The organism is Azospirillum sp. TSO5 (assembly GCF_003116065.1).
Taxonomy (GTDB): Bacteria; Pseudomonadota; Alphaproteobacteria; order Azospirillales; family Azospirillaceae; genus Azospirillum.
On sequence record NZ_LGQY01000030.1, the window covers coordinates 1 to 57,671 of the forward strand.

Annotated in this window: 38 protein-coding genes and 2 pseudogenes (1 of these 40 running past the window's edge); 24 read left to right on the plus strand and 16 right to left on the minus strand. The window is 64.4% G+C overall.

Features of this window, described 5'->3' with window-relative positions; all coding sequences use genetic code 11:
• Window positions 1-159: 159 nt before the first annotated feature.
• From TSO5_RS08845 to TSO5_RS32650, 17 genes are all read left to right on the plus strand, one after another.
• Window positions 160-3,798 (plus strand): hypothetical protein, encoded by a 3,639-nt coding sequence (locus TSO5_RS08845; RefSeq protein ID WP_109151243.1) that lies wholly within the window; start codon window positions 160-162, stop codon window positions 3,796-3,798.
• 61 nt (window positions 3,799-3,859) lie between these two features.
• Entirely contained in the window at window positions 3,860-5,281 is a 1,422-nt protein-coding gene (locus tag TSO5_RS08850; protein WP_109151244.1) for a hypothetical protein, read from the plus strand.
• A gap of 48 nt (window positions 5,282-5,329) precedes the next feature.
• A complete protein-coding gene (locus TSO5_RS08855; protein ID WP_109151245.1) occupies window positions 5,330-15,886 on the plus strand; it encodes a peptidoglycan-binding protein in 10,557 nt (3,518 codons plus the stop codon).
• A 149-nt stretch (window positions 15,887-16,035) separates the two neighbouring features.
• Window positions 16,036-16,473: a hypothetical protein gene (locus TSO5_RS08860; protein WP_146203707.1), complete on the plus strand. Its 438-nt coding sequence runs from the start codon at window positions 16,036-16,038 to the stop codon at window positions 16,471-16,473.
• Window positions 16,474-16,859: 386 nt separating this feature from the next.
• Complete coding sequence (locus TSO5_RS08865) at window positions 16,860-17,822, plus strand: GNAT family N-acetyltransferase (protein ID WP_146203708.1); 963 nt, start codon at window positions 16,860-16,862, stop codon at window positions 17,820-17,822.
• Window positions 17,822-18,538, plus strand: coding sequence for a GNAT family N-acetyltransferase (locus TSO5_RS08870; protein ID WP_109151248.1), 717 nt, complete (start codon window positions 17,822-17,824; stop codon window positions 18,536-18,538). Before TSO5_RS08865 ends, TSO5_RS08870 begins: the two co-directional genes overlap by 1 nt.
• Window positions 18,535-19,395, plus strand: a complete 861-nt coding sequence (locus tag TSO5_RS08875; RefSeq protein ID WP_109151249.1) for a glycosyltransferase family A protein — start codon at window positions 18,535-18,537, stop codon at window positions 19,393-19,395. The genes TSO5_RS08870 and TSO5_RS08875 overlap by 4 nt, the downstream gene beginning before the upstream one ends.
• The gene (locus TSO5_RS08880; protein ID WP_109151250.1) at window positions 19,376-20,245 is read left to right on the plus strand and encodes a queuosine salvage family protein; all 870 of its coding nucleotides are present in this window, start codon (window positions 19,376-19,378) and stop codon (window positions 20,243-20,245) included. The genes TSO5_RS08875 and TSO5_RS08880 overlap by 20 nt, the downstream gene beginning before the upstream one ends.
• A gap of 8 nt (window positions 20,246-20,253) precedes the next feature.
• On the plus strand, window positions 20,254-20,961 hold the full coding sequence (locus TSO5_RS08885) for a PIG-L family deacetylase (RefSeq protein ID WP_109151251.1): 708 nt from the start codon (window positions 20,254-20,256) through the stop codon (window positions 20,959-20,961).
• On the plus strand, window positions 20,958-21,695 hold the full coding sequence (locus tag TSO5_RS08890; protein ID WP_109151252.1) for a hypothetical protein: 738 nt from the start codon (window positions 20,958-20,960) through the stop codon (window positions 21,693-21,695). The genes TSO5_RS08885 and TSO5_RS08890 overlap by 4 nt, the downstream gene beginning before the upstream one ends.
• Before the next feature lie 9 nt (window positions 21,696-21,704).
• The gene (locus tag TSO5_RS08895; RefSeq protein ID WP_109151253.1) at window positions 21,705-22,610 is read left to right on the plus strand and encodes a glycosyltransferase; all 906 of its coding nucleotides are present in this window, start codon (window positions 21,705-21,707) and stop codon (window positions 22,608-22,610) included.
• Window positions 22,607-23,356 (plus strand): PIG-L family deacetylase, encoded by a 750-nt coding sequence (locus TSO5_RS08900; RefSeq protein WP_158282384.1) that lies wholly within the window; start codon window positions 22,607-22,609, stop codon window positions 23,354-23,356. Before TSO5_RS08895 ends, TSO5_RS08900 begins: the two co-directional genes overlap by 4 nt.
• 185 nt (window positions 23,357-23,541) lie before the next feature.
• Window positions 23,542-23,736: a hypothetical protein gene (locus TSO5_RS32150; RefSeq protein ID WP_146203710.1), complete on the plus strand. Its 195-nt coding sequence runs from the start codon at window positions 23,542-23,544 to the stop codon at window positions 23,734-23,736.
• A gap of 159 nt (window positions 23,737-23,895) precedes the next feature.
• The gene (locus TSO5_RS08905) at window positions 23,896-25,482 is read left to right on the plus strand and encodes a S8 family peptidase (protein WP_109151254.1); all 1,587 of its coding nucleotides are present in this window, start codon (window positions 23,896-23,898) and stop codon (window positions 25,480-25,482) included.
• A gap of 10 nt (window positions 25,483-25,492) precedes the next feature.
• Window positions 25,493-26,848 carry a hypothetical protein gene (locus TSO5_RS08910; RefSeq protein WP_109151255.1) on the plus strand — a complete coding sequence of 452 codons (1,356 nt, stop codon included), beginning with the start codon at window positions 25,493-25,495 and terminating at the stop codon, window positions 26,846-26,848.
• 362 nt (window positions 26,849-27,210) lie between these two features.
• Complete coding sequence (locus tag TSO5_RS33640; protein ID WP_282183500.1) at window positions 27,211-27,345, plus strand: hypothetical protein; 135 nt, start codon at window positions 27,211-27,213, stop codon at window positions 27,343-27,345.
• Between the two features lie 3 nt (window positions 27,346-27,348).
• Window positions 27,349-27,507: a hypothetical protein gene (locus TSO5_RS32650; protein ID WP_158282385.1), complete on the plus strand. Its 159-nt coding sequence runs from the start codon at window positions 27,349-27,351 to the stop codon at window positions 27,505-27,507.
• A gap of 417 nt (window positions 27,508-27,924) precedes the next feature.
• Here TSO5_RS32650 and TSO5_RS08915 read toward each other — a convergent pair whose 3' ends face one another.
• Window positions 27,925-29,457, minus strand: coding sequence for a 3'-5' exonuclease (locus TSO5_RS08915; RefSeq protein WP_348981054.1), 1,533 nt, complete (start codon window positions 29,455-29,457; stop codon window positions 27,925-27,927).
• A 125-nt stretch (window positions 29,458-29,582) separates the two neighbouring features.
• Here TSO5_RS08915 and TSO5_RS08920 point away from each other — a divergent pair, with 125 nt between their 5' ends.
• Genes TSO5_RS08920 through TSO5_RS08935 form a run of 4 tightly spaced genes read left to right on the plus strand, consistent with a single transcriptional unit; the run spans window position 29,583 to window position 35,190 of the window.
• Complete coding sequence (locus TSO5_RS08920) at window positions 29,583-30,812, plus strand: site-specific integrase (RefSeq protein ID WP_109151256.1); 1,230 nt, start codon at window positions 29,583-29,585, stop codon at window positions 30,810-30,812.
• Window positions 30,809-32,344, plus strand: coding sequence for a site-specific integrase (locus tag TSO5_RS08925; protein ID WP_109151257.1), 1,536 nt, complete (start codon window positions 30,809-30,811; stop codon window positions 32,342-32,344). Before TSO5_RS08920 ends, TSO5_RS08925 begins: the two co-directional genes overlap by 4 nt.
• Complete coding sequence (locus tag TSO5_RS08930) at window positions 32,337-34,724, plus strand: hypothetical protein (RefSeq protein ID WP_109151258.1); 2,388 nt, start codon at window positions 32,337-32,339, stop codon at window positions 34,722-34,724. Before TSO5_RS08925 ends, TSO5_RS08930 begins: the two co-directional genes overlap by 8 nt.
• The gene (locus tag TSO5_RS08935; RefSeq protein ID WP_109151259.1) at window positions 34,717-35,190 is read left to right on the plus strand and encodes a hypothetical protein; all 474 of its coding nucleotides are present in this window, start codon (window positions 34,717-34,719) and stop codon (window positions 35,188-35,190) included. The genes TSO5_RS08930 and TSO5_RS08935 overlap by 8 nt, the downstream gene beginning before the upstream one ends.
• A gap of 138 nt (window positions 35,191-35,328) precedes the next feature.
• On the opposite strand, the pseudogene TSO5_RS08940 reads toward TSO5_RS08935, so the two are convergent.
• The 3 genes and pseudogenes from TSO5_RS08940 to TSO5_RS08950 all read right to left on the minus strand — a co-directional run.
• Window positions 35,329-35,559: pseudogene (locus TSO5_RS08940) on the minus strand (transposase domain-containing protein); the annotation flags it as partial.
• A gap of 19 nt (window positions 35,560-35,578) precedes the next feature.
• Window positions 35,579-37,651 (minus strand): recombinase family protein, encoded by a 2,073-nt coding sequence (locus TSO5_RS08945; protein WP_109151261.1) that lies wholly within the window; start codon window positions 37,649-37,651, stop codon window positions 35,579-35,581.
• Window positions 37,638-37,823 (minus strand): hypothetical protein, encoded by a 186-nt coding sequence (locus tag TSO5_RS08950; RefSeq protein WP_109151262.1) that lies wholly within the window; start codon window positions 37,821-37,823, stop codon window positions 37,638-37,640. The genes TSO5_RS08945 and TSO5_RS08950 overlap by 14 nt, the downstream gene beginning before the upstream one ends.
• On the opposite strand from TSO5_RS08950, the gene TSO5_RS32915 reads away from it, so the two are divergent.
• Window positions 37,768-38,214 carry a hypothetical protein gene (locus tag TSO5_RS32915; protein ID WP_199230836.1) on the plus strand — a complete coding sequence of 149 codons (447 nt, stop codon included), beginning with the start codon at window positions 37,768-37,770 and terminating at the stop codon, window positions 38,212-38,214. The two genes, TSO5_RS08950 and TSO5_RS32915, sit on opposite strands and share 56 nt — an antisense overlap.
• Window positions 38,136-38,360 (plus strand): annotated as a pseudogene (locus tag TSO5_RS08955) (transposase domain-containing protein); the annotation flags it as partial. The gene TSO5_RS32915 and the pseudogene TSO5_RS08955, both read left to right, overlap by 79 nt.
• A 706-nt stretch (window positions 38,361-39,066) precedes the next feature.
• Here the strand turns inward: TSO5_RS08955 and TSO5_RS32155 are convergent.
• The 3 genes from TSO5_RS32155 to TSO5_RS32160 all read right to left on the minus strand — a co-directional run bounded on the left by TSO5_RS32155 (window position 39,067) and on the right by TSO5_RS32160 (window position 45,032).
• A complete protein-coding gene (locus TSO5_RS32155; RefSeq protein WP_146203711.1) occupies window positions 39,067-40,428 on the minus strand; it encodes a hypothetical protein in 1,362 nt (453 codons plus the stop codon).
• Complete coding sequence (locus tag TSO5_RS08960) at window positions 40,425-43,643, minus strand: hypothetical protein (protein WP_109151263.1); 3,219 nt, start codon at window positions 43,641-43,643, stop codon at window positions 40,425-40,427. The genes TSO5_RS32155 and TSO5_RS08960 overlap by 4 nt, the downstream gene beginning before the upstream one ends.
• 750 nt (window positions 43,644-44,393) lie before the next feature.
• Window positions 44,394-45,032, minus strand: coding sequence for a hypothetical protein (locus TSO5_RS32160; protein WP_146203712.1), 639 nt, complete (start codon window positions 45,030-45,032; stop codon window positions 44,394-44,396).
• A 62-nt stretch (window positions 45,033-45,094) separates the two neighbouring features.
• Here TSO5_RS32160 and TSO5_RS32655 point away from each other — a divergent pair, with 62 nt between their 5' ends.
• The gene (locus TSO5_RS32655; RefSeq protein WP_158282387.1) at window positions 45,095-45,253 is read left to right on the plus strand and encodes a hypothetical protein; all 159 of its coding nucleotides are present in this window, start codon (window positions 45,095-45,097) and stop codon (window positions 45,251-45,253) included.
• Between the two features lie 110 nt (window positions 45,254-45,363).
• Here the strand turns inward: TSO5_RS32655 and TSO5_RS08965 are convergent, their stop codons facing one another.
• The 9 genes from TSO5_RS08965 to TSO5_RS32165 form a co-directional block, all read right to left on the minus strand.
• Complete coding sequence (locus TSO5_RS08965; RefSeq protein WP_109151264.1) at window positions 45,364-46,818, minus strand: UvrD-helicase domain-containing protein; 1,455 nt, start codon at window positions 46,816-46,818, stop codon at window positions 45,364-45,366.
• Window positions 46,811-48,529, minus strand: a complete 1,719-nt coding sequence (locus TSO5_RS08970; RefSeq protein WP_109151265.1) for an ATP-binding protein — start codon at window positions 48,527-48,529, stop codon at window positions 46,811-46,813. The genes TSO5_RS08965 and TSO5_RS08970 overlap by 8 nt, the downstream gene beginning before the upstream one ends.
• A gap of 404 nt (window positions 48,530-48,933) precedes the next feature.
• Complete coding sequence (locus TSO5_RS08975; protein ID WP_109151266.1) at window positions 48,934-49,512, minus strand: recombinase family protein; 579 nt, start codon at window positions 49,510-49,512, stop codon at window positions 48,934-48,936.
• Window positions 49,513-49,876: 364 nt separating this feature from the next.
• Window positions 49,877-50,779, minus strand: a complete 903-nt coding sequence (locus TSO5_RS08980; protein ID WP_109151282.1) for a formylglycine-generating enzyme family protein — start codon at window positions 50,777-50,779, stop codon at window positions 49,877-49,879.
• Window positions 50,780-51,133: 354 nt separating this feature from the next.
• Window positions 51,134-52,096, minus strand: coding sequence for an RNA-directed DNA polymerase (locus tag TSO5_RS08990; protein WP_109151267.1), 963 nt, complete (start codon window positions 52,094-52,096; stop codon window positions 51,134-51,136).
• Complete coding sequence (locus TSO5_RS08995; protein ID WP_109151268.1) at window positions 52,093-52,593, minus strand: HRDC domain-containing protein; 501 nt, start codon at window positions 52,591-52,593, stop codon at window positions 52,093-52,095. The genes TSO5_RS08990 and TSO5_RS08995 overlap by 4 nt, the downstream gene beginning before the upstream one ends.
• Before the next feature lie 168 nt (window positions 52,594-52,761).
• Window positions 52,762-55,689, minus strand: coding sequence for a formylglycine-generating enzyme family protein (locus tag TSO5_RS32920; protein WP_199230834.1), 2,928 nt, complete (start codon window positions 55,687-55,689; stop codon window positions 52,762-52,764).
• A gap of 516 nt (window positions 55,690-56,205) precedes the next feature.
• Window positions 56,206-57,165, minus strand: coding sequence for a MoxR family ATPase (locus TSO5_RS09010; protein ID WP_109151269.1), 960 nt, complete (start codon window positions 57,163-57,165; stop codon window positions 56,206-56,208).
• Window positions 57,162-57,671, minus strand: partial view of a serine protease gene (locus TSO5_RS32165; protein WP_146203713.1) — the 3' portion only. It continues 888 nt past the right edge of the window; only the last 510 of its 1,398 coding nucleotides appear in the window; the start codon falls outside the window, past its right edge — the gene reads right to left on this strand; its stop codon occupies window positions 57,162-57,164. Before TSO5_RS32165 ends, TSO5_RS09010 begins: the two co-directional genes overlap by 4 nt.

Here is a 57,671-nt window from a genome sequence, read left to right on the forward strand (position 1 = left end):
CCCTTGGCCGCGGGGGGGGGGGCGCCCCCCCGGCGCCCCCCCCCCCGCCGATGGCTCTGCCAGGCCCGGCCTTCCGACCGCAAGGTCCCGGTGCCGCTGATCCCAGGGAAATCCATCGCGCAACCGCCCGGCCGGGTCCGGGCTGACAGGGGGGCGGCATTGGGCGCTGACTTCACCTTTATCGCGACCGGCACCAGCAGCGGCTACGCGCTGTACGAGGCGCCCTGGCAGGCCGGCACCCAATGGACCGGCTATCTGGTGCCCCTGACCGGAGCGCCGCCGGCCGACATCAGCTACGCCGATTCCCTGAGCGCCGTGAAGAAGAGCGGCGCCTGGCAGGCGCTTTATCCGGGCTTCTACCTGTTTGCGCCGACCAGGCCGCTGGCGTTGGACAACGACCCCGCTGGCGTCGCCGACGCCATCGCCGCCTATCTGAAAAGCCAGAAGCTGCAGGCGGGCTCCCAGGCCGTGCTCTGGCTGAAGGGTGTCGATCCGCTGGTCTATCCGGCCCCCTTCTCCAAATACGCCATCATCTTCAGCTGCGATGCGTTTTCCGGCAATTTCCAAACGAACTCGAACCTCAATGCGGCTCTTGGGGCCAATTTCACCTTCAACATCCTGGCCAACACCGGCGTCTCCGTCGATGCAGGCAATGGCTGCCTGCGCTTCACGGTGCCGGTGTCGTCGGCCCAGGGTATCCGTTTCCTTTACAATGCGCGGGATTGCGGCATCTCGCTGCTGAGCGACGGTAGTTTCGTCTCCACCTTCATCCCCTTCGCCGGCGCCAATACGGGCTGCTGCCTGTTCAGCGCCACACTGCAGCCCGCCGCGGCGTTCGGCACCCCGGGCCTGCTGCCGGGTTTTCAGTATACAGCAAGCACGGCCGGGAGTGGCACGCAGGCCTTCTTCTATCCCGCCTTCGTGACGGCGGAGCTTCCCGCCTCGCTGACCTGCGCCGGCAGCGTGGACATACTGGACCCGTTCAACCAGCTGATGCCGGCACAGGCCGTCACCGACGGGGTGCTGCGCACCGGCTTCATCCCGACCGACGGCACAGCCCTGCCCTCCTGCTGGCGGACGGCCGAGGGCACGCCGGCGACGCTGACGCCGCTGGGCGGCACGGCCGCCAAGCCTTCCCAGCCGCCGGCGATCCCCCTGCAGGCGGGCGGCTTTGCGCTGACCACGTCCGGCACGGTCCCGAGCGATCCGACCCTGCAAAGCAGCGTCGCCAGCCTGACGCTCACCGGCCGGTTCGGCGTTGCCGCCGGTCAGGGTGCGGGCCAGCCGCTGCACCTTCTCTGCGGCATTTTCGGGTCGGAGAAACTGACCCTGACCGCCTATGACCGGACGGCTGCCAGCAATGATGCGCTGCTGTTCCGTCTCGCCTCTCCCGCCTATGCGCCGGTCTTTCCCTTCACCACCGTCACGTTGAACGCGCCGGCATCCGGCAGCGTCGTGCCGCCCTTGACGGGCAGCCGCTACACGGCCTGGGCGACCGTGCTGCAGGGGGGTGCCGCCAGTCCAACCTACAGTGCCGAACCGGCGGGAAGCCCGATGTTCGGTTTCCCCGCCGGCAGCGGCGGCGGAGCGGATAACGATGCCATCATCCTGGAATCCCAGCCGCCGTCGCTGCCGCTGCCGCAGGGAAGCTCCCATGCCTTCCCGCTGGTGCCCTATGCCGGCCTGACCGGCGCCACGCCGACCGGCGCCACACTGGCCAGCTTCGAAAGCAGCATCCTGGCAGCCACCCGCAAACAGACGGTCTCGTCAGGCGCGCAGACCACCTGGACGGCGCGCGGCGAGGCCGGCAACCGCGCCCGGCAACTGCGCCTGAGCCGGCAAGCCGGTCCGGCGGAAGCGGCCGGCGGCGGGGAGCCCACGCAGTACCGCGCCACGCCGCAGGGGCTGATCGCCACGGTGGATCCGGGCAGCGGGGCCTACCTGACACTGACCCTGGGCCAGACGCCGGACAGCCAGGGCAATGCCCAACCTTTCGGCTTCCTGTCTCCCACGCCGGTGCTGCAGGACGCGCTGCAGACCAATCAGCTGTTCCTGGTCATCGTGAACCCGGACAATCTGGTGCCGGCGGCAGATGATTTCCTGAACAGGCTGGATATCGCCGGCTGGCGGATGGCGGCCAAGGTGGGCAAGGGCGTTTCCGCCACCGCCTATGCCAACGTGATGGTGATGAAATACTGCGACGGCAGTTTCAAGTCGCGCATCACCAATCCCAACCAATGGACCGCCCCGGCGGATTTCTCCCTGCCGTCCGGCACCGATCCCGCCTCGCCCCTGGCCACCACCTGCTACACGGGCCTGTCCAGCTGGCTGCAGACCCTGGTGAAACAGGCGGAGGCGGCCTTGGCCGCCAACCCGCAATCGCCCTATGCCAATTTCGTGCAGCTGGTGAACGATCCCGACTGGAACGGGGCGCTGGTGCTGCAGGCCGATCTGGATGCCGGCAGTCTGCCGGACGGGCTGGCCGGCATCGCGGCCGGCATCGACATGACCAGCTTCACCGCCCACCATTTCGGCTTCACTGCCAGCCGCCTGTCCTCCAGCAGCGACGGCACCATCAGTTTCGCATGCAATTCCAGCACTTTCGGTCTGGTGGACTATACCGACTCCACCTTCGCGGCCAATCTGGCCCTGGGGCTGTCGCCGGATACGCCCATCGCCCTGCCCATCGCAGTGAATTACGCATTCCGCGTTCTTCAACTGCAGACGTTGTTCGAGAACGCGGCGATCAGCACCTTCAAGAGCTATCTGGAACTGGGAGTGGGCAACCTGTTCAGCACGCCGGTGCTCAGTACGATCTTCAACGGCAGCCGGATGCCCGGCAACGGCGTGGTCCTGGACGGTTCCTATGTCGATCAGAACGGCGTCGGCATCTACATCTTCGTGCAGGCCGTGCCGACCATCTTCCAGCTGGACAGCAACGTGCTGCCATCCGTCGCCTTCAACCGGGTGCAGTTCAACTGCCTGGGCACGACCGATAACGGGACGACGGTGCTGAACCGTTTCTTCATCTGGGGCAGCTTCAATTTTGCGGCGCTGACCGACAAGGATGGTGCACCTTTGGATCTGCTGTCCTTCGGCGACTCCGCCGGGGCCGGCAGCCCGTCGGGCGCGGGACTGAGTTTTTCCAGCCTGCTGATCGACATGCGCTATCCGGCTGCCACCCCCAACGCCGTCACCTTCGCGGAGGGAACGCAGAATCTCTCCTACGACCTGGGCAACAGCGTCTACCGACCCGGCAGCCTGTTCGGCGGGTTCGGGCTGCAGCTCAGCGGCTTCATCGCGGCCGGCGTCAACGAACGTCCGGCGGATTACGGCTTTCTCACCGTCACTGCCCCGGTCGATCTCAGCCCCCTGCGCGGGCCCTGGTACGGCGTCACCTATCATGTGACCATGGGCGGTCCGGGTGCCCTGGCCTCCGCCGCCGGATTCAATTCCACCCTTCTGCTGGGATGGTCACCCGCCAGCGGCGCCGGCGAAGATGCGCATTCGCTGTTCGTCGGCTTGTCGCTTCCCGGCGCGGCACCGGGAGCCAAACTCATCAGCCTGCAGGGCGTTTTCAAACTGTCGGTGGACACGCTGGCGCTGTCCCGCCAGCAGGTGCCGGACAGCGACCCGGCCAGCTACTACTACTGCCTGAAGCTTGGCAACATCGGCCTGAAAATCCTCGGCATCGCCAAGCTGCCGCCCGACGCAACCATCAATTTCTTCCTGTTCGGCGATCCCGGCAGCACCGGCAGCCTTGGCTGGTACGCGGCCTACATCGCCAAGGATGCGTGACCGGCGCCGGGAGCGCCGTTTCTCCGCCCCGCCGTCCCTTTCTTCCTGGTCGAGGCCGCCCGTGCAGACGAACATCCTCTTCTGGAACATCTTCAAATTCGGCTTCAACCGCTTTTACGATCCCTTCAACCTCAGCGCGGGGAAGGCACAGTCGCGGATGAGCGTCCTGAAGGCCATACTCGCCGACGCGGTTCCCGACATCTTCGTCGTCGTCGAGGTGACTTGCGGTGCAGGCGGGGGCACGTTCGGCGCCCAAAGCCTGCTCGATACGTTGCGAAACAATGCGGCCGATGCCGACCGGGCAAGCTGGCGCATGGTTCCCCTCCAGCTCGTCGGCAGCAAGAAGAACGTCGAACAGGTGGCCGTTTACTACCGCGGCCAAAAGGGTACCGTCACCCGTTACTTCACCGGCCCGTTCGTCTGGACCGGCGGCATCGGCGGGCAGCCGGCCGATCCATCGGCCGTTTCCGCCACCCAGTATGCCAACAATCCGAATTCGAGCCTTCTCGTTCCCACGGGCACTACGACCCGGACGATCCCGAATTCGACCGACGTCCAGTATCGCGCCGGGCAGCCGGAGTTACAATCGGCCGCACGCATCGACTTCGATATGTTGGCCGTCGCTTCCAAAAAGAATCCGCTCAAGAAATTGAAAACGATGCCGAGCTACGGCACGTTGCGCCAGCCCTTCATGGTCACCTTCTTCGAGACGGACAGCGCCACCACGCCGGCATCGACGCGGAACCTGACCCTGTTTGCCGTCCACGCCCCACCCGATTACGGCGATGCCTATGATTACATGACGACTCTGCTGGCCAACACCGAGCAGATCGTCACCGCGCCGGACGTCTCCAAGAACGAGGTCAAAATCATCTGCGGTGATTTCAACCTGAACACGCTGGATGACGACGGCGAGCGGTCGGCGAACTATGATGCGCTGACCGTCATCAGATCGGCACCGGCCTACCAGTCGCTGAATTCGCCGCCGGCAGGCACGACGGTCGATGACGACGAGCTGGAAGCCTACCAGGGGTATTTCGCCACTCACCTCGGTCACACCCCCACCCTGTCCAAGACCAAGGCGAAGAGCCGTTTCATGTGGTCCGACGGCACCGACCTGTCCCCCTATCCAAGCTATCGCTACATCTCCAGCGTCAAGAGCACGCCCAACACCTACGCGGTCGACAACATCCTGGTCTGGCGCACCGCCGGAACCACCAGCAACTTCACGATCATGAATCCGATCGTCGGCACGCCCTTCGACACGGTGGCGCTGCCGCCGGCCAACGCCCCCAAAGGCTCCCTCACCACCACCTGCCAGTTCGGCAATTCCCCGACCACCTGGACGCCGGCACAACTCTGGCCCCAGGGTCCGAGCGCCGACGACTACGTGAAGCTCTCGGCCCGATCGCTGGTGGAGTGGCGCAACTACGGCCGGATTCGAGCCACCAGCGACCATCTGCCCCTGTTCGTCACTGTCTGAACCGGCCGCCCCCGTCCGACACCTCAAAAGCCCAAGGGAATTGAACCGATGGCCGACGCGACCACTGCCCTGACCAATCTGCGGGCCGCCATCCTCGCCGCGATCGCCGCCGATGGCAGCTTTCCCTTGACGGCGGCCTTCCTCGCCAACGGCATGAACGACCCGTCGGTTGCCGTACCGCAGGGGTTCGATGCCACACTGGCGACGGCCTTCTGCGTGGCGGCGGACAGTGTCACCGTCACGGCGGCCGCTGCCGGCATCGGGCCGCTGGCGGGAGGACAGTTCACCGTGGCGGGGGCCTCGATTCCGCTCGTCGGCGGCACCATGGCGGGCAGCGCGCCGGTGACGACCCCGGCCAACCTGCTCTTCGCCTCCACCAGCGACGGCGACGGTAATCCGCTGCTGGTGGTGCAGGTGGCCTCCATCCCGGATGGCTGGAACTGGGACACCAGCTTCCCCTCCATGACCGGCTGGCCCTTCGATCAGGTCCCGCTCACCGCCGCCACGCTCTATTTCTCCACCGCCGCCGGCACCTACCCGTGGGGCAACGCCGCCGGGATCGCGGTGACGGACGGCGCGACGCAGACCCTGTCGGCCAAGACGGATTTTCCGTCCGCTGCCAGTCCTTACCTCGGCCTGTTCGCCGGTCTGGTCGCTCCTGGCGGCAGCATGTCCTTTTCTGGCAGCCTGGACATGACCTCCTACGGTGGCCCATCCTTCGACAGCGGGGCACTTTACCCGACCGGCACCGTCGCCGCCCTGTTGAGCGACGCCAGCTTCACCTTCGCCTCCTACCTGACCGCCTCGAAGCCCAGCCTGGCCATCATCTTTCAGTCCCAGCCCCCCACCCCGGATGACGGCGAAGGAGAGACCGGGGATGAAGATGGCGCCGGTGATGCGGACGGGGACGAAACCCCGGAGATCGTCCCCTCGCTGGCGCTGACCGCCGATCTCTCGGTGCCCGGCGGGGCCGTCGGCGATTATCAGGTGCGGGCCACCATATTTCCCACAAGTGGCAGCGGTTCCACCAGCTACGGCGTCTATCTGGTACCGTTGACCAGCCGGTTGCTGACGCCCGCCGCCGCCATATCGCTGGCGGCCGGCACAGGCAGCTATTTCGACGGGACGCCGGCGGTTCTCCAGCAGTTCCTCACCTCCTTCGGGCTCACCGGTTTCACCATCAGCGGCGCGATCAGCGGCAACCTGCCCAGCGTGGGGCAGCTGTCCATTCTGCTCAGCACCCCGCCGGGAGAAAACATCGGCTGGCAGCCGCTGCCGAATCCCACCGGAAACCCGGAGTTCAGCTTCACCATCGACAGCTTCGCGCTGAACTGGTCGGTGAACACGCCGTTCAGCGCCCCCTCATTCTTCTACCTGTTCAGCACCAGCTTCACCATCCTGCCCAGTGTCTTCAAGAGTGCCGATGGCAAAAACGCCGGCACCTTCGACGTGCAGTTCGGTTCCGATCTGGTGTTCCGCGGCAGCTTCGCCGGAACGGCCACGCTGACGGATTTCCTCAACGTCGTTTCCGCCGGGGCGGTGGTGCTGCCGTCCAGCGTCTCCGTCACCCTGTCCGACATCACGCTGGATCTGGACTACACCGGGCAGAGCTTCGCCTTCACCAGCGGACTGACCGCCGATCTCTCCTTCCTCACCGTCGGCAGCTATCCGGTCTTCAGCATCAGGGAGGGATCGTCCGTCTCCCTCGCGGCGATCGGCTCCACGGACGGCAGCGGCACGGCCTGGTCCGGCCAGTTCGCCGGCTCGGTGGGGCTGTGCGGCCTGATCGCCAACGTTACCGTCGATTATGAAAGCCAGGGCGAGCATGCGGGCTGGGCCCTGTCGGCGTCGCTGGCCGAACCGGTCGACGTCGGCGCCGTGATCGAGCAGTTCCTGTCCTTCAACGGCACCTACAATTTCCCCAGCTTCCTGGTGCCGGATCTGGAGGTGACCGCCCTGGACGCGGCCTGCTTCCTGCCCAGCGACACGACGAAGCCGACAACCTATCAGGTCAGCACCAGCTTCGACTGGAGCTTCAGCTTCGGCGATCAGGCGGTGGAAATCAGCAACGCCAACATCACGCTCGCCTATGACGGGGAGACATCCTCCGGCAGCGCCTCGGCCACCTGGATCTATGACGCCATCAACCTGTCGCTGGACTTCAGCTATGCGTTCGAGGGGAAGGGCAACACGACACTGGCCGTGACGTGGCAGGGCTTCACCGCGACCTATCAGAGCAGCGACGACGGCGACAAGCCGCAGCAGAGCATCACCTTCACCATGAAGGGCTGGTCGCTGGGCACGCTGATTTCCGGCCTGATGACGACGTTGGGCGACCCGTACTTCACCCTGCCCTCGCCCTGGGATCTGCTGAACCAGATCTCGCTGGACGGGTTGTCGATCACGGTGTCGCTGACCGAAGGCGACACCAACCGGCTGACCGGCAGCTATACGCTCAGCAGCCCGCTCAATCTCGGCTTCATCGTCGTCAAGGGCCTGTCCGTCACCCGAAACACCAAGGGAGAAGTCAGGCTATCGCTGGACGCCGACGTTTCGCCCCTGCTGCAGGACAGCCTGGGCACGCTGACGGAGCCGGAGGGCCAGTCGGTCACCGACATGCCGAGCGTACCGGGCCAGGGGTCGGAGTACTTCAAGCTGAATCTGATGGCTCTGGGCCAGAAGGTGGGCATCGCCGGCTATTCCGGGTTCGAGACCACCCAGGCCGCCATCGCCGCCCTGCGCGACGTGCCGCCGACGGATGGCCCCCAGAACCCCGTGGTGCCCACCAGCACGGCGGTCGGCTCCCCCTATTACAATGCCAGCAGCAACTGGCTGATCGCGTTGGATTTCGACGTGATGAAGACCGGGAGCGACTGGCTGCTCAGCCTGCAGCTGGTCTTCAACGATCCCGACCTTTACGGACTGCACATCGCCTTCAACGGCGACAAGGCCGGCCCCCTGAAGGGGTTCGACCTGGACATCATCTACAAGAAGATCAGCGACGACGTCGGTCTGTTCCAGACCAACTTCACCTTCCCCGACAGTATCCGGAACCTGAATTTCGGCGCGGTCAGCGTGGTGCTGCCCTCCATCGGGGTGCAGATCTACACCAACGGCGATTTCCTGATCGATCTGGGATTCCCGTACAACATGGATTTCACCCGTTCCTTCAGCCTGTCCGCCATCGTCTTCGGCGTGCCGGTGCTGGGTTCGGGCGGACTCTATTTCGGCAAGGTGCCGGCGGCGGCGGCGGCCCACCTGCCCACGACCAGCCAGGGCAGCTTCAACCCGGTCATCACCATCGGTCTGGGGATGCAACTGGGGCTGGGCTACAATTTCACCGCAGGTCCCTTGAGCGCCGGCTTCGCCCTGACGGCCTTCGGCATCGTGGAGGGGGTGTTCGCCACCTTCCACCCCTATCAGCCGCAAGGTACCGACCTCAGCCAGCCCTTGCAGAACACCAATTACTTCTACCTGTCGGGCACGGTCGGCCTGATCGGCATGCTGTACGGCACGGTGGATTTCTCCATCATCACCGCCTCGGTGATGGTCAACATCACCTTGTCGGCGAGCATCACCTACCAGTCGTTCGAGCCGATCCTGATCAACGCCTCGGCCTCGGTGCGGGCCAGCGTGCGGGTGAAGATCAATCTGGGCCTGTTCTCGATCAGGATCTCGCTGTCCTTCCACACCGAAGCCTCCGTCAGCTTCGTCATCAACCTGCCCGGCCAGGGCAAGGCTCCCTGGCTGGACAGCGGCGCGCGGGCGAACAGCCTGCTCCTTCCCGGCAGCGGCGCCGCCGCGCAGGGCCACCGTCATTGGCGGCGCAGCGGCTGGAACCGGCGCGCCCTGCCGCGGGAGGCGCTCCGGAACGAAAACGGGCCGCTCTTCGCCCGCTCGGCGGCACCCGTGCCGCGTCCGGCCCGGCTGAACACCGCCGGCGCCGCATCCAAGCCGACGCTGACGCTGGTGGTGGCACCGCAATTCACGGTGCTGGCCCCGCCGGGAGCCACCAGCTATGCCCAGCAGCAGGGCGCCTTCGTCTGCATGTTCGCCATGGACGCGCCGGACCCGACGGCGGCGGCTGACAACACGCCCGACGCGCAGTCCACCTCGTTCGAGATGCTGTGCGCCAGCTTCCTCCCCTGGCTGGTCGACCTGATGGCGGGGGAAACCGCCGCGGTGATCGATCTGGCCGCGGTGTCGGCCCAGACCGTTTCGCTGGACCAGTTGCAGAAAGATCTGAACCGGATCGCCGATTCAGACGGCGCCCCCTTCACGACGGCCGACCTGCTGACCTTCCTGTCCGATGCCTTCACGCTGAACATCGTCTATGAGGCGCCGGCGGACGGCACCAACCATATTCTGTTCCCACTGTTCGACGGCCTGACCCTGACCATTCCTGACCCGTCGGGCGGGGATGGCAGCACAACGATCGACCTGGAAACCTACGCCAGCGCCACCGCGGCCTATTGCCAGACCGTGGCGAAGCAGTTGCGGCAAGCGGCAGCCGGTTCGGCGGCGGCAGCCCCGGCCGTCCCCGCCACGCGGGACGGGGAGAGCCAGTCCGTCGCGTCCTTCATCTTCACCGACGTCTTCACCATCGTCGCCCGTGCGCTGCTGCAGGCGGGCATCAACGCCTTCGGCAATTACGCATGCCCCGTCGGCGCCGGCGACAGCATCGACAGCCTGCTGACCAGCCTGAACGGCAACGGCAACACGCTGACCAGCGACGACATCGCCGTTCCCAACGCCGATTATCCGCTGCGCGCCGGTCTGGTGCTGACGCTGGCCGGGCTTGCCACCACCATCCAGGCCGGCGACACGCTGACCGCCGTCGCCGCTCGCTATTCCAGCCCGGGCGGGCAGGAGACCGGCAAGGCGACATGGCTGACCAGCCCGGCCGGGTTGGTCACCGCCAACCCCGACGCCCGCATCCTGCAGCCGGGGGTGGCGCTGCCCCTGACGGTCAACGGCACCCCCACCCCCTATCTCACCCGGCCGGGGGACAGTTTCCGCAGCATTGCCGACAGCCTGGGCATCAGCCTGGATGTCCTGTCGCAGCAGACGGCGCTTTACAGCGAGACCGGACTGCTGATCCCGGCGCTGACCATCGCGCTGCCCGAGATCGCCTATGGGACCGTGGCGGGCGACACGCTGGCCGGCATCGCCGCCACCTTCGCCACCACGGCAGCCGTTGTCGGGTTCGACAATGCCGCGGTTGCCGGCCTGTTCGGCGACGGCCATATCGCGGTGGCCAATCTGGACGCCCTGCCCCTCTCCCAGCTCTGGGACAGCATCACCGCCACCAGCGAGATCGCCCAGGCTGCGGGACAGGTGGCCAATTTCCTGGCCAGCGGCCTGCGCCTGCCGACGGCGGCGGGCCTGACCCTGTCGGACGATTTCCTCTATCCGGCAACGCAAGCCGACTATGCGCTCTTCCAGCTGTCCGGCCAGCAGTTCCCCACGCCGACACAGGCCACCGGCTATGCCATCAGCCTGAACCGCGCCGACCAGTCCCACGGCGTCGATCTCAGCTTCATCACCTTCGCCGGGGCCGCCGGGTCCACCAGCATCGCGGTGGATCTGTCCCAGGCCTACGGCTATCTGGAAACGGTGCTGGCCTATGCCCAGGCCGGCAAGTTCACGCCCGCTCCCACACTCGCCGACCTGCCACTGGTCCAGCTTCAGCCACGCCAGTTCGCCACGGCCGGCTTCGCCCGCTGGAGCACGGCGGATTACGCCGCGCTGGCCGCCGTCACCGGCAATGACGGCCAGGGGGCGACGGCTCAACCCTATCTGTGGAGCCTGTCGCAATCGCTGCTGAACAAGGTGCAGAACCGGCAGGCGGCGCTGACCCGCCTGATCGATCCGGCAGGCACCAATTCCCAGGCGCTTTACAGCCGCATCCTGCAGCTGATGCCGGCCTATCGGCCGCGCCGGGGCACCACGTCGCCCAACGATCCGGCGACGGTCTTCACCGACCTCACCCGCTACGCCTTCGCGACGCGGGTGGACTTCAAGATTTCCCGGCTGTCGGCCTCGGCGGCGGCCAGCCTCGGCGGCGGCGCCGACGCGTCCACCGCCGCCGCCAACGACGCCACCATCTATCAGTTGATCGGCCCCTCCTCGGGCGATGCGCAGATGCTGGAAAATCTGCTGACGGCCATGGCGGCGCTGGGGGACGAGCTGGTCTCCGGCCTCTTCCTGCTCTATTCCGGCGGAAGCGGAGACGCCGCCACCCTGACCGGGCAGGCCGACACCGATTTCCTGTCCTTCATCACCCAAACCAACCTGTCCACCGAGGGGGCGCCACCACCCGCCGCCGTCATGCTGGCCCTGCGGGAGGAGGCGCCGACCCCGCCGCGCGGTATCGCCAACAAGCCGGCAGCTTTCATATCCCTGCTGTGGGAACAGTCGGTCGTGCGCGGCGGCGGCTATTATCTCTACTGGGAGCAGCCGGCCTCCGGCGCGGGCCTGCCCGCGGAGATCTTCGGCACGGACGGCACGGCCACCTTGACCATGGTGGCGACGCTGGCCCCCGGCATGGCGGCCGGAGCCGGCGATGCGCTGGCCAACTGCGTCAACGCTTTCCTGACCACCGACAACATCGATCCGGTCAACGACGTGGTGGTGGTGCAGTCGCAGTCCACCCGGGCCTCCAGCCTGCCGCTGGCGGGCACGGAAAGCCTGACCGATCTCGCCGTTCTTTACGGCTGCGGCGTAGGCGCGCTCGGGCAAGCCAATGAAGGGGCCGCCATGGCCACCGGCGCGCTGGTGCCGGTGGCCGGTATCCTGCATCAGCTGACGGCGGCCGAGACCGCCGATCCCGGCCAGACCCTGACGGCGCTGGCCGCCTACTACTCGGCAGGCGCGGTCACGGCGCTGACCGCCGGCGACATCAGCGCCTACAATCCAGGCGTCGGGGTGGCCACCGGCGCCACCTTCGCCATCCCGCCCGTGACCTACAAGGTCGATCCCGCGCAGAGGCCGGGGGGCAGCCTGCAAAGCCTGTCGGGCTATTACGGCCTGCCGGTCGCGAACCTTGCCGTGCTGGCCGCAAATGTGGCCGGGCTTTACCCGGCGGGCGCCACGCTGAACGTGGACATGATCGACCAGGATACGCAGGCCACCCAGCCGCCGGGCAATCTGGGTTTCACGCTGTCCCGCGCCAATCTGGGCACGCCCGACGCCCCGCCGGCCGGCGCCTCCCAGCAGCAGCTGGACGATTTCGCCGAACAGACGCTCTACTCGCTCTACAACACGCTGTCGGCGGGGCTGGCGGCCAACCCCTATTTCACGGCCAGCCCCTTCGGCCTGCCCTTCACGCCGCAGGATAACGGAACCGGCCAGCCGGACGAAGCTGCACGGGCAGCAGCCGAACCGGCGGCGACGGCCGACGGTTACCGGCCGTCGCCGCGCAGCGCCGCACGGGCGCGCAGCGCCAGCCTCGCCGCGCTGGCCGATCAGGATCTCTATCAGTACAGCCAGGTGTTGGGCTTCACCGGCAGCAACAGCCAGGGCCAGCCCTTTGCGAAGATCAACGCCGCCCCGGCATCCCCTGCCGCCGGACTGCCGGCCACGGCGAACAACCCGTATGCCGGCATCGGCACCTATGCCTCGACCAGCCTGCGCTGGCAGGATCTCTACGGCAATGTGACCCTGACGCCATTCGAACTGGTACCGGCCGGCTATGTCGGCGCACTGAACGACGCGCCCATCGCCCTGCGCTACACGGACCGGCTGATCGGACTCTCCGCATGGCCCAAGGCGCAGGCGACGTATCTCTACGCCGGCACGGCCGGCGCACCGATACTCACCGTCAGTTTCAGCCTGGATATCTCCCCCTATGATGCCGGCGGGCAGGCGGTGGAGATGGCGAAGCAGGATCTGGCCACCTACGAGACCCTGTATTTCCAGCTGAACCAGGATTACACCGGCCTGGGCGTACCGGGCGTCACCGGCAATGCCGTCGGCATGGTGCTGAGCAATTCCCTGCTGGCCGCGCCCGATCAGCCGCTGGACGCCGCGCAGGCCCAGCAGCTGCGCGACTTCGTGGCCGACTGCTATCTGTTCCTCGCCAACTACGTCGAGAACGGCAGCATCGGGTCGCAGCCAAAGGCCAGCCTGACGCTGCCGGTTTCCATCGGCGGCCTGGTGGCGGACGACCTGATCCGGCTGGACGTGTCCCTGACGCTGACCCGGCAGACGGCATTGGTGGATCCCCTGATCGCCGGGCTGCCCGACGGACTGTCCGTCAGCAGCCCGATCCTGCCGTTTGCCGATGCCGGGAGCAACGGCACGGCGTCCAACTACGGCAGTTTCGCCGATGCGCTGGAAACCTGTCTGCAGACGGACGACTGGTTCATGCGCACCGGCAGCGGGCTTTCCCCCGTCACCGCCGGTGCGCCGGTGCAGACCGACCAACTCTATGCCGTGCGCTTCGGGCGTAGCGTGGGCAAGGGCGTCTATGTCCAGCTTGGCACCGATGCCGGCTATTACGCTCCCCTGCCGGTCGCCAAATCGCTGAAGAGCGGCAAGGCGACGCTGGAGATCTACAGCACGGGCGGCGGCACCAGCCAGCGGATCAGCCAGTTCAGCAGCGTTGACCTCAACCTGTGGTTCGAAAGCTGCCTGGCAGCGGTGGACAAGTTCCTGTCGGCCACCTATGCGCCGCCCACCTTCATCCTGGACGGCATGCAGGCATCCGGCGACAGTGCGCTGGACGCCATCCTGTCCGCCAAGAAGACTTTGGCGGACGCGGTCAGCGGCACCACCACCGCGATCCTCTCCTCCTCCCCCACCGATGGCGACACTCTGGCTGCGGCGCGCAACGCCATGAAGCAGCAACTTCTGACCACCCTGGCCCCGGCCTTCAGCGCCGGCACCGTCACCGTGTTCGATGTAACGGCGGTATCGGGTGGCGCCGCGGCTGGAAGCGGCGGTCCGCCCTCGCTCTACGGCCAGCCCATGGGCAAGGCCACGCAGGCGAACGGCATGGCCGCCGACGACCGCAACCAGAACTTCACCCTGACCCCGGCCGGCATTCCACTGTCCGCCACGGCGGTGGGGGCGCCGCGTCTGGCGTTCACCGTCACCTCCAAGAATGTCGATGCCCAATCCTACATCGGGCTGGACCTGTCCTATCAGGTCACGCACATGCAGTTCGACAAGACCACTGTGCCCGGCATCCAGGATTATGTGGAAAGCCAGTGGCTGGCCTTCATCAATCCCTTGACGCCGGATGATCTGGGCACCCAGTACGTGCCCGTGCTGAACCGGGCGCTGCCCATTCCGCCCACGGTCCAGCAGCAGTCGGGCACCGGCACCAACGCCGCCCAGCCCACCACCGGCCTGACGCCGGCACAACTGGCGACCTGGGACTACGCCTTTACCTACAGCTATGCCGCGGCGGCGCAGGACGACGTGTCGATCACCATCACCCTGAACGCCGCCGGCCGGGGCAGCAACTCGTCGGTTCAGGACGATGCCAGCCCGCTGTTCACCGCGTTGGCCGATTTCATCACCAATTACCCGGCCATCTCCGCCGACCTGGACCTTTACCTGGTGCAGATCACCGGCGGCACCCAGGACGAAACGGTGATCGCCAACGCCGCCGCCGCGGTAGCGGCCTTCCAGACCCGTGTCAGTGCGGTGGCGCAGGCTTATGCCGACCAGTTCGGCGCCAATCTCGCCCGGCTGACCGCCGTGGCTCCCGCCACGATACCCGTCAGCTTCGATGCCAAGCTGGAGGCGGACAAGGACCAGCAGGCCCTGGTGGTGCTGCGCAACGTCACCATCGGCGGCGTTGCGGCCAGCTATGACGCCGCCACCGGCAGCATCAGCGGCGGCGGCGTTACCCTGGCCGCGCCGGTGATGGACATCCTGCCCGACCAGTACAGGGCCACGCCGGTGAACCCGCCGCCGGCGGGTGCGGTGCTGGCCTATGCCTATCCGGCGATCCAGAAGAGCGGTGCGCCGCTCAGCTTCACCCAGGCTCTGGCCGAATCAGGGCGCACGGTGCGCCTGCAGGATCTGAACATCATCGTGTATCAGAATGCTCAGGCGGCGCTGCTGACCCGGCGCAACACCATCCTGACCCCGGACGATCAGGCGGTCAGCGTCTCCACGAACGCCGATTTCCTCTATCAGACGCCGCTCGTCAGCTTCAGCACCCCCTTCCTGCCCCGGCTGGCGTGGAAACGCTATGCGCTGCGCCAGGCCGACGCCCCGGCGGGCAGCGATGTCACCGCCTACATGTCGGCCTTCTTCCAAAGCCTGTTCAGCGGGGCTTCCGGCACGTTGCTGCTGGGAATGGGCGGAGGCTATTCCTACAGCGTGGCGCCGGGCGTCGCCGGTCTGCCGCGCACCAATCTGCCGGTGAAGCTGCTGCAGCCGGTCGCCGTTGCGGTGGACCCGGCCACCCCGCCCGCCCCGGCCCTGGCGCTGACGCAGGCCGTGGCCGATTGGGTTGCGGCCACCCAGCCGACGAACAGCGGCGATGCGGCGATGGACTTCAGCCTCAGCCTGTTTTCCGACATCAACGGCGAACAGTTGCTGTTCGTCATCGACGACCTCTACTTCACCACCGGCAATGGGGGGTGATCGCATGGAAATGACGCGCCCGGCGCATTCGGGAACCGAAAGCGGCGTTGGATCGGTTACGATCCGGTGCCGCTGCGACGATGATGACAGGCGACGGATTGGGGCCACCGATGTGACACCGGCGGCCGGACGGATCGCAGGAACGGGGGATGCTTCGCGTGCGGCCTGCATTGCCATTGCTGTTCTGTCTGACCTTGGCGGCATGCAGCTGCGTCGACGGCGGGTTCCTGACGGTCGGCGTGGCAGCCGCCGACACCAACAGCTGCGGCGAGCCGCAGACCATGCAGATCACCCCCAACAGCCATACCCTCTCCAGCAGCCTGTCCAACCCCAACAACGCCATCCAGATCGCATTCCTCACCGGAGAGGCGACCTATTGGACGGCCATGGTCTCCACCGCCAACCTCACCGTCTCGCTGGCCAACAACCGGGGCAATGCCGTCGTCACCTTCCAGCAGGGGCTGACGATCGCCTTATCGCCGAAAGGCGAAGGCAAGGGCTTCGACCTGTTCCTGGCCGGCACCATCATCGATGACACTACTGTCTACACTCTCACCGGTGCCTATCTCGGTGCCTTCCGCTGCTGATGGATGACCGGTCAAATACAATTGCATGACTAACTGGCGATTCCTAATACTATGAGCTGCAAAATGGAATATTTTATTGCATAATTGCAGCCACATTGCGTACTGTATTCACAAAGATCAGCAAGAATACGCCTGAATTCTATTTATTTACGATCAATCGGAGGTTACTTTGGCTGATTCAAGCCGGATGCCCAGCCGCTTTGCTGGGTTATTACTCGCCGTGTTCCCGGACCGGCCTTCGCCTCACGACATCGACGCACAAAGTCGCGACGACTGCCGCCTCGCCAGGGCAAGAGGTTAGAACAGGTTCCGGTTCGAACCGGGCCGGATCATGTTTCCGGCCGCCATCGACCGGCGCATCCCGAGGCGACGACAGGAGCACAGCGTTGCCAAACCCCATTCGAGTGTTCGCGGAACCGGCTTGGCTGGACCGCGTGGCTGCGGCGTGCCGCGCCGCGCCGCGCCATTCCCTCACGGTGCCCGGTCCCGATAGCCGCCGGATCGGCGTGCCCGTCGTTCAGGACAGGTTCCGGCTGCCCGGCGGCGAGCAGCTGATGGGATGGCGGGTCGGCGCCGTCCATTACACCGATTACCTCGACTTTCCGGACCTGGAGACGTTCGGCGAGCAGGGGCTGCGCGGGCTCATCGACGCCGCGCGGGAGACCGGCTGCGCGTTCGTCCTGTTCTCGCACGTACCGCGCTCCGGGAGCCTGGGCGGGCTTCTCCACGGTGCAGCGCGCCGGGAAAAGGGCTTCCACACGCTCGCCTGCCAACCCACCCTCGGCGTCGATGCGACCATGGGGAGCGACGCGTGGTGGGAGTCGCGCGGCAGGGAAAGCCGCCGCCGCCTGGACCGCTACCGGCGGAAGGCGCTGGAGGCGGGCGCCGTCTTCGCCATCGAACCCGCGACGGAGGAGACTCTCGAAGCCCTGCTGGATCTGCAGAATCAGCGATCGCAGCAGGCGGGCCTCGACAGTTTCGCCGCCATGCCCGATTTCGCGGCACTGATCCGCTCGTTGGCCGGAACCGGCATCGCGCGGGTCGCCACGCTGCGGCTGAACGGCGAGTGCGCCGGCATCCTGCTGTTGCTCGTGGACGTGGACGCCGTCGGAATCTACGCGCAGGCCTTCGCGCCGCGCTGGCACCAGCTCTCTCCGGGAACCGGGCTTTTCGTCTACGTCATCGAGGACGCGTTCCGCCGCGGGCTGCGCTACGTCGACTTCCTGCGCGGGGACGAGCCCTACAAGCGACACATGGCGACCACCACCGTGGTCATGGACAAGCATCTCTGGCTGGCGCCGGACGCCCCACCGAATGCCCTCACATTTTTCGAAGGCCTGATCGAGTGATGTGGCGCAGCCCGTATCAGAGCGCCGCCTTGGCCGACGCGCTGGATGCCGCCGGGATCGACACCGCGGCCGAGGAGGGGGTTATCGCCACCGGTCTGGGTGGCGCTGGCCTGACCGCCTGGGAACTGGCCCGCGCCGCCGGACGGCCGTTGCCGTGGCGCGCCTTCGTGTTCAGCGACATCCTCCCGCTCGACGCGGTGCAGTGGCGGCCCGGGAGCTACCACACGCTGCTGGCGGAAGACGAGGCGGGGTTCTTATCCGCCTGCCGCCGCAAGATCGAGGCGGCGCGGCGGGCGGGCGTGACGGTGGTGTCGGGCGGCGCGGCGACGGACGCCCTGGCCCTGTTCGCCGCCCACCCGCAATTGCGCGGCGATCTGGACGGCGACCGCTTCGCCGCGCTTGCGGACGCGGTGAGGGCTGCGGGCGTGGGCGAGCTGTTCGCCGCCCGCACACCCGAAGGCGTTCCCTGCGCGGCCGCCCTGGTGCTGCGGTCGCCGGATATCGTCAACCTCCGCTTCTCGGCCGTGGATCGCCGATACGGGCAGCTCCAGCCGATGCGCCTGCTCATCGCCGCCATCCGGAACAGCCACCCTGGCCATATCCTGGATCTCAGCGGCTTCACCCCGCCCGCACTGGCCGATGCGCGGGGTCAGTCCATCAACCGCTTCAAGCGCGACTTCGGCCATCGGGTCGCCCTGTTCGAACCTGAGCCATGACCGATCCCCACTCCCCCCTGTCCATCGTGATTCCCTGCAAGGACGACTGGGCCGTCGTCGATTGCGTCGCGTCGATCCCGGACGGCTTTCCCGTCGCGATCGTCTTCAACGGCTGCGCAGACGGCTTTCCAGAGGCCGCGCTTGCGCGGATCCGGCGCGGCGGCGTCATCCACCGGGTGCTCGATGAGGCCAACCTGTCGCTGGCGCTGGAGACGGGCGTCTGGATGGCTCCCGGCGACCGCGTCCTGCTGATGGACGCAGATTGCGTGTTCGCGCCGGGAGCCGTGGAGGCGGCGGCAGCAGCCATGGACAGCGGCAATTCGCTGGATGAGGTCTTCAAGGGCCGCGTGCTGTTCCGCGATGACGGGGGGCTGAGAAGCCGACTGGTGGCCCGTTCCCGCCAGCATCACACGGCGGAAGTGCTGACCGCCTACAAGCCGCCGCTCGCGATTGACCGGCGCATCGCCGCGCGCATCGGCGGCTATCTCTTCGACCGCCGCCTAGTGTGGCGCGAGGATGCCGACCTCGACCACCGGATCCGGCAGGCGGGCATCGCCATCCGGCCGGTGGAAGGCTGCCTCATCCACCACGAACCGCTTGAAATCGCCTCCGACCTGCGAAGCACCTTCCGTTACGGGATGGGAGAGGCGCTGGCCGACGCGCTGGGCAAGAGGCTGACCGATGTGCCCCGCTCGGTGCTGAGTACCCTCCGCAGCCAGGGCATCCTGCCGGCGCTCTACATGCTGTTCCGCAACCGCGTCTACACGGCCGGCTATCTCTGGACGAAGCTGCGGCTGCTGACCAACGCCGACTTTATCATCGACGAGGATCCCCGCCGTGTCACGCGACGTTCTTGAAACCGCCCGTGCCATCCTTTCCCGCCAGCGGGCGGTCCGCCTGGAGCCCGGGGCCCTGTCGGCGCTGTGTGCGCAGGCCCCCGAAACCGGGACCATCCTCCAGGCCCCCGACGACCGCGGAACGGCCCTGGCCCTCCTGTTCGGGCCGGTGAACTACTGCTTCTTCACCGCGCAAGGCGCACCCTACCACCCACATGGCGCGGCGCCGGGCGGATCGGCGGCCCTGCGCCGCGCCATGGCGGAGGCGACCATCGACTGGACCGACCTGCACGCCGTGGCGGACCTGCCCATCGACCGCTGGCGGACGCTTGTCGGCGGGCCGCTGTACGACACCGACGGACGGCACGCAAGGCTGACCGGATTTGCACGGCATCTGCTGGCGCGCGGCCGGCGCCGGACCATGGACGCGCTGGCCGCAATGCCGACGGCCGGGACCCTGCTGCGGGGGCTGGTCGACTCCGGGTGCTTCGCGGATCCGTTCCTGAAGCGGGCGCAATCCACCGTCTTCGACGTGTCACAACTGGCCGAGGCACGCACCGGCCGGCACCTCGATGGGATCGAAGGGCTGACGCTGCTGGCGGACTACCGGCTCATTCAGCTCTTTCTCCACGCAGGCGTGATCGTCGTCGGGAGCGAAGCGCTGAAGCGTCACATCCTGGAACGCCGCCCCCTGGCAGCGGACGCGCCGGAGACGCTGGCGCTGCGGGCGGCGGTCGTGCTGAGCGGCGAGTTCCTGGACGGCGGCTTCCCCGCCCTGTGGGACAAGCGCCTGTGGAACCTGACGAAGCGGCTGGAGGCGGAAGGGATGTTGCGCGTTCCGCCGGTGCTCGTGCTGACCGACCAGTTTTAGGGGAAACCATGCGGATTCTCGTGCTCGCCCCCCACCACGACGACGAAACCATCGGCTGCGGCGGCACGCTGGCCGGCCTCGCCGCCGCCGGTGCCGAGATTCTGGTCTCCCATGTGTTCGACGGATCGACCGGCATCGCCGGCCTGACCACCGCCGCGTGCCGCGAGGCGCGCCGTGCGGAGGCCGCGGCGGCGGCGGCGGTCCTCGGCTGCCGGCTGCTTCCGGGCCTGGACATGCCCGACCGCACGCTTCACGAGCCGGGATCGCTGATAAGGCCGCTGATCGCGCTGCTGCGGCGGACATGTCCGGCGCTTCTGCTCGGTCCGCATGCCGGGGATCGCGATCATGAGCACCGGCTGGTCGCCGCGGCGATGGAGGAGGCGTTCTGGATGGCCGCGTCTCCGATGTTTCCGGAGCTGGGCGCACCCTGCCCACCCCTTTCGGCGCTGCTCGGCTACGAGGTGTGGACGCCGATCGGTGATGCCGCCCTCGCCGTCGACATCGCCGCCGGGGCCGAGCGCAAGCGCGCCGCGCTGTCGTGCTACGCAAGCCAGGACCACGCATCGGGCTGGCCGGCCGGGGCAATGGGGCTATCCGCCTATCGGGGGACGACGCTGCTCGGCGGCGGCATTGCGGAGGCGTTCACGCTGCGCCGGATGCGGCTGGGCGCCCGAGAGTTGATCGATCTGTTCAACCTTCCAGGAACGGTAAAATGATGGATGCGTCGGATTTGCGCGGGGCTCTCGCCACCAACGGTCTGCAAGCGGTCTCGATCACTCCCGTCGAAATTCGGGAGGAGCGCTGGGTGTGCCTGGGCTTCGAGGAAGCCGGCCATGACAGGGGCGATTTCATGCACCTCGCCCTGCTGCGCATGCCGGACGCAGCGCTGGACGAGGCGGAGGATCTGTATGCGCTGGTGCGCCAATACTTCGCCGGCCGCCGCGGCGTCTGCACCCGGCTGCACTCCGAATGCCTGCTGGGCGACGCCATGGGATCGTCGCTGTGCGACTGCGGCGACCAGCTTCAAGGCAGCCTCGGCCTGATGCGGCGGGAGGGCAGCGGGATCCTCGTCTATCTGCGCCAGGAGGGGCGCGGCATCGGCATGCGGGCCAAGCTGGACTGCCTGGCCCGCCAGTTCGGCGTCGTCGGTGGGCGCCGCGTCGCGGAGCCCCTGTCGCCGGACATGGCCAACCTGGCCGCCGGCTATGATGTGGATCACCGGGATTACCGGGCCGCCGCCGGGCTGCTGTCGGCGCTCGGCGTGGGTTCCGTCCGGCTGGTCACGGGGAACCTGGAAAAGGTGAACGGGGTGCGCCGGCACGGCATCTTGGTCGACGAACTGATCGACGTGTGGTCCCCCATGCTGTCGGATACGGCGTGGCGCGAACTGAAGCAGAAGGAAACGAGGCATTACCGGTACGCGCGGCACGATCATCGTCCGGCCGAGTGATGGCATGCCATGGCGGTCCCCTTGTCCAGCCCGGCCTTCAGCCTCGTGTTCAACCTGGACTCCGGCGTCACCTGGGCGGCGTCGCTGGACCGTTGCGCCGCCTCGTCCGGCATTCCCCGGCTGACCACGCCCGAAGACGACCGCACGGGAACCGTCGTCTATCTGGGGGACCGGCTGCCGCCGCGGGCGGCGGGCCGGCGCGAACTCTACTTCCTTGCGGCCTGCTCGCTGCCGCCCAACGACGGCGAAGGCGATTGGGCGGAGGAGGCCGCCAACATCGCGCGGGTCGACACCGTTCTGCTGGTCAGCACGAGCGAACGCGACAAGGTGGTGGCGGCCGGCAGTCCCCCCGCCAAGCTGCAGATCGTCGGCGCTCCGTTGCAGGTGCTGGCGGACCGATGGCCGGCGGCGGTCCGGCGGGTCAGGCGCCGGGTCTGTTTCATCGGCCAGCTCCGTCCGATCAAGAACCCGGCCCTCGAGGTGGAGGTGGTGCAGGCCTTGCTTTCCCATGGCTACGAGTGCGTCCACATCGGCTGGCTCGACCGCGATTGGCGCGACCGTCTGGAGGGTGCCGGGGCGCAGATCGTGACCCCAGCCGGCCGGGACGCCTTTCTGGAGGCGGTGGCGCGCTGCGGCTTCTATGTGGCGACCAGCTTTTCGGAATCGCTGTGCCTGTCGGCGATGGAGGCGGTGGCGCTTGGGTGCGTTCCGGTGGTGCCCGATCACAGCGGCTTCCGCGACTGGTGCCCGGCGCGCTACCGCTACGCGGCCTTGACTGTCCAATCCGTCATCGAGCGTCTGCTCGCCCTCGACAACGCGGGAGAGACCGGTCCGGGCGGAGCGGTCCTCGACCACTATCACCCGCGGCGATTCTTCGACCGGATCGATGCGATGGCGCGGGGGCTGGTTCCGTGATCGGTCGGCGCGACGAGATCCTGGTCGTGTCGCCCCATTGCGACGATGCCGTTCTGTCGCTGGGAACGGTGCTGGCGCACGCCCGGCGCCCCGTCCGCGTGCTGACGGTGTTCGACAGGTCCCGGTCGACCATCGACGGCACTCCGCCCGGAGAGGTGACGGCGCTCCGTCATGCCGAGGACGCGAGGGTGGCCGCGGCATTCGGCCACCGGTTCGACTACGCCGGGCTGCCGGATTCAAGCGTGCGCGGTGTCGCCTGGGACGATGCCCGTGCACCGCTCGACCGCGCCCTTCTGGCGCGGGCGGCACGCTGGCTGTCGCTGCGGCTGGCGGAATCCGGCGGTTCCGCGCCATTATACCTGCCGGCGGCCATCGGTATGCATCCTGACCACCGGCTGACGCTCCTAGCGGCGCTGATGGCGCTCGGCCGAAGCCGCCGGCCGGTGATGCTCTATGCCGAACAGCCCTACCTGCTCATGAGCACCCACGATCATCGCCTGCGCTGTCTCATGGCGGCGCGGCGGGCGGTGCGCCTGCGCATCCGGCCGGCTGCAACCGCCACCATGCTCGCGTTCTACCCGTCCCAGCTCTCGCCGGAGCGCCGCGCCTTCCTGTGCGGTGCCATCAGGCATGAGGTGGTGTGGGAACTGAAGCACCGGGACGCCCGCCGCATCGCCCGGCTCGACCGGCGTGCACCCCTGCGGCGCCCGGCCGCCTCGGCGGTTCGCCGCAACGGCACGGTGTGATGAACGGCTTTGGCGTGGCCGGTGCCGTTGCCCGGCCGGACCGCCGCTTGGCTCAGAACCGTGCGCACGGCGATGCGTAGTCCGTCAGACAAAGCCGCGTCGAAGCCCAACCCCTCCGGACCCGCACTCACCGCCTTCGCGCGGTCCCAGTTGCAATATTCGGTGATCTGGATCGCGTCCGGCCGATGGGCGCGGACCGTGGCGGTCAGGTCGCGGCAGAAACCATCGCCGCCGAACGTGCTGGCAACGCTGATCTCGTCATAGCGGAATCCGTCTACGTGAAACTCGTCAAGGCAGAACCGGGCATCGCCCACTACGCACTCGCTCTGTCCGGATATCGACAAGTTGAAGGTGCCAACAGGCGGTATTGGAAGTATTGAATACAGTAGCATGCATCTTTGCGATGGCACCGACAGACCAAGTTTGCAGAAAATCGCTCGGCTAACTTGACGGATTTCGGTTGAATGAGTCAGATTCACGGAAAGGTACAGCGGTACTGTGCCGTGCGACGGTCCTTCAACTAGGAAAGCAGTGAAATCATGAGCGATGACTTTCCGTCGGAGGGTGAAGATCAGCCCGAGGACGGAAAACGCCGCAGGAAGCGTCAGGAGTTCGACCCCAGCATCCTGATGACATCGGTGGTTGCCATTCCGCTTCAAAAGGAAATTGACAAGGCCAGAGGGCGGACGAAGCGCTTCGACGTGGTGATCGACCTGAACCTGGATTACCCAGGCGGTCGCCGCAAGGCTTCGGAAGCGGTCGAATCGATGGTCCGCGAGTTGTCGAGCGCGGCTGGAAACAGTCGCTATCCGGTTGGTATCGACCAATCGAAAAGCAAATTGAGCGAGCAGTACATTTTCGCGACCCTGACAGGCGCGATGGTGCGGCAACTCGCGTCCATGGACGCTGCCCAGGCCAAAATGAAGGGAATCAGGGCGATCCACCGCATTTGGCCGGATTTCGAAGTGCGGGGCCTTATCACCCAAACCTGCGCAACCGTTAAAGCGGATGCGGCCACCAATGCCTTTTCCGCCCAAGGCAACGGGATTACGTGGGCGGTGATCGACAGCGGAATCGACGGCACCCACCCTCATTTCGCCAACAGCATCTTCGAACTTGACGAAGCCCTGCTGCACCGCGACTTCACCTGTCCGCAAGACGATCCCGAAACCTCGTCCAAGCGGGCGCTCACCGACGAGTACGGCCATGGCACACATGTGGCGGGTATCCTCGCTGGGGAAGTGACGGCCGATGCCCTGTATCGCCTCGACGGGATGAATGAGAGAAGGCCGGCCGTCATCGTCGCCGAGCGGAGCGTCATGGGGGAAGACGGCCGCCCGAGAACGCTGACCGACACGAAGACCCCCCACATCCGCGGCATGGCCCCGAAATGCAAGCTGCTGAGCCTTAAGGTTCTGAACGAAAAGGGAAAGGGAAACGTCAGCAGCATCATCGCGGCTCTGGAGCATGTACAAGATCTCAATGGAAATGGACGGCGGCTGCGCGTGCACGGCGTCAACCTCTCGGTCGGATACGATTTCGATCCCGAATGGTTCGCCTGCGGACAGAGCCCGATTTGTGTCGAGGTCAATCGCTTGGTAAGATCGGGCGTCGTTGTTGTCGCCGCAGCCGGCAACACGGGCTACGGATGGTACAATTCGCAAATGCGCGGAGTGGTCGGCGCCGGCATCGATTTGTCGATCAACGATCCCGGCAACGCGGAAGCGGCGATCACCGTCGGATCGACGCACCGGAACATGCCGCACATGTACGGCGTCTCCTATTTCTCTTCCAAAGGACCCACCGGCGACGGTCGGATGAAGCCGGATTTGGTCGCTCCCGGAGAGCGCATCCTGTCCTGCGCGAGCAGGCAGCGTTACGGCCACGATGAGGTCGACGGGGAGGGAAAGCTGGTCGCCGCCTATCGTGAGACGAGTGGCACCAGCATGGCCGCTCCGCATGTGTCAGGCGTGATCGCGTCCTTCCTGTCCGTCCGTGGCGAGTTCATCGGCCAACCTGAAAAGGTCAAGGAGATCTTCCTGTCCACGGCCACCGACCTGCGACGAAAGGTGGACTTTCAAGGTCGTGGGCTCGTGGACCTGATGCGTGCCATCCAATCCGTATAAGGAGGCCCTCGTGGAACAGCTTGCCGGTTTCCCCTATAGCCGCATCGAATTCAACCGTGAAGGCGCCCTGTATTCCGTCAACGAGGCGCAAGAACTGGCCCGCGTTATTGGAGAAGAACACTTCACCGATTTGCTGGTAATTTCCCATGGCTGGAACAATGATAGCATCGAAGCGCAGGATCTTTACACAGAGCTTCTAACAAATCTCCGCGCCATCATCGACGACGGGGACCCGCTGCCGAAGACGATGAAGCTGGGAGTGGTTGGCCTGTTCTGGCCGTCCAAGCGCTTTGCTGAAGAGCAGTTCATCCCCGGAGGGGGCGCCGCCTCCGTGGGCGATCCCGGACGTGAGTCGGTGGAACAGGCTCTCGATGAACTCGCAGACGCGGTTACGGCCGATTGCCATCAGAAGATCGAAGAGGCGAAGTCCCTTCTGAACCAAATCCAGAAACCCGACGACACTGGGGCGGCGGCGCGCGCCCGCTTTCTGGAATTGGTCCGCTCTCTTTTGCCCACCAGCGACGATGAAGCCGGCGAAGGCGACCCGCAACTGCTGGCCATGGATCCCGAGGACCTTTTCCATGCTCTTTCCGCCCCCGAACTTTCGTCTCGGGCCCCCGGCGGCGGGGAAGGCGCTGCTTGGCAGGGCGGAAGTCCGGGCATGACAGGGCCGGTTTCCGGCGGAGCCGCAGGGCTTCTTGACCTGATCGGCGGGAGCATGGCCGGTGCGCGCAAGTTGGCCAACTACGCAACCTATTACACGATGAAACGCCGTGCAGGCGACGTGGGCGCCAAGGGGATGAATTGTCTGCTCGGCTGGATCCGACACACCGCCCCGTCGCTGCGCATCCATTTGGTCGGCCACAGTTTCGGAGCCCGCGCCGTCACGGCCGCCGTGAATGGCGAGAAGGATATTGCTCCTTTCAGTCTTACGCTGCTGCAGGGAGCGTTTTCACACAACGGCTTCGCACATCATTTTGATGGCCGCCGGAACGGCTTCTTCAGGAACGTGATCGCCGACAAGCGGGTGTTGGGTCCGATTTGCATCACCCACACCTTCAACGACACCGCCGTACACAGCATGTACGCGATCGCGTCCCGGCTCGCACGTGACGATGCGTCGGCCATCGGAGGCGGCCCGGGCGACGCTTATGGCGGCATGGGCAGCAACGGTGCACAGCACTTGATCGATGGTGAACTGCATCGGGAATGCAAGGTCTTGCTGCCCCGTGGAGGCGTTTATGATTTCTGCGCCCAAAAGGTGCACAATCTTCTGGCAGATGATGAAATCAGCGGCCACAGCGATGTCCGCAACAAGTCTGTCGCCAATCTGCTGCTTCGAATTCTCCAGTGTGAATCGAACTGAACCACGCCGGGTTCACGGCATGGCATAGGGAGGCAAAGAGGGCCAAAGATCGACGCAGTCCGAACTCTGATCCGTTGGACACCGACGGAGTTTAGGCCTTCGAGGTGGAGTCGGAGCAGTTGCGGGAGGAGTCGGTCAGCCCTCCGGTCAGGCACGGCGCGTGCCTTGTTGGGGTGACGCCATAGAACGGGCGAAATTATACGCTGAAACCGTCTCAAACCTGGGGGGAAGATGGTAAAGGGCGCTGGGAAGGGGGTGAACCGGGTGCGCAACGAATATTCGCGTTCGAAGGTGGGCCATTCTCCCGCCTGCTGGCCACCGGACCCTTCCAGTGGCTGGGCGCGCGCTCCTACTCGATCTACATGGTCCATGCGCTGGTCATCGCCATCGTCCAGAAGGGCGCGACCGTGGTCCAGGTGTTGCTGGGCAAGTCGATGTTCGTCGAACGGATGGTCGACGGCCATGAAAGCAGACTGCTATCGTTCGGCGCGCCGTGAACGATGGACCTGCTCGCCATCGTCTATCTCCTGGTGGTCGTTGCGATTTCCGCCTTGACCTACCGTTTCGTGGAAATGCCCGGTCAATCGACCTTCAATGCCTTTTTGCTTAGGACACGCGAACCGGCTGCGATCAAGCAGCAGGTAGCCAAATCCGCTTGACGTTTGACCCACCCTAGAAAAAGTCGATTAAACCAATGGACCACAGGTGAACTGGTTATGTCAGGATTCGCGCCACGCTTCCGAGGGTTGCCGAGAGCTCGGCCATTTCCCAGTTCTCCTCACCCAGAGTGGAGAAGTCGAATACGCGGCCCGCACTGCCTGACACTGAACACGAGCTTCCGCTGCCGGGTCTGTGGGGGTGGTTTCAATCAGCGCACCTGCTCGTTGCTGACCCGCCTGCAGTTGCCTGAGTTGGTCCCCGTTTCACGGACAGTTCTCTAACTTGGTTCGCCCAGGAAGAAGGGCGGACCCAATGACGGGAAAACGGAAGCGAGAGTTCTTACCTTACAAGTAACTGTCGATCGACAGTTACTTCTGCAATGCGCACAGACTCTGGCTAAAAAGCAGGTCGCCGGATCACCAGGCACCCAAGCCGGCAGTCTCGGTGTCGCGCGTCAGGTCGATCAGCGTTCCGACCACCGGCATGTGGATGAAGCAGCCGCGCACCGGGACTCCCGTCGCCTCCTCCACCATGCGACGATAGAGCGACAATTGCGGCGCGTGCGCCAGGGCGCGGGCGGTCCACTGGTCGAAAGCCCCCGGAAAGGCTTTGTGGTCGATGATCACTGCCCCGCTGGGGGCATCGACCAGCAAGTCGATCCGCCCACTGATCCGCTGGAGACCCAGACGCCCATGCACTGGCACCTCCGTTCGCCAGCCGGCTCCCGGCCAGAGCCGCGACAGGGCACGCCACAGACGGTCGCCGACCTCCACCAGATGCGGGGCGGCCGATGCCTCGATCCCCCAGCGTTCCAGCAGCCGCACAGCACAGCACAGCCGTTCCGGCGGAACGGCATCCGGACAGTCGACAGCCAGGAAGGCATGCATGGCCTCGCCCAGCCGCGTCATGTCCACGCCTCCCGCAAGCGGCAGACGGTCTCCCAGGGCGAGCGTCGCCGGAACCGAGCCCGGCGTGGACGCCGGGGCCGGCATACCGGCATGGCTGGGAACAAGGCGGAGCGGTGGATGGTCCGGGAGGGCTGTCGGCGCAGAAGACAGCGAAAAGACGGCGGCCAAAGCAGCGGCGGGTTGCGGCGCAGTGCGATCCTCGTCCTCCGGAGCGGCGAAGGTCATGGCGGTGGCCGGATGCGGCCGTCCGGCGACCTGTATGGTCACCGCGCCCTGTCCTGCCGGAAGAGCCAGGACCGGCAGCCCCTGCGCATCGGTGAGGGCGTCGAGCCAGTCGGTTTCCAGCCCGCCGGCCTTGGTCGGACGCGCCGCCAGGATCAACCGGTCCCGGGCGCGGGTCATCCCGACATACATCAGGCGCACCGCTTCCGCATGGGCGCGGCGGCGGGCCACCGTCATTTCCAGGGCGGCGTCCGCCGCGTTGGCAAGCGGGATTTGAGTGCGCTGCCTGTCATACGGCCAGGGCCAGAATCGCAACCACCGCCCGTCCAGCGGACGCCAGGGGTCGATCGCCGTCCCGTCCTCCGCCACCTGCCCTTCCACCGTCAAACCGAAGGCCGACGGGTCCGGCCCGCCATGGAGGTCGAGCAGGATGACCACCGGCCATTCCAACCCCTTGGACTGGTGATAGAAGTGTCCGGTTTCCGAAGCGTTGCAATCAAACAGGCACGCATCATAACGGAGTGCAACACGCACTGGCGGACAGTACGGTTCTGTCCGGTATTGACCAAGTCGCCTTGCCGGGCAGCGCGCCCGCTCGAAGGCGACACGATCATCTGCAAACCTCGGTAATATCCCCGTGAACAAGGCAAGAGCGTTGGTCGGTGGCAAGGGAGTCGATACGGACATATCCATGGCGTGACGATTACGGGTGGTGGGGACGGTGAAGCAACGCATGACGTGTCGGGACGATGCGCCGGACATGCTGGTCTTCCAGCAATCGGATGGCACGAGAATGGCACGAGGATACGCGAAGCCCATCGGAGGCGAACATGCCGATTTCAGGTTGCAATGCGGGTTCTGCGCCGCCTCAGACGGAAGATAAACTTGCAACAGGACTAACGCAGTAGGATACAGTTCCAGTTGTTGCTGTCCAGGGATGCGCGATGTATCGTCGCTCCATGCCGAAAAAGCGATTGCACCACCCCTTCGTTCCTGCCTCCCTGAACGGATGGCTCCTCGTAAACGAGAATGGCCAGCCGAGGTTCTGGGCTACCGTCTGGGCCGACGTCATCAAGACGGGGGTCGATCACGGGACGCGCGGCGGGTTGCTGGGGGCTGTCGAAAAGCTGTACCGCTTCGCTACGGAGCAGAACGACGGCAAGGACCGGCTGGACGCCATCATCGCCAGCGGCGACTTCGATGCCATCGAGACGGTGCTGGGCGGGTTCCTGGTGAACCTGCGGAACGAATCCGCCTGCGATGCCGTGGACCGGGAGCGGACGTGGCAGACCGCGGTGCTGTTCATCCATGACGTCATGGACCATCTCGGCCGGACCACGAGCGCCGAAATGACCAGGGTGCAGGCGAACCTCCTGCGGCTCCAACATCTCTACGGCCAGATCGCCCCTCGTCCGCCAAAGCCGCCCATGCCGATCCGTGCGCTTCCTGCGGTCGTCGTGGAGGACATCTACGAGCAGTTCAATCCGATGTCGGAGCGCAATCCGTTCCGGACGGAAACGCTGCGGTGGCGCAATTACCTGATCTTCCTGCTGATGCTGCACCTGGGCCTGCGGCGGGGCGAGGTACTGATCCTGCCAGCCGACGCCATCAAGGAGGATTTCGACCCCGAGACGGGCGAGGATCGGCACTGGATCAACGTGGTCGAGACGCTGGACGAGGATCCCCGGTCCGTGGCGCCGAGCCTGAAGAACGCCTTCTCGCAGCGACAACTGCCGATCCCGAAGGATCTCGTTACTCTGGCGGACCGGTACATCCTGAACTACCGCGGTCAACCGGGGCATGCATATCTGGTCAACTCGCAAAAGGGCAAGCCTCTGGCGCTGTCGAGCCTCGCCGAGGTCTTCGCGATCATCACAGCGAACCTCTCGGAACGTGCCAAGAAGGCGTTGACGGACCGCGGCAAGTCTTCGGTCAGCCCGCACGACCTGCGTCATACGGCGGCGGTTGGGCGCCTTGCCCGGTACATCAAGAACGGGAACGACTTGGAGACGGCCATCGAGAAGATGCGGGTCTTCTTCGGCTGGTCCATGATGTCGCAGATGCCGCGCCATTACGCACGGGCGTACTTCGCCACGTCGACCGACGACATTTGCGCGGAGAACTTCGACATCTTCGTCGCAGCGCTGCGTGACGCAACGGGAGAACAAAAATGACAGCCCTCGCGGCACGGAAAACCGACATCGCCGACCGCGTCCGGAGCATCTGCGCCGGATTGCAGCCGTTGCCCTCGTCGGTGCGCTACTACGATGATTTCCAGGGGGCGTTCCAGTCGATCCGGGGCTTTGCAGTGGGAAGCCAGTGGGAGATGGAGGCGGACGGCATCACGTATTACATCGACCTTTTGCCCTGCGGCGAGCATCTCGTGGCGCCCCTGAAACACGCCGCTGTTTGGTTGCTGGCGAAGAGGTCGCCGAGAACCGTGGTGGCTTACTGCGATGGCGTCCGACGGTTCTATGACGAACGTCGCGATATGGCGGTGGTCGAAAAGATGATCGCGCTTACGCCAACCGAATTCAAATCGGAGTGGGTGAACAGAATCGAGCCCTCCGTCAATGGCGCCGAAGCGAAGATGCTCAAGTCCCTTCTCTACATCTTCTGCGACATCGGTGTCGGGCCGTGGTCGAAACACATGCACAATTTCGTCCGCAGCCTGCCCATGCCGACCAGCGACAATTACCGGACCGTGCGCACGGGCGACTGCTTCATGCCAATGGACCAGCAGTCTATGATCATCGACTACCTGGACGAGATTTCGGCTCTTGTCACGGTGAGTCCGGAGCGGGTCGAAGATGTGGACCTTCGCGATGCCTGCATGCTGGTGATCAGCTTCCAATACGCTTTTCGAGTTGGGCAAATCGCTCGGATCAGGATGGCTGACGTTCGCGTGTTCGAAACGGGTGCGGTCCATTTCAGCGCGGTGCTGGCGAAGAAGAAATCAGTGAAGGAGCGAACGCGCGTAACCCGACGAATCAAGCGCGAGTGGTGCCCGTTGTTCATCGAACTCCTGGCGCGGCGGCGGGCGGGAATGCCGATCGGCAAGAATGCCCCGGAGGACTCCTTCCTCGGGCTGGTGCCGATGGATGTCGGTAACCGAATGGGCCTTGTGACCGAACGGCTTACGGGTGAGGCGTGGACCGCGACCGACCTGCGCCACACAGCCGCCCAACGGCAGGTGGATGCCGGGGTGAGCCACACGACGCTGGCTGAATTCCTGGGGCATTCGAACATCAAGACGGGCAACGTCTACTTCGACACGTCGCCAACCCAGGCGCAGCGGGTCAACCATGCGCTTGCGCTGTCGCCGATCTTCTCCACCGTGGCCGAAGTGGCGCGAACGCGGACCATCGACAAGGCGACGCTTCTGGCCGCCCCTGAAGACAAACAGATCGGCGCCGTGCCGCATGGCGTGCCTATCGCCGGAATCGGTGTCTGCGGGGTTGGCCAGTCGCTCTGCACCAAGAACCCGGTGCTGAGTTGCTACACCTGCCGCAAGTTCATGCCGTTGCACGACGCGACCATCCACCAGGGCGTCCTGGACGGGCTGCGTCCGGTCGTTCTCCAGTTCGAGGCGTCGGCAAAGGGGAACGCGGTCAGCCCGGCCTACACACAGTTGCGGCGCACCCTGACGGCTGTCGAACAGGTGGTCGCTGACATCGAGATGGCTGAGGCGGTCGGCCATGAATGAGTTCTATCAGGCGTTCATCGCGACCGCCAAGGAAGCCGCGGCCAAGAATGGGATCCGCTGGAATCCTCCGTGCGATGCGGACGGCAAGATCGTCAAGAGCGAGCGGTGGAACCTCAGGGAAATGCGCGGGTTGCCGCCGCAACCGGCCGTTTGGATCTCGGAGCTTTGCTATCACAGGCCAAGCACCGTGGCGCTGAACGCGCTTCGCGCCGACAAGGGCGCGGCCCCGGTCGAGCAGGCAATCATGCCTGCGGACTGGCGCGACTTCTACCTCGCAGCAACAGTCCACGAACTGCTGATCAAGAAGAACAAGCCCAGCCACGCCGTGAACACCGTGGGCACGCCGCTCCGCCTTCTTGCCGCTTGCGCGAATGACTTGCGCCCCTGGGAGATCATGCCAGACACCGTGACGGAAGCGTACAACGCGGCTCTCCGCTCAGGGGCGTCGGGGAAAGCGGCGATCAGTTTTGCTTTTCTGATCCGGCGGGTGATCGATACACATCACCTCGCAGACCGTTGTCCGCTGGAACGCTTCTGCATTGCCTATGCCGACGAGAACGCCAAGGCGGGCCAGCGGCTGGTAGAAGAGCGAAAGGCGTGGCTCAACAATCACGGCAACCTGGGGAACCTTCGTGAAAACCTGCACGACCGCAAGCGAGAGAGCCGGTTGCCGGAGGAGCGGGCGTTCTGGGAACTGGTCCGGATCGTGTTCACGGAAGCGCCGAAGACGTTCGCCGACGCCATCCGTTTCGCCCAGGTGAAGCTCGCCATCGTGACCGGGTTCCGGGTCGGCGAAAATGTCGTCGTTCCGGCCGACTGGGAGCGGTGGCGCGAATACGTCGACGCCAAGGGGCGGCCCGCCGGTGAACGGGGCGGGGTGTCGCGGTCGCTGATGATCCGGCACTTCGCGGAGAAGCAGGCGGCCGACGAAGGGGTCGAGGGCATCGTTCTGTACGAGACCGCCCAGCATGTGCCGCCGATGTTCGAAGACCTGATCCAGAAGACGCTGGGGCATGTCACGCGCATCACCCGGCCCCTACGGGAACGGCTGAAACGCCAGATGGAAACCGGTCGATTTCTGCCCGAGTATGACCCCGGTGAATTCGTTCACGCTGGCGAGCTATATCCCCGTGTGGCTGGCAGTGCGTGGGTGGCACGGGAGCCGATCCCGCAGATGCTGCTGGAGCAATACCGCCAGTCCTACGATCCGCAGGCGCTGAAGGCCATCCGCGACCACCAGAGGGAGCATGCCGAGCGGTCCGGTCGGGATGCGAAGACGATCCGCTACTACTGGCAGAATCTCGTGACCCATGGACGGACCAAACGGTATCTGACGCCGTACGACAAGCATGGGAACCGCATCGTCGGGCCGATCCCCTGGGACAATTTCTACCTGTGCGTCCGCGAAGTCGAAGAGGTGATCCGGGAGAGGATGCCGACCAAGCATCCGGATCTGGCGCCATACACGTTGGCCGACGGGACGAAACTGTATCCATACGACCTCCTGTTCCTGCTGCCGAACAACTGCAACGCTGACTTCAAGGGCGATGACGTCATCGCCGTCGACGACTACTTCAGTGTCGGCAGGGCGCAAACGTGGGACTTGATGAATATGCTGGGGCCGCGGCCTTTCAGCCTGTTCGCCCGGTACGGGGAGACCGAGGAAGACCGCAAATGTTCGATGACCCCGCATTCGATCCGGCACCTTCAGAACGCCGAACTGTTCCGGCTGGGGGTGGCGGACACCATCATCACGAAGCGGTTCAACCGGCGCAGTGTGGCGCAGAGCTACCAGTATGACCACCGCAGCCTCGCCGAGGATCTGAACGCCATAGACCTGCCGCCGGTCGCCCTGGAGAAGTTGGGGCCGCGGGCGCAGGAGACGTACCGGATGATCGCGGCCGACAAGGTCAGCGGACCCATCGTGGACGAGTTCCGGCGGGTCCAGCGCGAACTGGGGGATGACGCTGCGTTCGAGTACCTGGACGCCGAGGCCGATGGACTGCACGCAACGCCCTACGGCTTCTGCCTCAGCAGCTTCACAATCGATCCCTGCCCGAAGCACCTGGAGTGCTTTGCCGGGTGTCGGCACCTGACCCGGACCGACATTCCCGAGGAACAGCGGACGCTGGAGCGGTTGCGCGACCAGATGGTCCGCATTATCGCCAAGATCGAGGCGGCGCCGACGGACACGGTGGGGCGCAAGAACCAGTTGCGCCACGCCAAGGAGCGGTTGGAGAACATCGAAACGGCGCTGAACGCCCGGCCGGGAACCCAGCCCTTTGCCGAAGGGCCTGACCTGTCCAAGCCAGCCGAGGACAAGCTCGGCAACACCGTCCTGGACACGCGCAAACAGATTCGGCGGGCTTCCTATGACTGACCAGTCCCGCTCCATCGAGGCGCTTGAAGACGCGCTGAACGCCATGCTGCTCGACAACGAGGACATCACGGCCCGAGGCGTCGTGCGGCGCATGAGCGGCGTGTTCAAGAACGCCTCCGACATCACCCGCCATCCCGAGCGCCGGGTGGCCCTGGAGCGGTTCCAGGCGCGGCAGGCCGAGCTTCGGAAGACGATGGAGAAGACCGACAAGGAATCGAAGACGGCGCTGTCAGCGAAGGTCGCCCGCCTGGAGGCGGAGGTGGCGCGGATGACCCATCAGCGCGACCTCCTGATCGCCTCCCACAAGGCGATGCTGCTCGCCGTCGGCGAGGTGGGCGGCATGAAGGCGTGGAAGAAGTTCTTCGACCGCCACCAGGACGTCGTAGAGCAGCTTCAGAAGCTCGGAGCCATGCCGGAGGCGGAGGTGGTGCCGGAACCCGCAAAACCGGGGCCGGAGGAGTGGTGAAACACGAGCGGACCTTCGCCTCCGCCGAAATCGTATGACACCAAATCCCACGGATCAAAACCCATAACGCACAGCAACAGCCCTAAGCGTCCAGGCAATGCTTCGGGGTATGGGGTGAGATCAGTGTAAGCGGTGTTTTCAGGCCACGGCGGGTTCGGCCTGCCGGGCAAAGGCCCAGGGCAGCATCTCATGAAGCTTGGTGATCGGATGTCCGCTGGCGAGTTTGGTCAGGACATCGGCGAACCAGGCCTGCGGATCGACACCGCTGAGCTTGCAGGTTTCCGCCAGCGACGCGATGGTCGCCCAGTGTTCGCCGCCGCCGTCGCTGCCGGCGAACAGAGCATTCTTGCGCGTGAGGGCGATGGTACGTTCATTATGCCCCTCTTCTTCAAGTGTCTGGAAACATTGAAAGTTGATCCTTGGAACCGAGGCGGCACGGCTCGCCTTTGCGTCCAACCGCGGCAAGGACACGCTGATCCTGAAGGTCCGAAGCACGGATCTGGTAGGGAGCGCCGGGCACGACCTGTTCGGCGACGATCAGGCTGGCATTGATGAGGCGGACGAGGCGGTGGCGCGAAATCCCGAGCGCCGCCGCGGCCTCATACTGGGTCAACCATTCGCCATCCTTCTCCGCGGACCGATAGGCATGAATGCCACGAACCCGTCGCAGAGAGCCGACGCGGTGTGCGGTCCAGGATTTTCCCTGCCCGGTGCGCATACCCATCCGGTTCAACTGCGCGGCGATGTCCGCATCCGACCAGCGCGTCGCCATGCTGCGGATCACCGCCATCGCCTCCTCCGGCGTCCGGCAGCCGTGCTCGCCGGATTTCGGTTTGGTGAGACGCAGCTGCGAGTGCTGCCCGCCCTGCCAGTGGATGGTGAGGATGACTTCGCGCGCCGCCTCGTCGACGTCGGCGATGATATTGACGATGAGGGTCCGGAGCAGACGCTGACGCGCCCTGGTGGTCACCGTCGGCGCGTTCCAGGCGGCCTGCAGATCATCGGCCAGTCCGGCGAAATCCGGAACCTCGGCCACCGGAACAGGAGCCGACACGGACGCGACCCGGGCCTCGCAGGACTCGACACGCCGGAGTGCCGCTTCCCAGTTCTTTTCCAGCTGCGCGGCAATCAGCCGGTTGTCGGGATCGCAGGCGGCGTAGCGCCGTTCCGCCAGTGACGCCTCGTAGCGCGCCTTCTGCAGGTCCAGCTCCGCCAGCCGCCGTCGCTCGGCTTGGTGTTCCATATGCCTCCGCTCGGCTTCCAGCGCGGCCTCGATCGCCATCGGCTCGACGGCTCGGAGAAGTTCGCCGGCGACCACCTCGTCCACCCGGGAACTCCCGAACCCGAGACATCGTGGCAGTCCCAGCATCTGGTGAGGACGTTCGCACCGGTATATGGCCTGGCTGGGCTGGCGGCCGCGATACGACACGGTCAGTCGCCGTCCGCACCGGGCACAGCTCAGGACCCCGATCAGCAGGGCGCGTCCTCCACGCCCTGTTTTCGCGCCGCCGGCCTGGCCGTAGGCGTTGGCGGCGAGCAGGGTCTGGTTGCGCTCGAACTCCTCCCAGTCCACGTAAGCCTCGTGGTGATCCTTCAGCAGAACCTCCCATTCTTCAAGCGGCTTGCCGTGGCCATAGCTCCTCCGCGCCCGCCCTTCGACGATTTCGGTGCGGTGCTGGCTCTTTCCGTAGACGTAGGCGCCGGCGTAGAAGGGGTTCTTGAGCACGCTGATGACGTTGCGATAGCGGACCGGCGTCCAGTCAAAGCTGACCAGCCTCTTGCCGTCGGACGGTCGCGGGAAGCAGACCCCCTCCGCCGCCAGCGACAGCAGGACCTGACGTGCGCTGCCCAACTCCCGGAAACGGGCGAAAACAAGTCGGATCGCCTCCTGGACCCGCAGATCGGGATCGAAGCCCAGACCGATCTCCCGGTGCCAGACATAGCCGATCGGCACGCTGATGCGCAGTTCGCCCCGCCGCGCCTTGCTGCGGGCGGCATCGAGCATCCGGGTCCGCAGCACTCCCAGCTCGAACTCGCTCATGCTGCCCTTCATCCCCAGCAGCAGCCGATCGTTCGGTCGCCCCGGATCGTAGACGCCGTCGAGGTCGATGACCCTGGCCTCGACGAGTCCGCAGAGTTCGAGCAGATGGTGCCAGTCTCGGCCGTTGCGGGCGAGCCGGGAGGCGTCGAGGCACAGCACGGCACCGATCTCACCGGCACAGAGCGCCGCCACCAGCCGCTCGAACCCGGGCCGCGCCGTGGTGCCGCTGGCCGAGCGTCCCAGATCGTCGTCGATCACCTCGACCCGGCGGAACCCACGGCGCTTGGCCGCGTCGACGAGTTCGTACTGCCGGCGCTTGCTCTCCAGGTTGGTCTGGACCTGCGCCTGGGTGGACTGGCGGACGTAGACCACGGCCTTGCGCTTGAGCACCGACGGCGGCAGGAGATCAGGGTTCGCCATCGTCACGCTCCCCGGTTCCGGCACCTGCGGCTTCCATCAGGAGAAGGGCCAATTGCACCACCGCCGCGGCGCGGTCGGCCGGGCTGATCGTCCGCAGCCTTGCGGTGTCGAAGGCCATGCTGAACTGGCGCCGGGTCTTGGCCCGTCGTGTTGATGCTGACGGCGTCTTCATGTCGCTCCTCCGGGACGATGATCGCATCGTCTGGAGAGCTTCGCCTGAATCCGCCGTCGCTCAGTTGACGCTGAAGGTTGATGAGCGCTTCCACCGCGACCCGCGGCGTACCGAGTTCCATGCCGGCGCAGATGACAGGGTCCAGCATCCATTCCGGCAACACCGTGATGATGCCGGATGCCGCCTCGACGAAAACCAGATGGCCGATGGCGCGCGACTCGCACCACATCACCCGGACGCGACGGCCATGCAGCGGATGCCAGCGGTAATGGACGTCAACATCCTGCCCGGCATGGGCACAATGGACGGGCGATTGCCATCGGGAGGAAGGCGTGGCTGTTCTGCGGATCCGATCGCGGCGGACAGCGGGCGGCGATCATGTACGGCCTGATCACCACGGCCAAGCTCAACGACGTCGATCCCCAGGCGTGGCTCGCCGACGTGCTGGCCCGCATCAACGACATGCCCCAAACCCGCCTGCGCGAACTCCTGCCCTGGGAATGGAAGGCAATCCGCGAGCAGACGAAAGCTGCCTGACCGCGGCACTCAGCGGATGCTTACGGCGCTGCGCCGTCAGCGCCAGCCAGTGGGCACCAGGCGCAGGGCCTCGACATTGACGTGCTGGCGACCGCGGTGGAGATCGAGGAGCCGGCCGGGCCGGTGCTGGCCCAGCCGAACGCCGCCGGCATGCCGGCAAGGTGGCCATGGCCCTTTTCGCGACAGCGGCCGTACGCTCCTTTGATAGACATCAGCTGGTTTCATTGTCCGGCGAGATTTATCAGCGTCGCCGCCGCGGGTAACCAGGCTGGGCCAGTCGCTTCGCCATACCCCACTGCCCCAACGCAAATGCAGCGGCCGGATCAAGAGCCTCCGGAGGCTCGACGTCTGCTGGGCGATGCCTGTCGATCAACTCGGGTTCTTGGACGGGTGGTAGCTGGCGGTTCATGAGGCCTCGCTTTGTTTGCCGAAGAAGTTTACCGCACACATGCTCGCCATGCGCGAAATTTTTAAACGGTTGGCGCCGTTGGCGCGCAGACCTTGCAGGCGCAGGGCGGCGCGCCAGGCGTGCAGCCAGTTCCACCAACGCGGCGGCCGACCGGCCGGGCCAGTGCTGGCCAGCCTGATCCAGATTGCAGTCGGCGGCGCATGGCCATACCGCCCATTGCGAGACATCCATGCCCCGCATGCTTGCCAGCATCCTTTCTAGAACGTAACCGTCTGTTCGGCGCGGACCACTAAACATCTAGCGCCGCGGGAAAAGGGGGGTCCACCACTGTTTTGCAGAGGACCAGATAACGGGCAGCGAACAGTTGGGAGCGTTGTAATCTGTCACCACCGCCCATTCGCAGTTTTGCCACCCCAATGGATGTTTTGGCCAAAGCTTTCCGCCAATTTCGGTACAAATTTGTTGAAACTTCTCTTGTCTTTCATTGTTCCTAAAAATATTAGAAGCAGACGAAAGAATTTTATCTTTTTCTCCAAGGATTTTTGCTGCGATAACCTTCACTCGCCCCTTGCCCATTGGGTCGCCTTCAACCGCGTCTATGCCGCCCTGACTCGCTATCGCGCACAGAACAGTGATTCTCCGTTCGGGTATCGCCGTGAGCCATCTCTCCAACTCCTCGTAGACGACTGTCCCTTTATCCCTGAACAGGCAGTCGCGGATGGTCTCGCCGCTGCCCACAACATCGTCGAAGCAAATCAAATGTTCAGGGCTGTCGTGTTCCAATATCTGATCCCTTAGAGATTTCTTGGAATAATCTCGAAGTTCATAGAGAATCATAGATTCACTCTTTCCTGCATTCTGGATTGACACCACCTTAGGTCGCTTTCTCTCACGCGCGGCAATGTCGTTATACAGGGCCTTCAATCGATTGATGATCTCACCCTTGGGTATGAAACCGTCACGGTCCAAGTATTCCAAAAGAGATAACGCCTCGGCGACGGCATCGTAAGGCTCGAATTGCTTGATCCACTTGACGATAGTGTCTGGCTTTACCTGTTCACCCGCATACACCCAGTTAAAGCAGAGATAACTGGCGAAATTGTGCAAATCGGCTAGCGCAGTATCGTTGGCAGGTTTATCGAACAGTTGAAAAGTGGCGTCGACACCTCGCAGCCCTCCCCGGAGATATCGGATGGGCATTTCGATGCGATCACCGGAATACCTGACTTGATCGGCAAGGCACTTCAGGCTCTCGGTAATCGCACGGAATAATGGTTCATGATGAATAGAAAAAGAAACGGAACGACACCCCATCTGGGCAATCTGTGAACTTACGAGGACGACCACGTCTGGCCTCTCAGTAACATGCTGACGCAGGTTTTGAGCGATCTGAGCATGATCGGTTGTGCGACAATCGATGACTAGAGGGCCTTGGCGAAGAGGTCCACCCCTCAATTCGGCAGCGTTCACCACTGGCGCGTCGACGACGTCATCACGCAGACGGGTGGCCAGGGCGGCGGCCAGCAGGAATTGGTCCTCCTCGGGTGGTGATGCTTCCGATGGGGCGATCAGTTGGACCGGGCTAGGAAGATGACCTTCTACCAGCAACCGCTCAGCCATGAATCTGAAAAAGAGCCGTGCTCCTTCCGCATATCTCATAGCTGCCAATCCGCCTTCGAGGGATCGAAGCCCATCGCCTCAAAGTCCTGCCGCGCCAAGCGTTCATCGACCGCCTGGAGTCCGGAGATACGGAACCGGATGAACACGGGCAGGAGATCTCTTTCCTTCACGTTGCCGAACTGGCGCGTCTGGACCTTTACCCTGAAGTTGGTCTTTCCCAAGTTGCCCCAACCTTGACGGATGTCAGTGACCCGCAACACGTGGCGCTTGGGTTCAGGCATACCATCTTGGACATCGATTAGAAGTTTTTCATTCACCCAGAACCATCTATCTGGCTCTGCATCCCTGGCGCTGCGGATCATTTTGAAAAGATCTTCCGCCGCCTCAAAGGCGCCCAACTGGCAGAGTAAGGCGGCATGATCATGACGATAGGGGTCATAATCCACCTCCGACGCCTTTTCGATCTTCTCAAGAAGATCCAGCCGGCGGGAAAAATCCAGTCGGCCCTGTGGGTCGTTGAGAAACAACTTATACGTCAGAACCAGAACTCTGGATGACTTGCTCTGAGCCTCAAGGAATTCATCTCGGATAGTTCTGAGTTGCTCGGCTTTCTGTACGTCACGAAATCCTTCTGACAGTGATGCGCGTCCGAGGATTTCCCGCATCTTCAACATCACCCGTCCGATTTCCGACCGAGCAACAAACGTACTAGTTTCTCGGTTCAGCAAGAGTTCCTTAGCGCATTGCTGAAGCCTGCCACTAATTTGGCTAAGTGAATATTCTGCCTCCGCGTTGCCCGTGTTCTGCCACTGGCGGTTCTCATGCAGCCTTATCAAGGAGTCGAACCTGTCCTCGGCCATCATGAACAGATCGATTACTTCATTTGGTTGAACCAGATTGCCCTCGAACTTCCTGATAACCGTATCAAGGACGTTGAACAAAGCGTGGCCATTGGCCGCGTCGAAGGCGACCGCGTTATTGGCTCGGACAATCGCGTCGTCAAAATGACGCTCGGCCAGCCTCTGCTCACCTTGCTCAGCGTAGGCAGTCCCTAGGCCGGCAATGCCAGCCGCCAAGGAATTGATGACGTTGCTAACCTTTTCCTTTCCGTCATCGATCTGGATAGCTTGTTCAACCAGTCGCTTCGCCTGCGTCAAGGCGTCATCAGCCAGTTGTCGGACGGCATACTGGGGCAGTTGAGTGGTTGTCGGATTTTGAATGGCCTCGCGGCACGCATGTAGGATGTGGATGTAAAAGCGCGCATAATGATGGCACGCTGTTCTGCTCCACCGATATACGTCGTCTGGAATGGTCTGAAAAATAGCCCGCGCCGCACGCTGTGCGGCAGTGTCGATTTCGAGAGAAAAAGGCCGTGACTTACTCTTGAATTTTTGGCCGATGATGTAGGCGATCTGTTCGGCGAACCAGCGGTCAGCTTCCGTCCCCACCATGCGCTGAAGGATGGGTAAAATTGCGCTGTAAGGAGCATCGGCCTCAATGGGACGCAGTATGCGGGCCAATAGATGGCCCAGCGCTGGATGGCGGATATAGACCGCCCAATTACGCTTCAGCCAGCCGAACTTCACCCACCGGATGAAGAAATCCGCATGCCGGCTGTCCTCTTTGGACAGCGTGTTAAAGAGCGCGCCGTGTAGCGTTTCATCTCTCGCTAGCACTTCGAACGGGACCGCGATGCCATGGGCACCCGCCGTCGCGAGGATTGACACGAACTGCCGAGTACCTTCATCGGTGATCTCACTCCATTTCCGATAGAGATAACGACCAAGGCTCCGCTCATCCCGCACATTCTCTTTGATGAACGGATGGAGGCCGATGAGGAATAGTGGTGGCGTATCGACGCTGACGCTCAGCGCGTTGGCGTGGTGTGTGCGTGTGCGTGAGAAGCCTTCGTAGAAAGCCCGCCACTCGTTATCGCTAGGAATGGCATTAAGTCCATTGCTGACGCAAATCGTTCTCAGATGGGCCCCAAGGGAGAGAATTTCTTGTACGTTAGTCTCGGCCTTCAGCCGCAGCACGTCGCGCGCATTGTCCATTTCGGCGTCGGATCGGCGGAACGCCCGCACGATCAGCAACTTGCGGTGTAGGTCGCCAGAAAAGCTGCGCAACAGCTTCGAGAAGTGGCTGGGCAACTCGGCATCCGTATCGAGGACCAAGCAGACAGGCAGGTTGCCGGAGCCCGAACCGCGCCCGTGGCGGGTGCGCACCCAGCTTTCCTGGATGTGTATAATTAGATTGCCCAACGCGTCTGATGCAAGCTCGCGCGGGTACGGCGTTGTCATCAGGGTTGGATAGCCTTCACGGGCGATAGCGATAGCGATCTGCCGCAGCATGGTCGTACAGCCACTGCCAGCCTCGGCAAAAATCCGGATCTGCTTGGCGGCCTCCGTTGGATCGACCTCATCGCGGTCTAATTCCTTGATGCGTTGTAGCGTATGCTCGATTGGGTCCACATTCCTGAAGCGTTCGCTCTGCCTTTCCTGCAATTGGCAGATAGCGCCGCGCGAATAGGGAACGTTGGCACTCACCGCCTTCCAGGCCGGATCGCTGGATAGGAACTCGTCGAACTCCTCCTGGGTGATCCTCGACGGCTTGTCGGTATGTTCGCGTGTTAGTAACTCCCATCCGTCGCCAAGAGTCCCGAGGCGGGAGGGATCCAACTGGACGTTGGGTGCATCCTTCAGATTGATGGCGTTGGCGCTGCTCCGATCTTGGAGATGCGCCTCGACCTTGTCGAAGAAGTCTAGGAGGCCGCTTGGCCACAGGAGAGGCTCGCTATCTTGCTTTGGGATATCCGAGGGCCAGTCCGCAAGCAGTATAGTAGCCGAGGGGGCGAGTGCCTGAACAATTTCGATCCATTTCTGATTTGCTGTCCCCGCACAAACTAAGAGGCCCGAGAACCCTTCTATCTCGTTCTCTAGTTCCGCTGCATGCCGGCTCTTCAGAAAGTTTTTAGGACGGGAAATGGTATTGGATACTGAAATATCGAGAATGACCGTGAGGTTAACGTTAGCCCCGACAGACGGCAGATCATGCTTATTGTCGATAATCTGATATAGACGGCGCTGCTCATCCAGCAGAGGGGCGACGACGTTGGCGGGAAGACCACTCCACACCATCTGCCACGGAAAGGCAAATGCCCTACGTGCGAGAGCGATATCGCAAGAGGGAGAAATCCACAATGCGACAAGCCTCTGGTCGAAGTAACTCCCTATCCGTTCGTCGATACTTTGCAAGGCGTCTCTTCCCTGTGGTTGGAAATATCACTAGATGGAGGATCGCTAGATCTGCTGGACGGATCCTAGCCATTAGCGAGCATAGCAGGATGGTTCTCTCTCGTATGATATGCCCTTCATCGCTGCCCGTCCAGTTGGAGTGGCTGTGTGGCCAGGGTAATCGCATTTGGCCAAGGAAGGTTTTTGCAAATTTTGAAGCGCCGATCCGTTTACACGGGCGGGTGCTGGTCGAACCCCGGTCGAGGTGGCAGTGGTGGGACGGGACTTATTGAAATTCGGTCACGGCACTGGTACGCGGGGCCTGGAGGGTGGCATTGGGCCTACCGACCTCTTTGAAAGAGTGAAGGTTCATCCTTCGACCTGACAGATTCTACGCCGCGCAAGGCCACATTGCGCGGAAGTTTTCCGGTGCCGCAGTGGCGCCGACATCTGCCGGCGTGCTGACCGACTATGAGTGCGCGGGTCGATTGGCTGGGCTGGTGACCAGCAGTCTGATCGCCGCCGTTCGCGCCGGCCAGGTGGCCGACCCAGGCTGGCACCATCGGCGCCCAGTTGCTCGACCCGGAGGACGAGGCGGGCAACTGGCCGGACCCGCTGCTGGTCAGCCTGATCCGGATGGACGTCGGCGGGGTGCAGTCATGGCCCCTTTCGAGACAGCGGCCGGACGCTCCCGGCCGCTCCGTTTCACAATACCATCGGGGAAATTGGAGTCGCTTCGTTTTGCTATGCCTAAAAAGTGTAGCGACTTATTTATAGGTTGAGATGTGTTTTCAGTGCGGCAGTCGCCAAGCCGACGCCGATCTTTTCGGATGTTGAGAGGAGCCATCGGCCAGCCTGTCCAAGCGATGAAAGAGCCTGCTGCACTTTGGATGCATCATTGGCTTCAGCCCCAATCTGAGCCTCAGACAGACGTCCAATAGCTGAGAAATGCTCTGGGCTACTAGCCTGCGGTAGGGCGGCAGCGCGAAGAGACGCAAACTCGACCGCCAGCTTGGTCAGGTCCATTCCAGACAGACTTCCGGCGTGACCAGTAACCTGCGTTGAGCGACTGGTACCCTGTTGGATCGCACCTCCGTTGAAGGTGCCGATGTTGATGATGTTTTGCACTGCAGGGAAGTGTTGTGTCGGAATACCAGGGCGAGCTAACGCGTCCTCCACTGCATCTACTCCGCTGCCGGTAATAAAGACATGTGGTAGTGCGGCCATCTCTCGACTGTCCCGAACAAGCCCGCGGTCGATGAGGTACCCCAGAGCACCCCGTGCAGCGGGCTGAACAATCCCCAGCCTCCGCGCTGCGTCTTCGGAGCTGATCAATTCCTGACAGTCGCCATGACTGCTCTCATATACTGCCTTCAGAAGCATAAAGGCTGTTTCGCGCACACCCGCCATATTTGTCTTGCTCCCTTTCGCGACGCCCCTTCACGGGAGAATTCTACCGTGCGCATCGCCGGATGCGCGAAAAAATATGCTCGCTGTCGGGGCGGGACAGCGGGCACCAGGCGCTGGGCCTCGACGTCGACATTCTGGCGGCCGCGATGGAGATCGAGGAGCCGGCTGGATCGGTGCTGGCCAGCCTGATCTGGATCTCCGCCGGTATGCTGGCCAGTTGATCGCCGCCGGCATGCAGGCGAGGTGGCCATGGCCCTTTTTCGCGACACCCTCCACCGTCCGCTTCTGGGCAAAACCAGTTGCCGCTTGCATCAGCATCCATTCAATGCACTTACGCCAGCTGCAGAGTACGTCTTGCAGCGGCCGGCCTGACGATGCTGGTTGCCCTTGAGCAGATAACGAGGCTCCTGGAGCCGCGCGTCATCGCAACATAAATGTTGTTGGTGTCGTGATCGTCCGCATCCAGAATGACGGCCACCTCCGCTTCGAGACCTTTGAGAAGCAGCGTGCTTCCTACAGCGCGGCGCGGCAGCGGCCGTCCGAAGAGGCGGTTCTGTTCCCTGGCCCGTATAGCGGCTTCGTAGAACGCGTTACCGTCCGACCCGTCGCAGGCGTGCAGTGCTTTCATACAGGCTTGCAGGACCGCCTGCCTGTGCGGCCTTGCCCCGGGTTGTTTGCCGAGCTCGGTGAGAAGTCTCGCGGCGGCCCTTGGCGATCGTTCAGCCTGGAAATCCAGGGCCGCGCGCTCGGCATCCGAAGGGGGTTTCCGCGCGGCCCCCTTTTCCAGCACCGGCAAGCGCTTCAGGAGGTTCGCCGCGCCGACGTTCGTCATAACGGAGGCGGCGAAGCGGACGACCTTCTCCAGGGCGTCTGGCCGCTGAAAATCCAGATCGAGCGCGAAGCCGATGAGATCCTTGAAATCGACATTCTCAATGGTGACGGCGCCAGGCGTCTGGCTCGCGACTTCCTGCTGGCTCGGGGGGCTGGTGCTTTTCCCGATAATTAGGACGCTGCCCTCTCGGTCGGGCGCGTTCGTGCGTGCGGCGCGGAGCTGGCGGCGGCGATCCTCGGTCCCGTCCAGTTGTATCCAGTTCACCTCGGCCGGCGCGGTCGTGAGATCGATATGCTCGCCGGCGAGCAGTTTCCGCCGGGCGTCCAACAGCCAGTACCCGAAGGCCTCCGTGCCGGCGTTCCGCCACCGCCAGGGGATCTGCAACTCCCCGATCAGGGGGAAGTGCCTGCAAACCACGTCATCCCAATCGGCCAGCGGGTTTCCCTTGAACCCGAAAATGGCTTGCATCGGGTCGCCCAGGACGCAGATCGGCAACGCCGCAGCCATGTAATTCACAATATCATGTTGTGGAAGCGAGCAGTCCTGATACTCATCGACAATCAGGCGGGCGTAGCTGGCTGCGAGAAGGTCGTTGACGTGCTCCTCCTCGAACAGACGGCAGGCCGCCGCGCGGATGGCCGGGTAATCCTTCTTCGGGTTCGCGAGTTTCAACACAGTCGGATCGAGGCCGGACCTGGCCGGGAACATGCCTGATACGCGCATGGCCCATCCGTCGATCGTCGAGAGCCGGTAGGCGTCGGCGGAGACGCCGGCCTTGTCCAGCCTGGCGCGGAGCGCCGCCACGCCGGCGTTGGTATGCGTGAGAATGAGAATGGGCTTTGCGCCATGATGCCGCTTGAGGGTCTGAGCGATCAGGTGGGTCTTGCCGCAACCGGCCGGGGCCGTCACCGTGCCGCGGGAAACGGCGTGGAGGTCGATTTCGACGTCAGTCATGGCTTGCCCATGCAAAGACGTCTTCAATAATCATCCTAAAGTCCGCGTCCGCCTGTTTCAGGTCAGGGGCCACGATCTCCCGGGCGAGCTCCTCCATGCAAGAGACCGTCTTAAACCAACCGTTCTTTGTTCGCGCGACCTTGCCGATAGGGACCCGTGTATCCTCGGATATACCGTCGATGATGAGATCTAAGCGGACAGCCTCCAGGTCTTTGCCGTTCTTTGTCGCCGTCCTAATATGGTCGTCAATCAGGCTCTCGCCGTGCAGATCGACCGCGTAGTCCAGCATTTTGCCGATCGCGGTGTCGCTCAGGCTGCAAAACAGCTCATCCTCAAGGGCGCGGCCCTGCCGCCATTTGAAAAGCGCGTTTCCGGCCTTTGTGAAGGCTTTCTCGACTTCCGCGGCCGGCACCTTGTCGTCGTCGCGCAGCACGGCCACGCGGTATCCAAGCCGGTGAAAAGACATTGCGAGCGGGATGAGCTTGTCTACGCCCTTGCCATCGACCAGAGCGACGCCACATGCGGCGATGGACACATCGCCGGAGGCTGTACGGGACTGGTCGAGCCCTCGGAGAAGACCGACCTCGCTCGCCCCCTCGCAGACGATCACCGAAGCAGCCAGGAAGGCATCTGGATAAAGCCGGATTGCGCCTTGGACGTCATCATCCGTGCCGACGCACTGCGCCACATGCGCGCCGCCGGCGTTCCGCAGCACAAAGAGCTGATTGCCCGCGAGTTCCCGCAGCGCGACTGGGGAATGGGTCGTCATGAAGGCCTGCAAAGGCGGGGCCTTCTCCTTGGCGCCCAGGGAGGCGAGGAACCGGATGATTCGGTGCGGCTCCAGCCCGTACTCGAGCTCGTCCACCAGGAGGATGGACAATTTCTCGGCGGCCTTGCGCTGAAGGCCGGCAATCATCAGGCGCGTTGAGCCGACGCCGAGATTGCGAAGAGGGACGCCGTCTTCGTCATGCAAGGAGATCGTTCCGCCGCTGAAGCTGACGGAATGGGCGTCAAGCAGCGCCCGCACTTTTCCGCCCACGTCGATCCCCAGATCCTCAGCTGTCTCCCCGACGATCCGCAAAGCTTCGCCGAGCTGCTTCTCCGCATCATCGCCAAAAGAGCCGCGCGCATCCCGCGCCGCTTTGGCGAGCGCCGCGGAGGCATCGGCCTTCTCGTCCGTGAGCCGGTTCAGAACCGATCCCCGCCTCCAGCCGAGATTGAAGTCGCTCAGGACGCCGATACGGTTCGGCGAAAGGCGGACCCTGTCCCCCCAGGCGAGGTTTCGCACCGTATTCTGCGCCTGCGCGCGCGTCGAAACCAGCGACCAAGTCGGCTCCAGGTCGCTTCCCACAGTCAGGTTTAGCGTCAGGACGGGTTCGAGATCCTTTTCCGGTTCGTCCTGCACCGCGCCGGTGGCGGCATCAAAGCCATGCAGGAAGAAGCCGTAGGCATCAATACTCTTCAAAGAGTCGTCGAGTTCGCCGAGGGTAAGGGAAATGCTGATCGGCGCCTCGACATCAAGATTATAAAAATCGGCATCATTGAACTGCACGGTCCTGCGCGCGCACAGGCAAAAGTCTATGGCATCGATGATGGTTGATTTTCCGCTGTCTCCGGGGCCTATAAGGCAATTAATACCGGCGGCCGGTTGCCAAGTCAGAGACTTTATGCTTCGGAAGTTGTTGATTTCTATTTTCCGTATCCGCGCCATGTCGGCAAAGCTCCCAGGTCCCGAAAGCTACCCATATCGGAAGAATGTATCATATCCGTTGAGTATTTAATACTTCAGATCGCCTTCGACGTGCTGTATCCGCCTATATTTCGTCGCCCGTGCACGTCTGGGAATGTCTTTTCCCCGCTGTCCGGGGCTTCCCCGAAAGCCTCAAAATTGGTGGGGAAGGCCTTCCCCTGCCGGAGGCCGGCCAAGTTTTCCGGTCCCCCCTTCCAGGGGTGGACGCTTCGTTCCTACTTCCGCTTCTGGCGCTTTGCGGGCGTTCCGAGGCGAACGGTCGGAACCCCCGTCCTGCCAGACCGGCACCGAGGGGGCTGGCTAGCCTGATCCGCGAAGCTGCGCCAGCTGGCGGGCTTATTGACGAAGTGGTGCCGGCAGTGCCTCTACGATGAAGGAGCTTGGACAGGCCGTGCTCCAAGTTCACGGAATAATGTTCGCCTCGACACCTTCATCTGCGTAGCAATGTCTTCAACAGAGAACTCTGAATTGCTCCATAGCGCTCGCGCGAGATCGAGTGTCTTGCCTTCCAGTTTCTTTTTACGCCCACCGCGCCGTCCCCGCTCGCGAGCGGCCCGTAAACCGGCCTGCGTGCGCTCGCGGATAAGTGCGAGCTCGAACTCGGCCAATGCACCGATGATGTGAAACGTGAGCCGGCCGACTGGCGTCCCCGTGTCGATGCCGGCATCGAGCACGCGCAGTGCCGCCCCCTTTCCTTGGATTGCCTCCCCCAGTTCGATTAGGTGCTTCATCGACCGGGCCAAGCGATCCAGCTTGACGACTACGAGCGTGTCTCCTTCACGCAGGGCTTTTAACACAGCCACTAACCCTGGTCGGTCTGAATTTGCCCCGGTAGCCTTGTCTGTATAGATCCTATCTACATCCACACCGTCGGCCTTTAAGGCGTCGAGTTGCGGTTCAAGGTGTTGATCTTGCGTCGAGACGCGCGCGTAGCCGAGCAGCATGGGTGCCTGATAGTGCCAAAACTCAACTAGATCACCATCACATGGCACACCCATTTTGTCACTTCATTTGGCACAGGCATGCCGGCGGAAGCCCATGGAGCGGACCCGCTCCACCTCATCAGTGCCAAAAACGACCTTTTTTGGCACTGTTCTGACGAACCCATGTTGCTCTTTACGCCCTCATGTCTCGGGCAAAAGACGCCGTGTCGTGGAGAGTTCCCAGGACCGATTTTGACGACTCCTGTGGGGAGCCTTGATGGTCCTGTCCCCCTCCCGCGTCGGCGCTCTCGCCCCATGGCACCCCGCCGCTCCGCTTGGGGCGACCAAGGGGCAAGCCCGCCACCGCTTCCCCCTGGCTGGCCTGTCAAGCCTGAACTCGGGCGCACCGGAAGCCAATGACGTAGTAGCGGTCACCCGGGCGGCTCCGATTGCGGTACGCGGCGCGGGTGAGCCGCGCGCTGGCGCTCCAGGACCCGCCGCGAAGGACGCGCTCGGCGCCGGCGCTCTCCAGGCCGCGCGGGTCGGTTTCTGGCTGGGCCGTGTAGGTCCGCTGCCCGTCGGCGCACCACTCCCACACATTCCCCAGCGTGTCGTGCAGGCCCCAGGGGTTCGGGCGCTTGCGACCGACCGGATGTGTCCCCGCTTTCTCATGCGGGTGCTGCTTCTCTTTCCAACCCATACTGTCCTCGCCATTCTCCAGATCGAAGCCGACCCCGCTGTTCCCGCCGTACCACGCGATCGGATCCAGCGCAGGGGCGTTCCGTTCGCCCAGGATTGTGATGCCGCCGCTGTAAAGCGCAGTGCCGATCCCAGCCCGACACGCGTGTTCCCATTGGGCCTCCGTCGGCAGCACCAGATCAAGACCCGGAACAAGCCCGTTGATCCGCGTCAGGAAGCCCTGGACGTCGTTCCAACTCACCATCTCAATCGGACGGTCGGGCGATTGGAAATGGCTCGGGTTGTCGCTCATCACCGCCTGCCACAATGCTTGCGTGCAAGGCGTATCGAACAGCCAATAGCCCCGGCTGATCGTCACCGCGTGCTGCGGGCCTTCATCGTCAAAGCGTCCCGGTTCATCATCGGGCGATCCCATCATAAAACGACCCGGCGGGATCCAACGCAGACGCTGGGTCACGTCCGCCACCGTGAAGGCGACGAACACGCCGTGACGGTCCTGGCCCCATTCGCTCGCCCAATCCGGCGGATTGCCGGCGGCCAGGGGATGCCAGCCCTTGTCGATGATGGTGGTCTTGACGATGGAGGTCATGGCGCGACGCCCGAAAACAGAGGCGACCAACCGGCGAGCCGTTGCCAGGGTTCCACCCAGGCTACCAGCGCACCGGCGGTCTTCGCGTTTTGGCGCGCTGGATGGAGCACCGTGGAGGATGGTCTGTTCAGGTTCGGACTCCGTCCGGTCGTGAATTCGAGCGCACCGAAAGCCAATGTTGTCGTTGCGGTCATCCGGGTGGTTCCAATTGCGGCACGCGGCGCGGGCGTTCCGCACGTTGTTGTTCCAGGACCCGCCGCGAAGGACGCGCTTGGCGTCGGCGTTTCGACCATCATCCAGTGTCCAATCTAAAGACGCCGCAGGGCGTCGGCAAGGGGATGGCGGCGCAACTATTCACGCCGCCAAGCCGCCGCGTCGGCGTGCAGGGTGATGGCCGGGGCGGCGGCGTAGCACGCCGGTCGCGTCGATGCGCCCGGTGGCAAAGGCGGCTTCCCAGAGGCGCCGCGCCACGGCGTATCGCCGTCTGCCCCGTCGCGACAGCAGCAGGCGACCGGGCAGAACCCGATAACCGCACAGGGTCAGCCCATCGCGGCTGCGGCCCACCCGCGCGGTGTCCTTCACCGTCAGCCCCAACTCGCCCAGCGCGAAGGCGCGAACCTCGGCAAGACCATGCCGCACCGCTGCCTTATCGTCGCCCCACCACACCAGATCGTCCATGTAACGCACCAGTCCGCGCATCCGGCAGCGTTCCAGCCGCCGGTCGATGCCGTTCAGGTAAAAATTGGCGAAATGCTGCCAGGTCAGGGCACCGATGGGCAAGCCTTTTCCCGGCGCGGCGAGATGAGCGTCGATGATGAGCCCCATCAGGTCCAGCGACGCGGCACCCTTGAAGCGGCGCGCCAGCAGACGCCGCAGGATCGCCTGGTCGATGCTGGCGAAACAGTTGCGAATGTCGATCTGCGCGAAGCAGGGGAAGCGCTCCGCATGGTGCTGGGCACGCCGGACAGCGGCCAGGGCGCCTTTGCCGACGCGGCAGGCGAAGCTGTCGTCGATCAGCCCCCGGTCCAGCACCGGCCTGATCACGCCGATCAGCGCATGATGCAGAATCTGTTCGCGAAAGACGGGGGCGCGGATGGTCCGTGGTTTTGGATTGCGGATGTGAAAGACCCGCGTGCGCCCGACCGTCGCCGAGCCATTCAGAATGTCGGCGCGCAAGCTGGCCAGTTCGGCGGGCAGAGCCGCCTGGAAACACCGCACCTCGTCACGGCGTCCCTTCCCAAGCGCGGCGCGGCGGAAAGCGGCGGCGAGGTTGTGCCAATCGGCGACCTCATCCAGACCGAGAGCGGAACGCTTCATGCGTCATCATCTCCGGTCGCGTTCGATGGCTCCGACAAAGGGGCGGCGGTCGGTCGCAGCAGCGCCAGAAAGCGCGCGCCGTATTTGTCGACGCGGGCGTCGCCAACGCTGTCGATCTCCAACAATCCGGCGCGCGACTGGACGCGGCGTTGAACCATCGCGGCCAATTGGTCGTTGGTGAATAGGGCGTATGCCGGAACTCCCTCGGCTTCGGCCAGTTCCTTGCGCAGGACGCGCCGGCGGGCGAACAGAGCGAAATCCTGTCCGTTCAGGATCTCGCGATAGTTCAGCTTGGTGGCGCGTTTGCCGCCGCTGGCCGGACGATCGCCGCCGTCGGCGGGTTCAAAGCTGACGCATAGCGACCAGGCGCTGTTGCCGCCATCCTGGACGAAGCTGCGGTCGATGGCGAGGTTGCAGTGGCCACCGAGGAAGCGATTCAGCGTCTCGGCGGCCTCGTCACCGCCATGGACCGGGATGGTGAAGAAATGCAATTGCATGATCTGTCACATCAAATCCCACAGTGCAGTCAATTTCTCGCGCGCCCTGCGGGGGCCTTGATGGTCCCCTTCCCCGACAGCGGCGGCGCTATCGCCCCATGGCACCCCGCCGCTCCGCTTGGAGCGGCCGAGCGGCAAGTCGGCCGATGCTGCCCTCTGGCCGACCCGCTATGCCTTAACTCGGGCGCACCGAAAGCCAATGCCGCTGTAGTGGGCATCCGGGTGGCCCCCGGAGCGGCGCGCGGCGCGGGCGTTCCGCGCGCCGCCGTCCCAGGACCCGCCGCGACGGACGCGCTCGGCGACGACGCTTTCCGGGCCGCGCGGGTCGGTTGCCGGCTCGGCCGTGTAGTTCCGTTGCCCATCGGCGCACCATTCCCACAGATTGCCATGCATCTCGTACAGACCCCAGGGGTTGGGCGGCAGGCTCCCCACCGGAACCGTGCTTTGCCGGAAAGGCCCCTTGGGGCCGTCGGCATACGGATGATTCCCGTTACAATTCACCTGCTCGTGCGTGATCGCACTCCCAAAGCTGAAGGGTGTCGTCGTTCCGGCACGGCAGGCGTGCTCCCATTGCGCCTCCGTCGGCAGACAGAGATCAAGCCCCGGAACCCGCGCGTTCAGCCGCCTCAGGAACCCCTGAACGTCATGCCAACTGACATTGTCCACCGGATGACGGTCGTTACCTTTAAAATGGCTCGGGTTCTTGCCCATCACCGCGCGCCACAGCGCCTGTGTGCAGGCCGTGTCGAACAGCCAATACCCACGGCTCAACGTCACCAAGTGCTGCGGCCCTTCATCGTCGTAGCGCTCCGGCTCATCCTCCCGCGATCCCATCAGGAAACGCCCCGGCGGAATCCAGCGCAGACGCTGGGTCACGGACTCCCCGCCGTCCTCCGGCTCCACCACGATCTCCGCCCACAGGCCGAAACGGTCACGGCCCAGCGCGGCGGCCCATGAGGGCAGGGTGATCCGTTCGACGCGCAGCTCCTCACGATCCGTGTGGATGCGGACAACCAGAGCCTGGGGCCATGGGCACCGCGCCCCCCCGCCAGTCCCGGAGGCAACGCGCAGGACCACTCCGCCCGCCGCCCCCTGCGTTCCCCGGCGCTCCGCCAGCCGGGGCAACGCCGGGGCCGTCGGCTCCGCTGCGTCCTTAGGACTGGCCTGATTCCCTTCCTGAACTCGGGCGCACCGAAAGCCAATGAGGTAGTTGCGGTCATCCGGGTGGTACCCGTAGCGGCACGCGGCGCGGGCGAACCGCGCGTGGCTGTTCCAGGACCCGCCGCGAAGGACGCGATCGGCGCCGGCGCTCTCCGGGCCGCGTGGGTCGGTTGCCTCCTCGGCCGTATAGTCCCGCTGCCCATCGGCGCACCATTCCCACACATTGCCGTGCATCTCATACAAACCCCACGCGTTCGGCGGCAGGCTCCCGACCGAAGCCGTACTTTTCCGGTATAGCCCCTTGGGGCCGTCGGCATACGGAGAATTCCCGTTATAATTCGCCTGCTCCGGCGTGATCGTGGCACCGAAGCTGAAGGGTGTCGTCGTTCCCGCCCGGCAGGCGTGTTCCCATTGCGCCTCCGTCGGCAGGCACAGATCAAGCCCCGGAACCCACCCGTTCAACCGTTTCAGGAAGCCCTGAACGTCATTCCAACTGACGCGCTCCACCGGACGACGGTCGTCGCCCGTGAAACGGCTTGGGTTCTCACCCATCACCGCCCGCCACAGCGCCTGTGTGCAGGCCGTGTCGAACAGCCAATAGCCACGGCTCAGCATCACCAGATGCTGCGGACCTTCATCGTCATCGCGCTCCTGTTCATCGTCGGGCGATCCCATCAGAAAGCGGCCCGGCGGAATCCAGCGCAGACGCTGGGTCACGTCATTGATCGCGAACGTCACCCACGCCCCGATTTCGTCCCACCCCCAGTCCCGCGCCCAGAACGGCGGCGCGCCGGTCTTCCAGAAGCCGTTGCGGGCGTCGCCTTCGGTGACGACGATCAGGCCATCGGCGGTCCAGACCCGGGCCAGCGGGCTGCCGGACCGCGCGTCGTCCCCCTCGGCCACCGCCACAAGGTCGCCGCCGCTCTGCCGCAGGTGGATGAGACGCGGCGATTCCCCCGCACCAGCGTCGGATTCGGTCATCCGCCACAAGCGCTCCATGGCGGCACCAACCCGCGTGTCCGTGCCGATGGTCCGGGGGAGTCGGTGAAGCAAGCCGCGCAGCGCATGCGCCATTTCTGCCCGCGCCAACGGGTCGTGGATGGTCGGCGCCCAGCGGCTGAGCTGGTCGAAGCGGGTCGCCGCCTCCGTCACTTCGGACGGAGGCAGGAGAGAGCGGCTGTCCGCCCCAAGGCTGATCACCTCCTCAAACCAGACATCGGCGGACAAGCCGGCCCTCCAACGCCGCACCAGTTCCAGCAACGCGTGGCGAATCTCCGGTTCTTCCGCGTCAAAATCCTGGCGCAGGGACGCGGCGACGTCAGGGGCAAGGGTGGCGGCGACACTGGAATCGCTGGCCAGTGCCGCATTCTGCCAAAAATCGGCCTCCGCCGCCGCGTCGGCGCTGGGCAGCAGGGCGCGGCGGACGTCGCGCAGCAGACCGGGTTCCACCCGGATGGCTGGGGACAGCAGACGCAGAAGCCGATCCGCCGCCCCCTCTTCCGCCACGCCCTGTTCTGTCGTGACGTTGCGACGGCCGCTTTCCAAGGCGCTTTGTCGTTCCCACTCCACCAAGCGCCAGACCCGCCGCAGCGACGCGGGCCAGCGCGACGGCGGGCACGGCAACAGGGCAACCGGCAGGCCGCCCGCCGAGCGCACGCGACGGCCAAACTCCACCCAGTTGCGGACACAGCGCGGATCATGGGCCAAGCTGCCCAAATCGCCCAACACCAGCACCAGCGTGCCCGGCGGTGGCGCTCGATAAGGCTGGCTGAATCCCGATCCGGCTTGCCACATCCGGGGCGTGGAGCCGTCAAAAGACCGCGCGCGCTCCAGCCCACCCGGCGGAAACAGCGTGGTCAGCCACGCGCACACCTGATCTTGATCGTTCCAAAAGGGCGTCAGACGTCGGCTGCGGTCGTCGATCACCTGAAGCATTGCCCCCCAGCGCCGGCGCTGTCGCCGTGGCAGCCGATCCAGCCTTTGCCCCTCGGTGATGCGGGGGACCGCCGCGTCGATGTCCAGTTCGACGCCGTCGGTCCGAACCGCAACGTGGCCGCGCAAGCGGGGCAACAGGCGACGCCAAGGTTCCAACGATAGCCAGGAGGGCCGACGGGTCGGACGACCGCTCCAGTTCACCGGCACCGGGGGCTGGGGAGAGTTTGGAGCGGATTCGTCCGCGCGGCCCTCGTCAGCGGTGTCCAGAACGGTGCGGGCGACAGGTTGCCAGAAGGGCGCCTCCGGCCACTCCGTCGGTGTGGGCGACACGGAATCGATGAGGGGCGGAGGCGCATCGCCCGTAAGGGACTCGTCCGGTTTGGGCATCTGGGGCATGGGCGTTGGCACGGGGCTGGGGTGGTATCCCAGCAACGCCGCCGCCGCCGCCAGCCCCGTCGGTCCACCCGCGACCAAGGCCCGAAGCAGATCGGCGCGTCCACAGGTGGCGGGCATCGGTCAGTCGGCTCCCTTGTGCTTTGTCAGGACATAGCCTGCAATGACGTCCATGAGCCTTTCTTGCTCAATCGGGTCGTTGCGTGCCAGTTCCCGCAAGGCGCGGATCAGATCGAGATACTCCGCCTGCCCTGGCAGCGGCGTCCAACGGTTGGTCTTGGCCTGCGCCCGGTCGGAGGCCAATTGATCGGCCGCCTTGAGCAGGACCGTCTCAGCCACATCTGGAAAGTGGGACCGCCCCCGTTCCACCAAATGGGCGATCAAACCGTCCCTCGTTTTGGGCAGTTCAAGGCACAGAACCACACAGCGGCGCAGGAAGGCGTCAGGCAGCGCGCGCTCTTCATTGCTGGTGATGATGACCAGCGGCATGGTTCCGGTCAACGTCACCGTTCCGTCATGTCCGGGCGGGGTGAAGGCGCCGGCCCCCAGGGCTTCGAGAAGACCGTTGGGGAATTCCGGTTCGGCCTTGTCGATCTCGTCGATCAGCACCACGCAGCCGTTGGCTGGGTCGCCTGGCTGCTGCGTTGGGGCGGATGCGCCGCTGACCGCCGCCCGCTCCATCGCGCCTGCCCAATCGAACGCCCACCACAACGGACCAGGGCAGAGATGGTTGGCGATCGCCAGCCGATTGCGGACGGCTTGCGGGTCCTCGCGCAGGGCACCGGCCATTTGGGCTTCGGCCAAACGTTCGACGGCGTCGAAGCGATAGAGCAGATCGCGGGCTTCGCTGCGGGAGTCGACGACATGTTGAAGATAAACGCGCTTCAACGCCATCGCGGCGGCGCGGGCGAGTTGGCTTTTGCCAACGCCCGGTTCACCCCGCACCAGCAAAGGTCGCCGGGCCGCCATCGCCGTGCTGATGGCGTCGATGCTGGATTGATCGAAGACATGCACCTGCTCGGGCAGGCCCGACGGCGTGTCCAGAGAGATGGTGGACCCTGAAGGAACGGACAGGAAGGTCATCGGGCCGATCCAGATGCGTGGGACAGGAAAAAGGCAATGTGACGGGCAATCGCGGCCTGCACCACGCGATGCTCACTGTCTTCGCTCAATTGTATTACGCGAAGGCCTTTGTAACGGTCTGATAGAAAATCAACAGTATTCCGAACGAGGTCCGGATCCTTCAAAATTCTTTGGTCAATGGTATAATAAAGCGAACTCCGAAGGCTACGTTGCTCCAACAAGAAACTATTAATTATTTCTATCGACTCTTGATGTTCTGATTCCTCGATGGTGTAGAGAGCGGCCTTCTTGAAGATGTGTTTGTCAAGCTGATCGGAAAATTCTCCGCGAATCTTCTCAAAGCCAGCGGGTGGGGAGGCTGGGATTGCGTATTCTCCGACAGGCTCACGGTCGGTCAGGACGAATTTGGGATCCCGTCGATCGAAACTGGCCATACTGACTTCCGCGTTTGTTCTCGTTGCGATCTCGGCTAGCAGCCCGTCCTGGTCGGGTGGGACCACAAGAAC

What these genes read in the sequence shown, in the direction of transcription:
- TSO5_RS08855 (WP_109151245.1), top strand. Translation starts at nt 5,330, where the DNA reads ATGGCCGACGCGACCACTGCCCTGACCAATCTGCGGGCCGCCATCCTC.
- TSO5_RS08860 (WP_146203707.1), top strand. Translation starts at nt 16,036, where the DNA reads ATGCTTCGCGTGCGGCCTGCATTGCCATTGCTGTTCTGTCTGACCTTG.
- TSO5_RS08870 (WP_109151248.1), top strand. Translation starts at nt 17,822, where the DNA reads ATGTGGCGCAGCCCGTATCAGAGCGCCGCCTTGGCCGACGCGCTGGAT.
- TSO5_RS08875 (WP_109151249.1), top strand. Translation starts at nt 18,535, where the DNA reads ATGACCGATCCCCACTCCCCCCTGTCCATCGTGATTCCCTGCAAGGAC.
- TSO5_RS08885 (WP_109151251.1), top strand. Translation starts at nt 20,254, where the DNA reads ATGCGGATTCTCGTGCTCGCCCCCCACCACGACGACGAAACCATCGGC.
- TSO5_RS08890 (WP_109151252.1), top strand. Translation starts at nt 20,958, where the DNA reads ATGATGGATGCGTCGGATTTGCGCGGGGCTCTCGCCACCAACGGTCTG.
- TSO5_RS08895 (WP_109151253.1), top strand. Translation starts at nt 21,705, where the DNA reads ATGGCGGTCCCCTTGTCCAGCCCGGCCTTCAGCCTCGTGTTCAACCTG.
- TSO5_RS32150 (WP_146203710.1), top strand. Translation starts at nt 23,542, where the DNA reads ATGGGCGCGGACCGTGGCGGTCAGGTCGCGGCAGAAACCATCGCCGCC.
- TSO5_RS08905 (WP_109151254.1), top strand. Translation starts at nt 23,896, where the DNA reads ATGAGCGATGACTTTCCGTCGGAGGGTGAAGATCAGCCCGAGGACGGA.
- TSO5_RS33640 (WP_282183500.1), top strand. Translation starts at nt 27,211, where the DNA reads ATGGTCCATGCGCTGGTCATCGCCATCGTCCAGAAGGGCGCGACCGTG.
- TSO5_RS32650 (WP_158282385.1), top strand. Translation starts at nt 27,349, where the DNA reads ATGGACCTGCTCGCCATCGTCTATCTCCTGGTGGTCGTTGCGATTTCC.
- TSO5_RS08915 (WP_348981054.1), bottom strand. Translation starts at nt 29,457, where the DNA reads ATGGGCTTCGCGTATCCTCGTGCCATTCTCGTGCCATCCGATTGCTGG.
- TSO5_RS08920 (WP_109151256.1), top strand. Translation starts at nt 29,583, where the DNA reads ATGTATCGTCGCTCCATGCCGAAAAAGCGATTGCACCACCCCTTCGTT.
- TSO5_RS08925 (WP_109151257.1), top strand. Translation starts at nt 30,809, where the DNA reads ATGACAGCCCTCGCGGCACGGAAAACCGACATCGCCGACCGCGTCCGG.
- TSO5_RS08930 (WP_109151258.1), top strand. Translation starts at nt 32,337, where the DNA reads ATGAATGAGTTCTATCAGGCGTTCATCGCGACCGCCAAGGAAGCCGCG.
- TSO5_RS08935 (WP_109151259.1), top strand. Translation starts at nt 34,717, where the DNA reads ATGACTGACCAGTCCCGCTCCATCGAGGCGCTTGAAGACGCGCTGAAC.
- TSO5_RS08945 (WP_109151261.1), bottom strand. Translation starts at nt 37,651, where the DNA reads ATGGCGAACCCTGATCTCCTGCCGCCGTCGGTGCTCAAGCGCAAGGCC.
- TSO5_RS32915 (WP_199230836.1), top strand. Translation starts at nt 37,768, where the DNA reads ATGCTGAACTGGCGCCGGGTCTTGGCCCGTCGTGTTGATGCTGACGGC.
- TSO5_RS08950 (WP_109151262.1), bottom strand. Translation starts at nt 37,823, where the DNA reads ATGAAGACGCCGTCAGCATCAACACGACGGGCCAAGACCCGGCGCCAG.
- TSO5_RS32155 (WP_146203711.1), bottom strand. Translation starts at nt 40,428, where the DNA reads ATGAGATATGCGGAAGGAGCACGGCTCTTTTTCAGATTCATGGCTGAG.
- TSO5_RS32160 (WP_146203712.1), bottom strand. Translation starts at nt 45,032, where the DNA reads ATGGCGGGTGTGCGCGAAACAGCCTTTATGCTTCTGAAGGCAGTATAT.
- TSO5_RS32655 (WP_158282387.1), top strand. Translation starts at nt 45,095, where the DNA reads ATGCGCGAAAAAATATGCTCGCTGTCGGGGCGGGACAGCGGGCACCAG.
- TSO5_RS08965 (WP_109151264.1), bottom strand. Translation starts at nt 46,818, where the DNA reads ATGACTGACGTCGAAATCGACCTCCACGCCGTTTCCCGCGGCACGGTG.
- TSO5_RS08970 (WP_109151265.1), bottom strand. Translation starts at nt 48,529, where the DNA reads ATGGCGCGGATACGGAAAATAGAAATCAACAACTTCCGAAGCATAAAG.
- TSO5_RS08975 (WP_109151266.1), bottom strand. Translation starts at nt 49,512, where the DNA reads ATGCTGCTCGGCTACGCGCGCGTCTCGACGCAAGATCAACACCTTGAA.
- TSO5_RS08980 (WP_109151282.1), bottom strand. Translation starts at nt 50,779, where the DNA reads ATGACCTCCATCGTCAAGACCACCATCATCGACAAGGGCTGGCATCCC.
- TSO5_RS08990 (WP_109151267.1), bottom strand. Translation starts at nt 52,096, where the DNA reads ATGAAGCGTTCCGCTCTCGGTCTGGATGAGGTCGCCGATTGGCACAAC.
- TSO5_RS08995 (WP_109151268.1), bottom strand. Translation starts at nt 52,593, where the DNA reads ATGCAATTGCATTTCTTCACCATCCCGGTCCATGGCGGTGACGAGGCC.
- TSO5_RS32920 (WP_199230834.1), bottom strand. Translation starts at nt 55,689, where the DNA reads ATGCTTCAGGTGATCGACGACCGCAGCCGACGTCTGACGCCCTTTTGG.
- TSO5_RS09010 (WP_109151269.1), bottom strand. Translation starts at nt 57,165, where the DNA reads ATGACCTTCCTGTCCGTTCCTTCAGGGTCCACCATCTCTCTGGACACG.